At 67.0% G+C, this 56,373-nt stretch carries 52 protein-coding genes, 1 riboswitch and 1 other annotated feature (1 of these 54 only partly in view); of the genes, 24 read left to right on the top strand and 28 right to left on the bottom strand.

Features of this window, described 5'->3' with window-relative positions:
- Together BLT64_RS12980 and BLT64_RS12975 are read left to right on the top strand one after the other, a co-directional pair.
- A protein-coding gene (locus BLT64_RS12980) for a BCCT family transporter (protein ID WP_011749308.1) crosses the window boundary here: on the top strand, positions 1-1,574 show its 3' portion. Its footprint begins 91 nt before the window's first position; the window shows 1,574 of its 1,665 coding nt (coding positions 92-1,665); its start codon lies beyond the left edge, outside the window; its stop codon occupies positions 1,572-1,574.
- 209 nt (positions 1,575-1,783) lie between these two features.
- Complete coding sequence (locus tag BLT64_RS12975; RefSeq protein ID WP_114669397.1) at positions 1,784-3,028, top strand: chloride channel protein; 1,245 nt, start codon at positions 1,784-1,786, stop codon at positions 3,026-3,028.
- A 484-nt stretch (positions 3,029-3,512) separates the two neighbouring features.
- On the opposite strand, the gene BLT64_RS12970 is transcribed toward BLT64_RS12975, so the two are convergent.
- A complete protein-coding gene (locus BLT64_RS12970; protein WP_011749306.1) occupies positions 3,513-5,003 on the bottom strand; it encodes a SulP family inorganic anion transporter in 1,491 nt (496 codons plus the stop codon).
- Positions 5,004-5,070: 67 nt separating this feature from the next.
- Positions 5,071-5,128 (bottom strand) — a sequence feature (sul1 is cis-regulatory element that is thought to sense ions involved in sulfur or methionine metabolism; They are found in Alphaproteobacteria).
- 69 nt (positions 5,129-5,197) lie between these two features.
- Between BLT64_RS12970 and BLT64_RS26860 the strand changes: the two genes are divergently transcribed.
- Together BLT64_RS26860 and BLT64_RS26855 are read left to right on the top strand one after the other, a co-directional pair.
- Complete coding sequence (locus BLT64_RS26860; RefSeq protein ID WP_011749305.1) at positions 5,198-5,353, top strand: butyrate--acetoacetate CoA-transferase; 156 nt, start codon at positions 5,198-5,200, stop codon at positions 5,351-5,353.
- 138 nt (positions 5,354-5,491) lie between these two features.
- Positions 5,492-5,644, top strand: coding sequence for a hypothetical protein (locus BLT64_RS26855; RefSeq protein ID WP_157137445.1), 153 nt, complete (start codon positions 5,492-5,494; stop codon positions 5,642-5,644).
- A gap of 173 nt (positions 5,645-5,817) precedes the next feature.
- Here BLT64_RS26855 and BLT64_RS12965 read toward each other — a convergent pair whose 3' ends face one another.
- The 9 genes from BLT64_RS12965 to ric all read right to left on the bottom strand — a co-directional run bounded on the left by BLT64_RS12965 (position 5,818) and on the right by ric (position 15,416).
- Positions 5,818-6,855, bottom strand: coding sequence for an ABC transporter substrate-binding protein (locus BLT64_RS12965; RefSeq protein WP_011749303.1), 1,038 nt, complete (start codon positions 6,853-6,855; stop codon positions 5,818-5,820).
- Positions 6,856-6,865: 10 nt separating this feature from the next.
- Entirely contained in the window at positions 6,866-7,636 is a 771-nt protein-coding gene (locus BLT64_RS12960) for an ABC transporter ATP-binding protein (protein ID WP_011749302.1), read from the bottom strand.
- Complete coding sequence (locus BLT64_RS12955) at positions 7,633-8,646, bottom strand: FecCD family ABC transporter permease (RefSeq protein ID WP_011749301.1); 1,014 nt, start codon at positions 8,644-8,646, stop codon at positions 7,633-7,635. Before BLT64_RS12955 ends, BLT64_RS12960 begins: the two co-directional genes overlap by 4 nt.
- A gap of 4 nt (positions 8,647-8,650) precedes the next feature.
- On the bottom strand, positions 8,651-9,475 hold the full coding sequence (locus BLT64_RS12950; RefSeq protein WP_011749300.1) for a class I SAM-dependent methyltransferase: 825 nt from the start codon (positions 9,473-9,475) through the stop codon (positions 8,651-8,653).
- Between the two features lie 11 nt (positions 9,476-9,486).
- Positions 9,487-11,820: a TonB-dependent siderophore receptor gene (locus tag BLT64_RS12945; RefSeq protein ID WP_164901616.1), complete on the bottom strand. Its 2,334-nt coding sequence runs from the start codon at positions 11,818-11,820 to the stop codon at positions 9,487-9,489.
- A 245-nt stretch (positions 11,821-12,065) separates the two neighbouring features.
- On the bottom strand, positions 12,066-13,736 hold the full coding sequence (locus BLT64_RS12940) for a cytochrome c oxidase subunit I (protein WP_011749298.1): 1,671 nt from the start codon (positions 13,734-13,736) through the stop codon (positions 12,066-12,068).
- Between the two features lie 213 nt (positions 13,737-13,949).
- Positions 13,950-14,288 (bottom strand): carboxymuconolactone decarboxylase family protein, encoded by a 339-nt coding sequence (locus BLT64_RS12935; protein ID WP_011749297.1) that lies wholly within the window; start codon positions 14,286-14,288, stop codon positions 13,950-13,952.
- A gap of 19 nt (positions 14,289-14,307) precedes the next feature.
- Positions 14,308-14,631: a hexameric tyrosine-coordinated heme protein gene (locus BLT64_RS12930; RefSeq protein WP_011749296.1), complete on the bottom strand. Its 324-nt coding sequence runs from the start codon at positions 14,629-14,631 to the stop codon at positions 14,308-14,310.
- Between the two features lie 113 nt (positions 14,632-14,744).
- Positions 14,745-15,416: an iron-sulfur cluster repair di-iron protein gene (ric, locus tag BLT64_RS12925; protein WP_011749295.1), complete on the bottom strand. Its 672-nt coding sequence runs from the start codon at positions 15,414-15,416 to the stop codon at positions 14,745-14,747.
- A 143-nt stretch (positions 15,417-15,559) separates the two neighbouring features.
- On the opposite strand from ric, the gene BLT64_RS12920 reads away from it, so the two are divergent.
- The 6 genes from BLT64_RS12920 (at position 15,560) to BLT64_RS12900 (ending at position 18,183) form a co-directional block, all read left to right on the top strand.
- A complete protein-coding gene (locus tag BLT64_RS12920; protein ID WP_011749294.1) occupies positions 15,560-15,997 on the top strand; it encodes an RrF2 family transcriptional regulator in 438 nt (145 codons plus the stop codon).
- Between the two features lie 21 nt (positions 15,998-16,018).
- Complete coding sequence (locus BLT64_RS12915; RefSeq protein ID WP_011749293.1) at positions 16,019-16,471, top strand: DUF6522 family protein; 453 nt, start codon at positions 16,019-16,021, stop codon at positions 16,469-16,471.
- Between the two features lie 117 nt (positions 16,472-16,588).
- Positions 16,589-16,957: a 2Fe-2S iron-sulfur cluster-binding protein gene (locus BLT64_RS26035; RefSeq protein WP_011749292.1), complete on the top strand. Its 369-nt coding sequence runs from the start codon at positions 16,589-16,591 to the stop codon at positions 16,955-16,957.
- 15 nt (positions 16,958-16,972) lie between these two features.
- Entirely contained in the window at positions 16,973-17,350 is a 378-nt protein-coding gene (gene sdhC, locus BLT64_RS26030; protein WP_011749291.1) for a succinate dehydrogenase, cytochrome b556 subunit, read from the top strand.
- Positions 17,347-17,730: a succinate dehydrogenase, hydrophobic membrane anchor protein gene (gene sdhD / locus BLT64_RS12905; protein WP_011749290.1), complete on the top strand. Its 384-nt coding sequence runs from the start codon at positions 17,347-17,349 to the stop codon at positions 17,728-17,730. The genes sdhC and sdhD overlap by 4 nt, the downstream gene beginning before the upstream one ends.
- Positions 17,731-17,742: 12 nt before the next feature.
- Complete coding sequence (locus BLT64_RS12900) at positions 17,743-18,183, top strand: CBS domain-containing protein (RefSeq protein ID WP_011749289.1); 441 nt, start codon at positions 17,743-17,745, stop codon at positions 18,181-18,183.
- A gap of 378 nt (positions 18,184-18,561) precedes the next feature.
- Here BLT64_RS12900 and BLT64_RS12895 read toward each other — a convergent pair whose 3' ends face one another.
- The 3 genes from BLT64_RS12895 to BLT64_RS12885 form a co-directional block, all read right to left on the bottom strand.
- Positions 18,562-20,349 (bottom strand): ABC transporter ATP-binding protein, encoded by a 1,788-nt coding sequence (locus tag BLT64_RS12895; RefSeq protein ID WP_011749288.1) that lies wholly within the window; start codon positions 20,347-20,349, stop codon positions 18,562-18,564.
- Positions 20,346-22,148, bottom strand: coding sequence for an ABC transporter ATP-binding protein (locus tag BLT64_RS12890; protein WP_011749287.1), 1,803 nt, complete (start codon positions 22,146-22,148; stop codon positions 20,346-20,348). Before BLT64_RS12890 ends, BLT64_RS12895 begins: the two co-directional genes overlap by 4 nt.
- Positions 22,149-22,399: 251 nt before the next feature.
- A complete protein-coding gene (locus BLT64_RS12885; protein WP_011749286.1) occupies positions 22,400-22,648 on the bottom strand; it encodes a phosphopantetheine-binding protein in 249 nt (82 codons plus the stop codon).
- Positions 22,649-22,753: 105 nt separating this feature from the next.
- Between BLT64_RS12885 and BLT64_RS12880 the strand changes: the two genes are divergently transcribed.
- Positions 22,754-28,465, top strand: a complete 5,712-nt coding sequence (locus BLT64_RS12880) for a non-ribosomal peptide synthetase (RefSeq protein ID WP_011749285.1) — start codon at positions 22,754-22,756, stop codon at positions 28,463-28,465.
- Here the strand turns inward: BLT64_RS12880 and BLT64_RS12875 are convergent.
- A complete protein-coding gene (locus BLT64_RS12875) occupies positions 28,405-29,589 on the bottom strand; it encodes an LLM class flavin-dependent oxidoreductase (RefSeq protein WP_011749284.1) in 1,185 nt (394 codons plus the stop codon). The two genes, BLT64_RS12880 and BLT64_RS12875, sit on opposite strands and share 61 nt — an antisense overlap.
- Positions 29,590-29,672: 83 nt before the next feature.
- On the opposite strand from BLT64_RS12875, the gene BLT64_RS12870 reads away from it, so the two are divergent.
- From BLT64_RS12870 to BLT64_RS12855, 4 genes are read left to right on the top strand one after another with little or no spacing between them, the layout of a single operon-like run.
- Positions 29,673-30,452: an ABC transporter ATP-binding protein gene (locus BLT64_RS12870; RefSeq protein ID WP_011749283.1), complete on the top strand. Its 780-nt coding sequence runs from the start codon at positions 29,673-29,675 to the stop codon at positions 30,450-30,452.
- The gene (locus BLT64_RS12865; RefSeq protein WP_011749282.1) at positions 30,449-31,447 is read left to right on the top strand and encodes a FecCD family ABC transporter permease; all 999 of its coding nucleotides are present in this window, start codon (positions 30,449-30,451) and stop codon (positions 31,445-31,447) included. The genes BLT64_RS12870 and BLT64_RS12865 overlap by 4 nt, the downstream gene beginning before the upstream one ends.
- On the top strand, positions 31,444-32,478 hold the full coding sequence (locus BLT64_RS12860; RefSeq protein ID WP_011749281.1) for an iron ABC transporter permease: 1,035 nt from the start codon (positions 31,444-31,446) through the stop codon (positions 32,476-32,478). The genes BLT64_RS12865 and BLT64_RS12860 overlap by 4 nt, the downstream gene beginning before the upstream one ends.
- A 13-nt stretch (positions 32,479-32,491) precedes the next feature.
- Positions 32,492-33,469 carry an ABC transporter substrate-binding protein gene (locus BLT64_RS12855; RefSeq protein ID WP_011749280.1) on the top strand — a complete coding sequence of 326 codons (978 nt, stop codon included), beginning with the start codon at positions 32,492-32,494 and terminating at the stop codon, positions 33,467-33,469.
- On the opposite strand, the gene BLT64_RS12850 is transcribed toward BLT64_RS12855, so the two are convergent.
- Positions 33,404-33,859, bottom strand: a complete 456-nt coding sequence (locus BLT64_RS12850) for a chorismate mutase (protein WP_011749279.1) — start codon at positions 33,857-33,859, stop codon at positions 33,404-33,406. The genes BLT64_RS12855 and BLT64_RS12850 overlap by 66 nt on opposite strands.
- Positions 33,856-35,523, bottom strand: a complete 1,668-nt coding sequence (locus BLT64_RS12845; protein WP_011749278.1) for a (2,3-dihydroxybenzoyl)adenylate synthase — start codon at positions 35,521-35,523, stop codon at positions 33,856-33,858. Before BLT64_RS12845 ends, BLT64_RS12850 begins: the two co-directional genes overlap by 4 nt.
- A gap of 359 nt (positions 35,524-35,882) precedes the next feature.
- Here BLT64_RS12845 and BLT64_RS12840 point away from each other — a divergent pair, with 359 nt between their 5' ends.
- The 3 genes from BLT64_RS12840 (at position 35,883) to BLT64_RS12830 (ending at position 40,113) form a co-directional block, all read left to right on the top strand.
- Positions 35,883-37,961: a TonB-dependent receptor gene (locus tag BLT64_RS12840; protein ID WP_011749277.1), complete on the top strand. Its 2,079-nt coding sequence runs from the start codon at positions 35,883-35,885 to the stop codon at positions 37,959-37,961.
- An 802-nt stretch (positions 37,962-38,763) separates the two neighbouring features.
- Entirely contained in the window at positions 38,764-39,201 is a 438-nt protein-coding gene (locus BLT64_RS12835; protein ID WP_011749275.1) for a hypothetical protein, read from the top strand.
- Between the two features lie 63 nt (positions 39,202-39,264).
- On the top strand, positions 39,265-40,113 hold the full coding sequence (locus BLT64_RS12830; protein WP_011749274.1) for an alpha/beta hydrolase family protein: 849 nt from the start codon (positions 39,265-39,267) through the stop codon (positions 40,111-40,113).
- 17 nt (positions 40,114-40,130) lie between these two features.
- Here the strand turns inward: BLT64_RS12830 and BLT64_RS12825 are convergent, their stop codons facing one another.
- From BLT64_RS12825 to BLT64_RS12775, 11 genes are all read right to left on the bottom strand, one after another.
- Positions 40,131-40,664 (bottom strand): SRPBCC family protein, encoded by a 534-nt coding sequence (locus BLT64_RS12825; RefSeq protein WP_011749273.1) that lies wholly within the window; start codon positions 40,662-40,664, stop codon positions 40,131-40,133.
- Positions 40,661-41,593 (bottom strand): vWA domain-containing protein, encoded by a 933-nt coding sequence (locus BLT64_RS26380; protein WP_114669512.1) that lies wholly within the window; start codon positions 41,591-41,593, stop codon positions 40,661-40,663. The genes BLT64_RS12825 and BLT64_RS26380 overlap by 4 nt, the downstream gene beginning before the upstream one ends.
- On the bottom strand, positions 41,590-42,141 hold the full coding sequence (locus BLT64_RS26375) for a hypothetical protein (protein WP_011749271.1): 552 nt from the start codon (positions 42,139-42,141) through the stop codon (positions 41,590-41,592). Before BLT64_RS26375 ends, BLT64_RS26380 begins: the two co-directional genes overlap by 4 nt.
- Complete coding sequence (locus BLT64_RS12810; RefSeq protein ID WP_011749270.1) at positions 42,138-43,145, bottom strand: vWA domain-containing protein; 1,008 nt, start codon at positions 43,143-43,145, stop codon at positions 42,138-42,140. The genes BLT64_RS26375 and BLT64_RS12810 overlap by 4 nt, the downstream gene beginning before the upstream one ends.
- On the bottom strand, positions 43,142-43,945 hold the full coding sequence (locus BLT64_RS12805) for a hypothetical protein (protein WP_011749269.1): 804 nt from the start codon (positions 43,943-43,945) through the stop codon (positions 43,142-43,144). Before BLT64_RS12805 ends, BLT64_RS12810 begins: the two co-directional genes overlap by 4 nt.
- A complete protein-coding gene (locus BLT64_RS12800; protein WP_011749268.1) occupies positions 43,942-44,796 on the bottom strand; it encodes a DUF58 domain-containing protein in 855 nt (284 codons plus the stop codon). The genes BLT64_RS12805 and BLT64_RS12800 overlap by 4 nt, the downstream gene beginning before the upstream one ends.
- The gene (locus tag BLT64_RS12795) at positions 44,793-45,812 is read right to left on the bottom strand and encodes an AAA family ATPase (protein ID WP_011749267.1); all 1,020 of its coding nucleotides are present in this window, start codon (positions 45,810-45,812) and stop codon (positions 44,793-44,795) included. Before BLT64_RS12795 ends, BLT64_RS12800 begins: the two co-directional genes overlap by 4 nt.
- A gap of 61 nt (positions 45,813-45,873) precedes the next feature.
- Positions 45,874-46,185 carry a methanol dehydrogenase [cytochrome c] subunit gene (locus BLT64_RS12790; RefSeq protein WP_010399081.1) on the bottom strand — a complete coding sequence of 104 codons (312 nt, stop codon included), beginning with the start codon at positions 46,183-46,185 and terminating at the stop codon, positions 45,874-45,876.
- A gap of 54 nt (positions 46,186-46,239) precedes the next feature.
- The gene (moxG, locus tag BLT64_RS12785) at positions 46,240-46,773 is read right to left on the bottom strand and encodes a cytochrome c(L), periplasmic (protein ID WP_010399085.1); all 534 of its coding nucleotides are present in this window, start codon (positions 46,771-46,773) and stop codon (positions 46,240-46,242) included.
- Between the two features lie 10 nt (positions 46,774-46,783).
- Positions 46,784-47,614, bottom strand: a complete 831-nt coding sequence (gene moxJ, locus BLT64_RS12780) for a methanol oxidation system protein MoxJ (protein WP_011749266.1) — start codon at positions 47,612-47,614, stop codon at positions 46,784-46,786.
- Between the two features lie 73 nt (positions 47,615-47,687).
- Entirely contained in the window at positions 47,688-49,586 is a 1,899-nt protein-coding gene (locus BLT64_RS12775) for a methanol/ethanol family PQQ-dependent dehydrogenase (protein ID WP_011749265.1), read from the bottom strand.
- 348 nt (positions 49,587-49,934) lie between these two features.
- Here BLT64_RS12775 and BLT64_RS12770 point away from each other — a divergent pair, with 348 nt between their 5' ends.
- The 6 genes from BLT64_RS12770 to BLT64_RS12745 all read left to right on the top strand — a co-directional run bounded on the left by BLT64_RS12770 (position 49,935) and on the right by BLT64_RS12745 (position 55,843).
- Complete coding sequence (locus tag BLT64_RS12770; RefSeq protein ID WP_011749264.1) at positions 49,935-50,399, top strand: protein MoxZ; 465 nt, start codon at positions 49,935-49,937, stop codon at positions 50,397-50,399.
- Positions 50,396-51,823 (top strand): LapD/MoxY N-terminal periplasmic domain-containing protein, encoded by a 1,428-nt coding sequence (locus BLT64_RS12765; protein WP_011749263.1) that lies wholly within the window; start codon positions 50,396-50,398, stop codon positions 51,821-51,823. The genes BLT64_RS12770 and BLT64_RS12765 overlap by 4 nt, the downstream gene beginning before the upstream one ends.
- Positions 51,808-52,479 (top strand): response regulator transcription factor, encoded by a 672-nt coding sequence (locus tag BLT64_RS12760; RefSeq protein ID WP_011749262.1) that lies wholly within the window; start codon positions 51,808-51,810, stop codon positions 52,477-52,479. Before BLT64_RS12765 ends, BLT64_RS12760 begins: the two co-directional genes overlap by 16 nt.
- A gap of 389 nt (positions 52,480-52,868) precedes the next feature.
- Positions 52,869-53,081, top strand: a riboswitch (cobalamin riboswitch).
- A gap of 200 nt (positions 53,082-53,281) precedes the next feature.
- Positions 53,282-55,027 (top strand): ribonucleoside triphosphate reductase, encoded by a 1,746-nt coding sequence (locus tag BLT64_RS12755; RefSeq protein WP_011749261.1) that lies wholly within the window; start codon positions 53,282-53,284, stop codon positions 55,025-55,027.
- Between the two features lie 14 nt (positions 55,028-55,041).
- Entirely contained in the window at positions 55,042-55,224 is a 183-nt protein-coding gene (nrdD, locus tag BLT64_RS12750; protein ID WP_011749260.1) for an anaerobic ribonucleoside-triphosphate reductase, read from the top strand.
- Entirely contained in the window at positions 55,217-55,843 is a 627-nt protein-coding gene (locus tag BLT64_RS12745; protein WP_011749259.1) for an anaerobic ribonucleoside-triphosphate reductase activating protein, read from the top strand. Before nrdD ends, BLT64_RS12745 begins: the two co-directional genes overlap by 8 nt.
- A 113-nt stretch (positions 55,844-55,956) precedes the next feature.
- Here BLT64_RS12745 and BLT64_RS27365 read toward each other — a convergent pair.
- A partial coding sequence (locus BLT64_RS27365) for a beta/alpha barrel domain-containing protein (protein ID WP_496559546.1) occupies positions 55,957-56,373 on the bottom strand: 417 nt, incomplete at its 5' end.

The following is a 56,373-nucleotide window of genomic DNA, read 5'->3' as shown; positions in this document are numbered from 1 at the left end:
CCGATTACGAGATCGGACAGGACAATATCGAAGGCGTCAAGCCGGTCGCCTTCGACATCCACAACCCCGTCTTCATGATCTCCGGCGTCGCGGTGGTGGTCTTTACCGCGGCCACGCTGCTGTTCCCCTCGGTGCTGGGGCCGTTCTTCGGCGGATTGCGCGACGTCGTTACCAGCAATTTCGACTGGTTCTTCCTGATCGCCGGCAATGTCTTCGTGCTGCTGTGCGTTGGCCTGATCCTGTCGCCGCTGGGCTCGGTCCGGCTGGGCGGCCCCGAGGCCACGCCCGATTTCTCGCTGACCGGCTGGTTTTCGATGCTGTTTGCCGCCGGCATGGGCATCGGCCTGATGTTCTATGGCGTCAGTGAGCCGCTGGGCCATTTCACCGCCGCATTGGGCGGGCCGGTGGTCGAAAACGGCGTGCGCACCGATTGGGCGCCGCTGGACGGCGCGCCGGGGGACGAACTGGGCGCGCGGCGGCTGGCGATGGCCGCGACGATCTTTCACTGGGGCCTGCATCCTTGGGCGATCTATGCGGTCGTGGCGCTGGCTCTGGCGCTGTTTGCCTATAACAAGGGGCTGCCGCTGACGCTGCGCTCGGTGTTCTATCCGATTCTGGGCGAACGGGTCTGGGGCTGGCCGGGCCATGTCGTGGATGTGCTGGCGGTGATGGCGACGCTGTTCGGGCTGGCCACCTCGCTGGGGATCGGCGCCGAGCAGGCATCGGCGGGTTTCCATTTCCTGTTCGGCTGGAGCACCGCGCTGACCGCCAAGATCGTGCTGATCGTCATCATCACCGGGGTGGCCACGGCCTCGGTCGTGCTGGGCGTCGAAAAGGGCGTCAAGCGCCTGTCCGAGATCAACATGATCCTTGCGGTCCTGCTGCTGCTTTTCGTGATCCTGACCGGGCCGACCTGGCAGATCCTGACCGGCTTTTTCGGCAATCTGGCCGCCTATGGCGCCAAGATCCTGCCGCTGTCCAACCCGTTCGGGCGCACCGACGACAACTTCCGCCATGGCTGGACCGCCTTCTATTGGGCTTGGTGGATCAGCTGGTCGCCCTTTGTCGGCATGTTCATCGCCAGGGTCTCGCGCGGGCGGACCGTGCGGCAGTTCCTGACCGCGGTGCTGATCGTGCCCTCGCTGATCTCGGTCCTGTGGATGACGGCCTTTGGCGGCACCGCGATTTCCGAGACATTGGCCGGCTTTTCGGGTGTGACCGATGCGGCGCTGGAACTGCAGCTGTTCCAGATGCTGTCGCAGCTGCCGCTGACCGCGATTTCCAGCTTCATCGGCATTGTTCTGGTGATCGTGTTCTTCGTCACCTCCTCGGATTCCGGCTCGCTGGTGATCGACACCATCGCGGCGGGCGGCAAGATCCACGCGCCGGTGCCGCAGCGCATCTTCTGGTGCAGTTTCGAAGGGCTGGTCGCCATCGCCCTGCTTCTGGGTGGCGGGCTGACGGCCTTGCAGGCGATGGCGGTTTCGACCGGCCTGCCCTTCACGCTGGTGCTGCTGGGCGCCTGCTGGGCCATTCTCAAGGGCCTGCTGGCCGAAAAGCGGGAACTGACCTGAGGCTGGGCGGGCCGGGCGGTCATGTCCGGCCCGGTTTGCATTTGTCTTCTCCACCAGGTCTATGGAATGCAGGGAAGATCTCATTCCGGCCTTCTGCTCTCTGCCTGCTTGGCGACACAGGATCCGACATGCCCATGCCTCGCCCCCGGTTTCGCATCCTCCGACGCTCGCGCGCGCTGATCACGAGCCGGGAACAATGGCGTGGGCGGATGGTCTTCTGGTGCGGCGCATTGCTGGTCGGGCTGGTCAGCACCGCCTTCGCCAAGCTCGCTGACCTGGCAACCGAGACGTTCCGCCATCTCTCGGCCGGGGGAACCTCGCCCTGGCTGCTTCTGGCGCTTCCTGCGGGCTTCATCTCTTCGGGATGGGTCGCGCAACGATATTTTCCCGGCGCGCAGGGCAGCGGCATCCCGCAGGCCATCGCCGCCCGCGCCTTGGAGGGCGAGGAGCGGAGGCTGTATCTGACGCTGAGGATCGCCGCCGGAAAGTTCCTGCTGACGCTGTGGGGCCTGCTCTGCGGCGCTTCGATCGGGCGCGAGGGCCCGACCGTCCAGATCGGCGCCGCCATCATGCTGGCCAGCGCGCGCGTCGGGCATCTGGCCCAGGCCAAAGGGTTGATCCTTGCGGGCTCGGCCGCCGGAATCGCAGCCGCCTTCAACACCCCGCTGGCTGGTATAGTCTTTGCAATCGAAGAAATGGCGCGCACCTATCAAAGCCGCACCAATGGGCTGGTGCTTTCGACAGTGGTGATCGCCGGGATCGCGGCGCTGGCGATCTCGGGCAGCTACACCTATTTCGGCGAGGCCGTGGCCTATGGCAATTTCCCGCGCGACTGGCTGCTGGTCGGGGTGGTGGGAATTGCCGGCGGTGCGCTTGGTGCCGGGTTCAGCCGGTCGGTGCTGTCCCTGACCCGGCGCATCCGGCGCTGGAAGCTGGCGCCCGGACGCAAGCTGGTCGTCGTCGCCGGCGCGGCGGGTCTGGCGGTCGCGGTGACGGGGCTGCTCAGCGGCGGCATGGCCTTTGGCACCAGCTACGGCGAGGCGCGGCTGGCGGTGCAGGGTGAGCAATTGCCCGCCAGCTTTTTCCTGGCCAAGCTGCTGGCGACGCTGGCCTCGACCGTATCGGGTATTCCGGGCGGCTTGTTCGCGCCGTCGCTTTCGGTCGGTGCGGGGCTGGGCAATCTGATCGGCGGCCTGTTCTCGGCCTCGCTCAGCTTTGCGGCGGTGCTCGGGATGGCGGCCTATTTCGCCGGTGTCGTGCAATCGCCGATGACCGCTTTCGTTATCGTCATGGAGATGACCGCAACGCAGGAACATGCCCTGCCCATCATGGCCGCCGCGATGCTTGGCTTTGGCGTGTCGCGCCTGCTGTCGCCCGAACCGCTGTATCACGGGCTGGCCCGGCTGTGGCTGGCGGACGCCCTCAAGCTGCGACGGCGCGAGGGTGCTGCGTGAATGGGAAATTTCACGTCCCTGGTCCTCTTGCGGCTGGGCAGAACTGAGGCCGTTTACCAGCTTCCGGGGTCGACCGAGAAAAGCAAAATGCCGGCCCTGCCGCCCAACCCCTACGGTAAATGTTTTCCTTTGTTTAAGTTGGTCCTGGGGTTGAGTCTGGTTCTTCTTCTTTAACAACGAATTCTTCAGGACGAGAGTGGACGAATGTGGCGTTTGGGATCAACCCGGAACGGAGCCAGTGCGCCACGAAAAATGGCGTGGCAACAACGACTTCCTTGTCGGCACGACAGAACGTAAAAGCAACGGATCTTGGCCGGGCTGGTCATCGACGCATCGATCCCCTGTTTCTAGGCCGGCCCAGCACCTGCGGGATCTCAATAGGGGCCACAGCGGCTTGGACAGCTCGCCGGAATGACGGCAGGTGCTTTGGAATAGTCGGACCCGTCCACCAAGGCGACGATACGATCGCTCATCTCCATCCTCGTCAATGTGCGTTTAGCCTGTCCAGCGCGCCCGGTTTGTCATGGCTGCCCAGGCGGTCGAGGATGGTCTCGGAAGCCTCGTTCAGGCCGACGACCTCGACCTCGGCCCCGATGCGGCGGAACTTCAGCACCGCCATGTCCAGTGCCTGCACGCTGGAAATATCCCAGATATGGGCGGCGGAAACGTCGATCACCACCCGCTCCAGCGCCTCGCGGAAGTCGAAGGCGGCCATGAAGTCCTCGACCGAGCCGTAGAAAAGCTGCCCCTCGACGCGATAGGTCCGGCTGCGCCCGTCCAGCGACAGGGCCGAGGTGACGCGGAAAAGCTGCGCGATCTTGGCGGCGAAGAAGATGCCCGAGAGCAGCACACCGATCAGCACGCCGATGGCCAGGTTGTGGGTCCAGACCACTGTCGCCACCGTTGCCAGCATCACCACCGAGGATGATCGCGGATGCGTCCGCAGGTTCCCGATCGAGGACCAGGAAAACGTGCCGACCGAGACCATGATCATCACCGCCACCAGCGCTGGCATCGGGATGCGCGCCACCAGATCGCCCAGACCCACGACGAGGATCAACAGAAATACCCCCGCGACGAAGCAGGACAGCCGCCCGCGCCCGCCGGATTTGACGTTGATCATCGACTGCCCGATCATCGCGCAGCCGGCCATGCCGCCGATGAAGCCGGTGGCCGTATTGGCCAGTCCCTGGCCGATGCATTCTTGGTTACGGTCGGTCCTGGTGTCGGTCAACTCATCCACCAGGTTCTGGGTCATTAGGCTTTCCAGCAGCCCGACCACGGCGACCGCCAGCGAATAGGGCAGAATGATCGTCAGCGTTTCCAGATTCAGCGGCACGTCGGGAAGCAGAAAGACGGGCAGCGTGTCGGGCAGCGCGCCCATGTCGCCCACCGTGCGCACGTCCCAGCCGAAGGCCAGGCTCAGCGCCGTCAGCACGACGATGGTGACCAGGGGCGAAGGGATGGCGCGGGTCAGCAGCGGGAACAGGTAGATGATCGCCAGCCCCGCCGCCACCAGCAGGTAGGTCAGCGGCGGCACGCGGGCGGGATCCAGTTCCGGCAGCTGCGCCATGAAGATCAGGATCGCCAGCGCATTGACGAAGCCGGTCATCACCGATTTCGACACGAAGCGCATGACGAAGCCCAGCCGCAGCAGCCCCATGCCGATCTGGACCAGCCCGGCCAGCACCGTGGCGGCCAGCAGGTATTGCAACCCGTGGTCGCGCACCAATGTCACCATCAGCACCGCCGTTGCCGCGGTCGCGGCCGAAATCATGCCGGGCCGCCCGCCGGCGATGGCGGTGATGACCGCGATGGAGAAGGAGGCGTAAAGCCCCACCTTCGGATCGACACCGGCGATGATCGAGAAGGCGATGGCCTCGGGGATGAGGGCCAGGGCGACGACCAAGCCCGACAGCAGGTCGGCGCGGATGTTGCCCAGCCATTCGTGCCGGTATGAGGTAAGAGAATTCATGCGTGATCCATACTCGGGACGAAGACCGCCTGGGAAAGGGCGGGCCTGTGGGATCGGGTTTGTTCAGAATGGTCCGGCGGATCGGCGGCCGGAAGAGCCACCCGGGAATCGCACCCGAGTCCTTGCGGTTCGCGGCGTCATACCTGGATCCACGACAGTGGGCAAGCAGGTGGAGGTTGACCTCGTAACGTTCCGTGACGCTGATCGTGACCGAGCTTGTGGTGATGGAGCCGACCCCGGAGGACCTCGCGCTACGCGAACGCGCGCCCGGCGTTTCAGCTGGCGAGATCGAGGCCGCGACCGGCGCGGACCTGCTGATCGCAGGGGAGGTGCCGGAAATTAGGTTGTGAAGGCAGGTCTTTCCAGCTGCGTTCTGGAGTGTGGCTACGCTTTGAATAGCCCCATGTTTCGTGGGCGCCTTCTTAGGCTCCAGACCCATTGATTTCAGGTGTTTGGCGTGATTCAGGCTCCGCAAGGAGACCTGATCGATGAGCAATCTTTTCTGGCTGACCGATGCGCAGATGGAGCGCCTGAAGCCGTTCTTTTCCAAGACCCCAGCTTGGGTCCCGATGAGACGCACGAACCACCACGCCCGTCTCCTCCTCGCATCCCACCGAATCGTTATATTCATTCAAGCATAACGAAGGGAAGGCAAAGGGCATATTGCGGCATATTGCCCGATGCGACGAAACTCTCGCGCACGGGTGGGCGGAAAGATTGCGCCACCGACCAAGGCATCCACTTCGAAAGAAGCTTGGTTCAAAGGTCCGCGAATTCATCGCTGCTGTCTCTATGATCATCCCGGACTGCTGCGTCAGTATGTCGGCTTCAGGAACTCGGCGATCTCGTTGTCGGTCAGTTCGATGCGATAGAATTTGCGATAGAAACGCCGGGTTTCCTCGCGCATGTCGATATCGGCAAGAGCGTCGGGATAAAGCGTGCTGGCCAGCCAAAGAAATTGAAGCGCCCCTTCCGAGGTTTCCCGGCACCACCAGAACAGCCCGCGCGGATTGGCGTAGACCCGGCCCTCGCGCACCGCCTTGACGTTGCGCCATTGCGGGTTGGTGCGGATTTCCTCGGCGTCCTCGGCATTCATCGAGATGATGACATCAGGGTTTCCGGCGATGATATTCTCAAGCGAGGCAATGCCCGAGGCATAGGGCATGTCTCCGAACCAGCTTTCCGCGATATTGATCGCCCCGCCCAGATCCATCCAGTCCTGGTTCAGCGACGGTCGTCCCGAGGTCGAAAGCGGCGCGCCCGAGGCCAGGTAGACCCTCACGCGCCGATCGGGCGGGATGCCTTCCAGCCGCTCGGCGACGCGGCGGCGGTTGTCGTCGAAATAGCCTTGGTACCTCCTGGCGACTTCAAGCGCATCCGGCCCAAGCATTTCGCCGGTGATCAACACGCGCTCGACCAGCGCGTCGATGGAATTGCTGCGAAAGGACGCCACGGCGATGCCCGCCCCCCGAAGCTGCCTGGAAACAGCGTCGGGTAACGCACGCGAGGAAAACAGGATGTCCGGCTTCAGCACCATCAGCTCCTCGACATTGACGGTGCCGTCGCCGAGCGTGGTCAGCGCCGCAGCCTTGATCGAGGGCACGAACTTTTGCATCAGCGGCATCGAGCGCGCGATGCGCGTGGTCGCGACGATGCGGTCGCCATAGCCGAGCATGGTCAGGATCGAGTTCTGCGCCTCCCAATTCGTGGCGATCCGATCGATCTCGGGCGGCAGGCTGACGGATCGGTCGCCGTAATAGACCACCTCGCGCATGATCTCGGCCGATGCGGGTTGGGACAGAAGGGCAACTGCACAGGCGATGCACGTGGCCAGATGCCGGATCCGGAACATCATCCTCTCCTCATGCCGGGACAAAAATAATGTGGGGACCGTGACCGACCCGGGCGACCCGGACCCCATAGACCGCGTGGATGACCTGCGGCGTGAGGACCGAGGCAGGCCCGCCATCCGCGAGGATTTTCCCGCCGTCGATCAGCACCGCGCGGTCGGCGGCATAGAGCGTGTGATCGGGATGGTGGGTGGTAAAGACGATCGTATGGCCCTCGGCCGCGAGCGCGCGCATCAGGTCGAGCAAGCGGCGCTGGTTGCCGTAATCGAGGCCCACGTCCGGCTCGTCCATCAGCAGGATGCGGGCGCCCTGGACCAGCGCCCGCGCGATCAGGACAAGCTGGCGCTCGCCGCCCGAGATGCCGGTGTAGTCGCGCTGTGCCAGATGCGCGATCCCGAGCCGTTCCAGAACCGCCTGGACCCGCTTCTCGTCCCGCGCGCCGGGAAGTTTCAGCAGGCCCGAGGTCACCAGCCTGCCCAGCCCCGCGACCTGCGCCACCGTATAGGGAAAGGGCGGCGTATGATGCTGGGGCACATAGGCGACGGCAGCGGCGATGTCGCGGCGGCGCATCGCGGCAAGCGGCATGCCATACAGAGAGACGCTGCCGCGCGCCGGCCGCAGCAGCTTCAGCATAAGCCGCAGCAGCGTCGATTTCCCCGCTCCGTTCGCGCCCAATATGGCGACGATCTCGGCCGCGCGGATAGCGAGTTCGACGTCCGACAGGATGACGCGCCGGTCGCGGTCGAAACCCAGACCCTGCGTAGAGATGACGACCCTGCTCATGTCCAGCCCCGGCGGACGCGCGACAGGACGAGGACGAAGATCGGGATGCCGACGATCTCGGTGACAATGCCGATGGGGATCTCGATACCCGAAAGCGACCGCGCCAGGATGTCCGCACCGACCAGAAAGGACGCTCCCAGCAGGGCCGAAGCGGGGATCAGGCGCATGTTCATCGGACCGATCATCAGCCGCGCGATATGCGGGATGATCAGGCCGATCCAGCCGATGATGCCCACCATCGACACCGAGATCGCCGAGACCATCGTCGCAACGGCAATGACGGCATAGCGGATCAGCGCCACCGGAACGCCAAGCGTATGGGCCTCATCGTCGCCCATCGACATTGCGTCCAGCGCGCGGCCCAGCATCCAGACGATCAGGATACCCGCGAACACCGGCAAGGCGGCCCATCGCAATTGTTCGATACGTGCGGTGCCGAGATTGCCCATCAGCCAATAGGTGATCGCGGGCAGTTGATCGCCCGGATCGGCAGCATATTTGACCAGCGTCAGCAGCGCCGAGAAAAGCGCGCCGCTGATGATCCCGCCGAGGATCAGCATCACAAGCGAGGCATTGCCGAACAGGTTCGCAATCCCGAGCGCGAACAGCACGGCCAGAATGGCGCAGGCAAAGGCCAGCAGTTGCACGACGACCCAGTTTCCCGAAATCAGGATGCCCACGGACGCACCGAAACCGGCACCGGCCAGCACTCCCAGCAGGCCGGGCGAAACCAGAGGGTTGCGAAACACCGCCTGAAACGCAGCCCCCGCCGTGGCCAGGGACGCGCCGACCAGCACCGCTGCGGCGATGCGCGGCGCACGGATGTCGAGGATCAGGTTGCTCAACAGGTCGTAGCGGTCCTGCTCCATCCGGCCCAGCCCGGTCGCGGCCAGAACGAAATCGAACAGGTCGCGGGTGCCGATCGGATAGCGCCCGATCCCGAAGGCGAATATGACGCTCACCGCTAGCAGAAGCGCCAGAAACGTCAGCGTAGGGGAACGTGCCGTCACCCGATCACGTCCCGAAACCCGCCGGATGGACCTTGTCCCACCACAGGATGCAGGTTCGCGTTTCCATGCGCAGCGCCAGCCCGTCTTGGGTCTGGCTCAGATAGGGGGCGATGTTGTCGCGGAATCGCGGCTCGTCGGTTTTGCCGATGCCCAGCCAGGAAAACCCGTCCAGAACCGCATCCCAGTCCGGGAAGACTTGGGAAAAGCCGTCGGGAACAAAACCGACGTTCACCTCAAGCCCCATCGCCACAAGGCGGTTGAAGACCAGCGCATATCCCGGCATCGGCGTAGGCTTGGCCGCCGCTGACGGCGGGGCGGGCTCGATTCCCGCCACCAAGCTGTCGTGAAAGCATTTGAGACTGGGCCCCGAAAACAGCGTCACATAGGCACGTTTGCGCGCCAGCGCATCGATCTTGCGCAGGTCGTTCATCGCGGGCGAACGCGCGGCGACCACGATGTCATGCACCTCGACATTACCGTCCGGCTCGACGTCTTGCCATGCAAGGTCGAGCCTGCGGATATTGTCGCGCCCCGCCTGCCTTGCGTTGCGTTCCAGATGATCCAGCATCGGCCGGGAGACATCGAGCGCGGTCACCGACCGGGCGCGGGCGGCGGCCGGAATGGCGATCCTGCCCGGCCCGGCGCCTACATCCAGCACGGTTTCGTCTACCCCGATATTCATCATGTCGATCTGCAATCCGGTATATTCGGACTGCATCGCGACATAGCCGTTGTAGCGATCCGCGAAAGCATCCCACATCGGCGACTGGGCGAAGACCGGGGGCGTCAGCAGACGGTCCAGAAGGTCCCAATCGATCAGATTACCCATGGGCCGATCCTTCAGAACTTGAAGCTGGCCGAGAGCCTGACCTCGCGGGGCGCACCCAGAAAGGCGCTGTTCGCGCCCCGCGTCGCGCCATCGATGCTGCCGGGAAAGATCGATGCCCAGTAATGCTCATCGAAGACGTTGTTGATCGCGAGGTTGAAGACCGCGGTGGTATCCTTGGTCATCTGGCGTTCGTAGCGCAGCCCAAGATCCAGGGTGGCATAGCTGTCGACCTTGAAGCTGTTGATGTTGTTGCCCGCACGCTTGCCTGTGAAGTGCAGATTGGCGCTGGCCGAAAGCTCGGGCAGGCTCTTGAAGAAATATTCCATGAACAGGTTGGCCTGCACCTTGGGCGCGCCCACCACATCGGTATCGCTGGTCAGCGGGTTGCCGGTATTCCTCAGCTTGGGATCAAGCAGGGTGACGCCGCCATGGATATTGAGGTTTTCCAGCAGTTGGCCGCGCAGTTCCAGTTCGATCCCCTTGTTCACCTGGTCGCCCTGGATGCGATAGACATTGTCCTCGCCGGTGAAAGCAAAGGGTCGCTCGATACGGAACACCGCCACCGAAGCATCCAGGCCGCCTAGGTCGGCCTTGACCCCAGCCTCGACCTGCTTGCTGCGCTCGGGCGCGAGCACCTGTCCGGCGTTCGCGGCCGTGGTCGGCGCGGTACCGCCGCTTTGCAGCGTGTCGACATAGGCGACATAGGTGGTGATGTTTTCGGCGGGCTTGTAGCTCAGCGCCACGCTGGGGCTTAAACCCCGCTCGCTGTATTTCTGCGTGACCGTGCCGGTTTCGTCATAGTTCTTGACGTCGAACCAAGTGTAGCTGCCCGACAGGATGGCCGACCACTGCCCGTTGAAGGTGATGCTGTCACCCAACACCAGGCTTTGCGATCTGTTGCTGAAGGATCTGTAGCGCGGCCCGTTGCGCACCAGACCCGTCGGGGCGTCCCATTGGACCGGATTGTCGATGCTGGCATCGCCAAGATAGCCTTGCACGCTCGGATTGCCACTGCGGGGGCTGTAGTTTTCCCAGTTCACGCCGGTCGTGCCCAGATGGACGTCGTGTTTGACCCCGCCGGTGAACAGCGTGCCGTTGAGCACGGCGATATTGCTGGTGACCCGGAACTGGCCGCTGACCCCGCCATCGATGCTGTTGCTATAATTGCCGTCGTCGTCCAGAAGCGCGTTCGAGACAGATACGAACCAGCGGCTGACCCTTTGATGCTGCATCCCGGCGGTCAAGGACCAATCCTCGTTGAACCGATGCTTGACGAGGCCGCCGACCAGCGTGTCCTCCAGCCCGTAGCCGGCGAATTTCTGACCGTAGCCGACCTTGGTCGGATCCGGCGCATCGGGCAGGGTCACGCTGTTGTCGTAGCTGAAGCTGCCGGGAAAGCCGAACTTGTCGAAACGGTAGCGGCTGGCGTTCAGTTCTATTGTCGTCTGGTCGGTCAGGTTGATGTCGAAGGCGCCGCTGATCAGCGAGCGATCCAGATCGCTGCCCTTCACATAGCCGTCTCCCTCTTCGCTCAGCACGTTGATGCGATAGCCGAGCATGCCGTCTGCCGCATGGCCGCCGAAATCGCCATGCGCCAGCCAGGTCCCCTTGCCGGTAAAGCCGGTGTTGATGCGATTATAGGGATCTTGCGTGGGCCGTTTGCGGGTGAAGTTGAAAAGTCCGCCGGGGCTTGCCGGGCCGAAATAGGCGCCGGCGAGGCCGTGGACGACCTCGACCCTTTCATACATCTCGATGGGCTGCGCAGTGGTGGCGACGATGTTCATACCATCGAGGCGATTGTTGAAAACCGGCGTGCCCTGCATGCCGCGCGATTGCGGACGCCCGACATCGCCGCCGCCGCGCGCCTCCATCTGCGTCGAGGGCATGTATTTCAACAGATCGGGCAAGGTTGTCGCCTGCTGGTTTTCAATCAGCGTCTTGTCGATGACGCTGACCGAATAGGGCGTGTCCTTGATCTCGCGCCGGCCAAGCGGACCAATCGTCGCGGTTTTCGCGCGCACCCCGCTCTTGCCGCTGTCGTCGCCCCCCTGGATGACGACCTGGTCAAGAACGATGGCGTCCTGTCTGGGCAGCGTCTGCGCATGACCTGCTGTGGCCAGGCAGAAAAAAGAAATCGCTATCCCACCATTCGAAACTGCGCGACGCATGGCACCCTGGTCCCCCCGTGATATCTGGATCGCGTGGTTCCACGCCACCGACGATCGTGAGGTATCATCACGATATGCTTGTGTAAACATATCGAATCGCGTCAAGATGCCGCGTGACGTGATTGCCAAGTTGTTATTCCGGGAGTTGTGGGGCGTATCAGATACTGCCGCTCCCATGGACATTCTCTTCCGTGCCGGTGCTCCAGCACCCGCTACCTTGGCGCGCCGACACCACTTGGGAATCGTCCGGCCCTATCTCCTACCCCTCCTCTGCGGCACCGCTTGCAACGCTGCTTTTGGTGCCTATCCGCCTCGCACGGTATGATGCCTTTGGCTGATATGCGTCAGCATCGGCTGTTCCGACATCCGCTCGAGTCGGGGGCCGTTGGATACGATCGGTCGTTTCCGAAGGTCTGCCTTGCCTACCGATGCGCCTGTGCGCGATCCCAGTCCTCAGGCTTGGGCAGGGTCTCGAAGGTATGCTCGGGCGGCGGCGAGGGCAGGGTCCATTCCAGCGTGTCCGCATGCTCGTTCCAGTAGTTCGGCACGTTCACGGGCTTGCCGGCGAAGAGCGTGTAGAACACGATGCCGATGAAGAACAGGAAGGAGGCGAAGGAGATATAGGCGCCGATCGACGAGATGTTGTTCCAGTACGAGAACTCGACCGGGTAGTCGATATAGCGGCGCGGCATGCCCTGGCGGCCCAGGAAGTGCTGCGGGAAGAAGATCAGGTTCGAGCCGATGAACATCATCCAGAAATGCAGCTGGCCCGCCCATTCCGGGTATTGCCGGCCCGACATCTTGCCGATCCAGTAATAGGTGCCTGCAAAGATCGCGAAGACGGCGCCAAGGCTCATCACATAGTGGAAATGCGCCACGATATAGTAGGTGTCGTGATAAACGCGGTCCAAGGGCGCCTGGGCGATGACGACCCCGGTCACGCCGCCGACGGTGAACAGGAACAGGAAGCCGAAGGCCCAGAGCATCGGCGTCTTGAACTCGATCGAGCCGCCCCACATGGTCGCGATCCACGAGAAGACCTTGATGCCGGTGGGCACCGCGATGGTCATGGTCGCCATCTGGAAATAGGTCTGCTGGGTCAGCGACATGCCGGCCGTGTACATGTGATGCGCCCAGACGATGAAGCCGAGAAAGGCGATGGCGGCCATGGCCAGAACCATCGGCAGATAACCGAAGATCGGCTTCCTGGCGAAGGTCGAGATGACGTGACTGATGATGCCGAAACCGGGCAGGATCAGCATGTAGACCTCGGGATGGCCGAAGAACCACAGGATGTGCTGATACAGCACCGGATCGCCGCCGCCGGCCGGATCGAAGAACTGCGTGCCGAAGTTGCGGTCCATCAGCAGCATGGTGATACCCCCGGCCAGCACCGGCAGCGACAGCAGGATCATCCAGGCGGTGATGAAGACCGCCCAGGCAAACAGCGGCACCTTGAACAGCGTCATGCCCGGGGCGCGCATGTTCAGGAAGGTGGTGATGATGTTGATTGCGCCCAGGATCGAGCTTGCGCCCGAGACGTGGACGGCAAAGATCGCCAGGTCCATCGCATAGCCGGCCTCGGTCGTGGAGAGCGGCGGATACAGAACCCAGCCCACCCCTGCCCCCGGCTGATCCGAGCCGCCCGGCGACAGCAGCGAGGCGATGGCAAGCGAGACCCCGCAGACATAGAGCCAATATGACAGGTTGTTCAGCCGCGGGAAAGCCATGTCCGGGGCACCAATATGCAGCGGCATGAAATAGTTGCCGAAACCGCCGAACAGCGCCGGGATCACGACAAAGAACATCATCAGGATGCCGTGATAGGTCACGACGACATTCCACAGATGGCCGTTCGGCGTGCATTCCGCCGCAGCGTCGGCGACCAGCCGCATGCCTTCCAGACACATGTATTGCACACCCGGATGCTGCAATTCCATGCGCATGTAGACGGTGAGTGTGACCGAGATCAGCCCGGCCAGACCCGCCGTGAACAGGTAGAGGACACCGATATCCTTGTGGTTCGTCGACATGAACCAGCGGGTGAAGAAGCCCCGCTTCTCTTCGATGCTGTCGCTGATCTGGGCTGACATGGTCCTGTCCTTTATCTGTGCTGGCTCCGGTCTGCGGATACGCGGATGGTCGGGCGCGGCGGCAAGCCGACCTGGCCGGCCCTGCGGCTATCGGCAAGGCCAAGGGTGGAATCGAGCCTCGCGGTGATCCGCCGGGCTGCCGCCGCGCCCTTCATACAGGCCTCGACCCGTAGCCATGTTCCCCAAGGGGCGGCAGCAGGGCATGGGCAGGCTTCACGCGCCATCGATCTCATCCAGAACCGCAAGCGCCTTGTTGGCATGGGCATAGGCGGCCCCGGCGCGCATCTCGGCCGCGACCCAGATCGCCTCCATGATCTGCTCGTTGGTGGCACCCTCGCGGCGGGCGCCCTTGACATGGCCCTCGATGCACCAGGGGCATTGCGTGACATGGGCCACGGCGACCGCGATCAGCTGCTTGGTGCGCTTGTCCAGCGCACCGTCGGCGAAGACCACCTTCGACAGCGCCAGAAAGGCATCGTCGATGGCTGGCGCCAGCGCGTGACGTTTCGCGCCAAGCGCGGCGCTGGCCTTGGGCATGGAGATGTCGGCCATGGTCGTCCTCCCTTCAGGTTCATTCGCGCCAATAGTCGTTGGCCGCGGCGATGGTCGCGAACCAGGCCGCCGCCACGGCCGAGACGTCGATCAGGCTGGCCGCATCCTCGGCATAGCGTGACCGCTGCGCCTTCAGCATCGCGACATCGGGCTGGGTCGTCCTGACCGCCCGCCGCGCCATGACGATGGCCAGATCGAAGCCCTGCTGCGGCGTATCGACCTGCAGGGTCGGCAGCCACGTCTCTGCCACCGCTGCGCCCGTGGCAGACTGGCCGGTCTGGGCAAGGCTGGCAGGCGGCAGCAGCGCCAGCGAGGCGGCAAGGATGCAACTGGATCGGAACATGGAACCTCCTCCTCGATTGGATCACATGGGGCGGGCTTCGGGGCATTGGATGCGGGGCCGGCGGCAAGCGTCGCGGGATTGCATGAATAGCGGCCCGGCTTCCAGCAGCAGGCTCATGCGCCCTTTTCAAAGCGCGGGAACAGCACGTTGTTTTCCAGATGGATATGCTCCATCAGGTCGGCCCGCAGCTGCGCGGTCCCGGCGTAAAGCGCCTGCCAGGTCCGGCAGGCGCCCTCGGGCACGGTATGGTCCTGCGTCAGCCGCGCCAGCTCTGCCAGGAAGGCGCCGTGATCGTCGTGATCATGCCGCATCTCGGCGATGGGGACGGCAATCCGGTCCGCCGCCTGCCGGCGCATGGCCGGGAACAGGATCAACTCTTCCTTCTTCATATGCACCTCCAACTCGCCCCATATCCGCTGCAGCAGGTCGGCCAGGCCGCCGGGCACCTCCGGGTGGCCGGCATGGACCGCCTCGACCTTGCGCGAAAGCGCGATCAGTTCGGGGATCTGCCGGCGATGCGCCTGGTGATAGCGGGTCTGGATATGGTCGATCAGCGCCCCGGTCTCCCGTGGCGCATCGGGGATCGCCAGGGGATCGAGGTCGCCCAGGACCGCCTCGAGCGCGCCAAGGTCCAGCTGGCGCCGATTGGCTGCCTCTGCCAGCGGCACCTCTCCGTGGCAGCAGAAATCGATGCCGAAGCGGCGGAACACGCCGGACGCGCCGGGAAGCCGCGCGGCGATCTCGCCGACCGTCCGGTCGTGCAATGGGAATGTGGTCTGGGGCATGGCGGTCTCCATGAGCGGGGGGTGTCTGATGGTGAGTCGGGCGCCGCGGGTCAGGAGGATGCGCGAAGCCCTTATATTCGGTACTTGCAATACCGAATATCCTCCCACATAATCGGTATTGTCAATACCAATTAGGAGAGCCGATGCGTCTTGCGACCTTTACCGACTACGGATTGCGGGTGCTGATGCGGCTGGCGGGGGCGCCGGAAAAGCCGATCTCGACCGGGCAGATCGCCAGGGAGTTCGCCATCTCGCAGCATCACCTGGCCAAGGTGGTCAGCGACCTGGGGCTTGGCGGCTTCGTGCGGTCCGAGCGCGGCAGGTCCGGCGGGCTGCGGCTGATGCGCCCGGCGCACGAGATCACGCTGGGACAGGTGGTGCGCCATCTGGAGCGCAAGTTCGCCATCGTGGAATGTTTCCGCGCCGATGGCGGCGAATGCGTCCTGAGGCCGCGCTGCCGCCTGCGGCCGCAGCTTTCCGCCGCGCGCGAGGCGTTCATGGCCGAGTTGGACCGTACGACGCTCGAGGATTGCGCCTGGCCCGGAGCGGGTCCGGGAGGGCGCGTGGTGGCGGCCGAGTGAGGCCGGGAAAGAGAGGCGGCGATGCCTGGGATCGAATTGCAGCAAGACGGCGCCCGGATCGACGCGGCCGTCCTGGCCAGGGCATTCGGGATCAGCGCCGATGATTTGCGGCAGGGCATGCGCGACGGCACGATCACCAGCCGGTTCGAGCGCGGCGCGGGCAAGGATGCCGGCACGGTGCGGCTGATCTTCTTCTCGTCCAGCCGCCGCATTCGGATCACCGCGGACGAAAGCGGCAGGATCCTGACCTGCGGCGCGGTGGATTTCGCCGGATCATCCGGCCCCGGAAGCCGGAGGCCGGAGGCCGGCGCGGATCACGGGGCGCCTGGAAGCGGGCGTGATCCGGGACAGGCGGCCCATATCGAGACGCTTCTCGACCTGGCGTTGCAGGGAACCTTCCCTGCCAGCGACCCCATCGCGATCAGCATCGACGCGCCGCGCCGGACATCCCTGTTGCTAGGAAAGGCGCCATGATCGTCGCTCGCCCGCACGAGGTGCCGCGCCTGAAGCGGCCGCGGCGCTTTCCTGGCCCGCGCCGGGGGTGCTGCGCGGATCGCAACGCTGCGCATCCATCGCCTCGATCCCGACGGCATGGCCGGCCTGCGGCGGGATACGTTCCGCGACGATCTGGACGATTGCGGGCCGATACCGCTCGACGCGCTGATCTGGATAAAGAACAGGATCGACCCGACGCTGACTTTCCGGCGTTCGTGCCGCGAGGGCGTATGCGGGTCATGCGCCATGACGATCGATGCCACGAACTGGACCGCTTGCACCTGGGCGATAGCCGATCGGGCCAAACCTGCGACGATCTTTCTGCTGGCCAACCTGCCAGCGATCAAGGAACTGGTGCCCGACCAGACCCATCTGCTCGCCCAATACGAAATGATCGAGCCTTGGCTGAACCCCGGCCGCGCCATCGCCGAGATCAAGAAGAAAATGATCGAGCGGCAAGGCTGACACGAAGGAAGCGCCATGTCTCACCGCCGTCCAAAATCACCCAACATGCAGAACTACCGGCCACAGCTGACCTCCGTCCTGTCGTTCGGGCACCGGCTTTCGGGCGTGGCGCAGAGCCTCGGCGCCCTCGGCCTCGCAGCCTGGCTGATGGCCGGCGCCTCGGGCCAGGATGCGTTCGGAAGCGCGCAGGCGCTGCTGCTGTCCGTGCCTGGCCGTATTGCGCTTTTTCTTGTAACGCTGGCGCTGTTTTACCACCTTTGCAACGGCGTCCGGCATCTGGTCTGGGACAGTGGCCGGGGCTTCGAATTGCGCGCGATCTATGCCGGCGGATGGACGGTGGTGGGGACAAGCCTGATCCTGACGCTGGCGTTGTGGACATGGGGGCTGGCATGACGATCCGCCATATCCCGCCATTCGCACGGGCACGCGGCCTTGGAGCAGCGGGGCATGGCACGGGTCGTTGGTGGGCACAGCGGGTCTCTGCCGCGGGTCTGGTGCCGCTGGTCCTGTGGTTCGCCCTGGCGTTGGCCGGCGGCGCGGCCGCGGATCACGCGAAGCTGGTGGCCTGGTTGGCGGCGCCGCTCAATTCCGGGCTCATGATCCTGCTGTTGATGGCCGGCTTTCATCATGCGGCGCTGGGGCTCCAGGTTCTGGCCGAGGACTACATTCATTCTGGCGCGCGGTTCGTCGCCGCGGCGGCGATCCAGCTGGCCTGCTTTGCAGGTGTCGTGTTCGGCATCGCTTCGGTGCTGCGCATCGCGCCGATGGCATAGGAAGGAGTTCACGTGCTTATCCAGAAATTTCTGCCCACCGCGCGCCGGCACCTGCAATCGATCGATGTGAACGCGGCGCTTCTGCAGGCGGCAAGGCGGCTTGGCGAAGGCTGCGACATGCTGCTGGTCTGCGATGCTGCCGGCCGACTGGCAGGCGTCCTGACCAAGACCGACGTGGTGCGCCAGACAGGTCGCTGTACCGGCGCCAGCTGCACCGCACCTGTCATCGAGGCGATGACGCGCGACGTCACCACCGTGACCCCGGACGGTTGGCTGCAGGATGTCTGGGACATCATGAAGGCCCGCGGCTTCAAGAACATTCCGATCGTCGATGCAAACCGCCACCCGCTCGGCGTGCTGAATGCGCGCGATGTTCTTCAGACGCTGCTGCAGGAAGTGCGGGAGGAGGAAAACCTGCTGCATGATTATGTCATGAATATCGGCTACCGCTGAGCGGGCGCAAGGGAACGCCCATGTCTCTTGCATCGGCATGGGCCCTTCGCCGGCAATGGCGCAATGCACCCCTGCCTAGGATGTGGCCGGGCGATGATCCTTCCGCAGGCGATGCCCGCGAACAACGCGGCCGACAGGATACCGCCTGGAGGCACCGACAACCGCTATCCCCTTGCCTTAGGCCAGCCTGTTCCCGTGCATCGGTCGCCCGGCGATGATCGCCCGCAAACCGGCGCCGGAGCAGTAATCAGCGCAGGCAGAGGCTGTAGTGTCGGCACGATAAAGCTCCCCCCGGCAATCGCCATTGCCGTCCTGACGCAGCGACATCCAGCTACTGCCAACGCATCATTGCGTTATCAGCGGGTGTTCCTGTCCGGATCACGCCCGACCCGACCAGATCTTCGCCGCCAGCTGCGCCTCCCACATCGCGCGGTAGCGGCCCGGCCGCGCCAGCAGCGCGGAATGCGTGCCGAGTTGGACGACGCGCCCGTCATCCACGACAGCGATCTGATCCGCGCCGGCGATGGTCGACAGCCGATGGGCGATCACGATGACCGTGCGGTCGCGCACGACGGCATCGATGGCGCGCTGAACGGCACGTTCGCTTTCGGTATCCAGTGCCGCAGTCGGCTCGTCCAGGATCAGGATCGGCGCGTCCTTCAAAAGCGCGCGCGCGATCGAGATGCGCTGACGCTCCCCTCCTGACAGGCGGCTGCCGATCTCGCCCAGGGGCGTATTCCAGCCAAGCGGAAGCCGCTCGATGAAATCGAGGCATTGCGCGGCACGGGCAGCCTCGCGGACCTCGGCCTCGGTCGCATCCGGGCGGGCCATGCGGATATTGGCCATGACGGTGTCGTTGAACAGATGCACGTCCTGGAACACCACGGACAGCATCCCGCGCAGGGCGCTTTCGGGGATCTGGCGCAGATCCGCCCCGCCGATCAGGATGCGGCCCTTCTGGGGATCGGCATGGCGCAGGATCAGTCGCGCCAGCGTGGTCTTGCCCGATCCCGAGGGGCCGACGAATGCGGTCAGGCTGCCCTCGGGGATCGTCAGATCGACATCGCGCAGGGCCGGGGCATCGGCCCCTGCATAGGCAAAGCTGGCAGCTTCGAATCTGATGCCGCAGTGTGCCGGCGTTCGCGCGGGCAATGCCTGATCCAGGGGTGAAATGGCAAGCAGCGCCTTGATCCGGTCCAAGGCTGCCTCGATCAATTCCAGGATCGCGGTATAGAGAATGAAGGTCGCCAGCGGCTCGGACAGCCGCACCACGATCACCAGAAGCGCGGCGAGAAGCGCGAGATCCATCTCTCCCGCGACCACGAAGGCCACGCCGAGCCCAAGCATCAGGACCAGCCCGAGCTCGACAACGGTCGAGACGATGAGATTCGGCTTTTCTCCCTTGCGATGCCCGTAGATCTGGATCTCCTCCAGCTTGCGGAACGTCCGTTCAAGCCTGCCGGCGCGCGCTCCGGCCTGCAACGCGGCGCGCAGCACGGGCAGGCCCTGCGTGTATTCCAGCACATCCGCATTCGCCTGCTGGTGGGCGGCGCCCAGAATGCGCTTGCCACGCCCGATCGCGGGCCGGCGCCAGCGATACAGGGGCAGGATGGCGGGAAACACCACCAGGACCAGCAGCCCTGCGCGCCAGTCCAGCACCAGCAGCGCCAGCCCCGTCACCAGCGGCGTGACGACCGAGATGAAGATCAGGTTGAGAATGGTCAGCGTGGTCAGAAGGTTTTCATCGACGTTGTTGATGACCATCGAGTTCAGCTCGCCGGTGCGGTGGCCGTGCAGCATTTCCAGCGGCATGCGCCGCATCTGCTCGCCCAGCCGCAGCCGGACACGATGCGTGGCCGCGGCCATGCGGCCGTTGAAGTCGAAGCCCTGCGCCCACCACCTTGCCGCGGTCGCCGCGACCATGAGGATCGTGCAGATCCCCAGCCAGCGCAATGCGCCCGGCCAGTCCCTGCCGTCGAAGGCTGCGACAAGGACCGGCGCGATGGCAGCCAGCGCCAGCCCCTGCAACGCTGCGGCAAGCAAGAGGCCAAGAATGGCAGCCCGCAAGCGCGGGGCGTCCTCGCCCACGCTGTCCTGCAACTGGCGCCAGGTCTCGCGGATCGCGGTTGGGCCGGGGCGGCCGGCCGGGATGGTGCGCCCGGTCATTCGGCGGCTCCCTTCCTCATGTGTCCCAGGGTCCAGGCCTGCGCCTCGGCATGGCTGGCCCAAAGCCGTGCATAGCGCCCCGGCTGTGCCAGCAGGTCGTGGTGGCGACCCGCCTGGACAAGCCGGCCCGCATCGAAGACCAGGATCTGGTCGGCATGGACGACGCTTTGCAGGCGGTGGGTGACCGTGATCACCGTCTTGCCACGGGTGAGTTCGCCAAGCGCACGGATCAGCGCGGCCTCGTTTTCCGGATCTGCAAAGGCCGTCGCTTCGTCCAGGACAAGGACGGGCCGGTTCTGCAGGATCGCACGGGCGATGGTGATGCGCTGCCGCTGGCCGCCCGACAGCAGCGCGCCCCGCTCGCCGGCCGGCGTGTCGTAACCCTGGGGGAGCGCCGCGATGAAATCATGCGCCTGCGCGGCGCGGGCCGCGGCGATCACCTCCTCATCGGTCGCATCGGGACAACCGAGCCTGATATTCTCGGCGATGCTGTCGGAAAACAGGAAGGTATCCTGAAAGACGAAGGCCACCTGCCGCATCAGGTCGTCGGCGCCCATGTCGCGAATATCGACCCCGCCGATCAGGATGCGGCCGCCGGTCACGTCCCAGAACCGCGGGATCAGCCGCGCAACGGTGCTTTTGCCCGCGCCGGACGGCCCGACCAGCGCCGTCACGCTGCCGGGTACGGCAACGAAGCTGACATGGCGCAGCGCCTCGGTCTCGTCGGGGCCATAGCGAAAGCTCACATCGTCGAAGACCACGCCGGAATCCGCCGGCCGGCGCGAGTGGCCCTGCGCCGGGACCGGCAACAGCGGCGCGGCCAGCACGTCATGGATGCGCGCGATCGACAGCCGCACCTTGTCGATCATGTGGCGCAGCATCATCATCGGCATGACCGATTCGGCCATTCCGGTGCATAGCAGAAGAATTGCCAGCCACCGCACCGCGTCCAGCTCGCCCTCCCGGACCTGCCAGAGCCCCAGCCACAGCACGACGGCCAGCGTCGGAAGCGGGCTGAGGATCGCCCAGGTCATGCGGACCGAACGGCCCGAGTCACGATACCACCGCGCCAGCACCGCCAGATAGGCGTCGAGCGCCTGCTGATACCGGCCAAAGCTGGAATGGCCGGTGTCGAAATTGCGCACCACCGGCATCGCCTGCACGAACTCGACCACCGCTGCGCTGACCTTCTCGCGCGCCTCGTTGTACAGCCGCGCCATGTTGCGCCGGCGCTTCTGCGCGCCGCGCATCGACAGGATGCCCAGGCCCAGAACCGCCAGCACCGCCAGCGCCAACCGCCAGTCGAGCCAGAACAGGATCGCCGCCGTGGCCAGCGGCGTGACATAGGCGCGGGCATAAAGCGGCGTGCTGTCGGCGACGAAGACGTGCAAGGCCTTGACGTCGTCGTGGATCACCTTGGTCAGCCCGCCGGCGCCCAGGGCCTGGATATAGCCCAGGGGAACCTCGGCCATCCGTTCGGCCAGACGGCTTCGCAGGATACGCTCCAGCCGGAAGGCAGCATAGTGGGACTGGTTGAACGCACCCAGCCGGGCCAGATAGCTGGCGACCGTCCCCGCCAAAGCACCCAGCATCCAGACCCACGGCACCTGGCCCGGATGATCGCGCAGCGCCAGGACCGTCATCGCCAGGCAGATCATCGTGGCAAGGACCGCCAGTCCCGAAACCGCGCCCAACCCCATCGCAAGGCGGATCTGGCGACGCACGGGTTCCATGATGGCCCAGGCCCGGTCGTCGTCATCCCCGCGCTCGGGCCTTGCGGCATGGCTGGCAGCTCTCATGCGCCCTGCTCCCTTGGCATGCAGAGGGGCCGGATGAGGGCTATCCCGGCCCTTGGGGCAGGCGGGTCAGAACCCGTCGCCGGATCGATTCCGCGGACCCGGCGGTTGACCGCCCTGCAATATCGGGGGCGTTCGTCGACGAGGGTGTGGGCACAGCCATGGACTCCATCCAGTTCGATGCCGTGTAGGTCACGCGGGCCTTGGGGACCGTCTGTCCGAGCAAACGTGTCAACCAGATCGCACGTCATGATCTAGGGCCGCCGCGCCTGGATCAGGCGCCACCAGCCCTCGATGCTGGGCTCGTGAAGCAGTTCCCGCGCGCTCAGCGTGATGCCCGCCTGCTTCAGCTCGGCGACCAGCTTCAGCACCGACAGCGAATCCAGCCCCAAGAATAGCAGGTTTTCATCGGAACCAATATCCGCCTCGTCGGGAATAAGGGCCCACACGCGCGCTTCCAGCCATGCCCGGTCAAGCGTTTCGATAGATCCGATGTCGTTCATTCCGATCCCGTCCTGTCCTGTCCTGCGCAGCCAAGGCCGTTCCTTGACATCGCCATTAGTTGAGTATTTTTATCAACCACTATCGCCAGACGCAAGGGGATGAACATGGACCTGACCGCCATGCAGGCAGCCTATTGGACCGGGCGCGATTGGAAGGGGCCGGGCGGCGGCGTATCCGCGCATCTGCATACCGAGTTCCAGCCGGCGGGGCTGGAGCCGCGGCGGCTGGACCGCGCGGTGCGCGGGCTGTTCCGCCGGCACCCGATGCTGCGGCTGCGGGTCACGGCCGCGGGCCAGCAGGTGATCCAGCCGCTAGACGACCGCCACGCCTTGCGGCTTGACGACCTGCGGGAACTGGCGCCGGACCAGGCACAGGAACGGCTGGCCGCGACACGGCGGCGGATGACGCATCAGCGGCTGGACATCGCCTCGGGCGAAGCGGCAGAGTTCCGGCTGAGCCTGCTGCCCGGCGGCGAACAGCGGCTGCATATCGACCTGGACATGATCGCGGCCGATCCGTCCTGCTTCGGGCTGGTCATGGACGACTTGGCCCGGCTTTACGAGGATCCGGCCGGGATCGCTGCGTCCGAGGAACCCGAGAGCTGCTATTTCGACTACCTGGCCCGGCTGCCCCCCGACCCGGCCGAGGTGGCGGACCGGGAATGGTGGCGGGCGCGGCTACGCGACCTGCCGTCGCCGCCCTCGCTGCCGCTGCGCGACCAGGCCGGCGCGCCGGAAAGCACCCGGATCTCGGCCCTGCTGCCGCCGGCGCGGGCCGCGGCGCTGCGGGGGCTTGCGCGTGAATTGCGGGTCACGCAGACCGCGCTTTACCTGGCGGTCTTTGCCGCCGTGCTGGCGCGGGCGACGGGCGACCGGGCCTTTCGCCTGACGCTGCCGGGCTTCTTCCGCGCCCCGGTGATGCGCGGCGCCTCGCGGCTGGTCGGGGATTTCACCAATATCCTGCCGCTCGGCCTGCGGGTCGGGCCCGAGGCCACGCTGGCCGGACTGGCGCGCGAGGCAGGGCGCGAGATCGCCGAGGCGCTGTCGCATCAGGCCTGCCCCGGCGTCGCCGTGCTGCGCGAGATGTCACGCGGCGGCCAGGGCGTGGAATCCGCGCCGGTGGTCTTTACCAGCGGGCTCGACCTGGACGGGGCGCAGCGCCAGCTGCTCAGCCCGCGCGTCGGCCGGCTGTTCGGGCGGCTGGTCTGGAGCGTGTCGCAGGCGCCGCAGGTCGCGCTGGACGTGCAGGTCGCCGCGCTGGCCGAGGGCGTGCTGCTGAATTGGGACCTGCGGCTGGACGCGTTGCCCGAGGACTGGGTGCGCGCCGGTTTCGATGCCTGCCACGCGGCGCTGTGCCGGCTGGCCGATGCGCCCGATCTGGCGGCGGCGCCGCTGTCGGACTGGTTGCCAGCGCCGATGCGGATGCGGCGGCTGGGCGAGCTGCAAAAGGCCTATCTGCTGGGCCGCGAGGCCGAGCTGCCGCTGGGCCGCACCGCCATGCAGGAATATCGCTGCTATCGCGGCCCGCTGGATGCCGAAGCCCTGGCGCGCCGGGCCGAGGCGCTGATCGAGCGGCATGAGGCGCTGCGCTGCCGGCTCGACCCTGAATATTCGGCGCTGCGCGTGCTGGACGAAGCCGAACCGCCGCTGGAACGGATCGACCTTTCGGATATGGGTGCCGATGAGGCCGAGGCACGGCTGGCCGCCCTGCAGGACGAGTTCGCCCGCGCGCCGCTGCCGCTGGACGGGCTGCTGTGGCGGCTGGTGCTGGTCGAGATGCCGCAGCCCCGCGACCAGGCGCTGCTGGTCAAGATGGACGCCCTGCCGCTGGACGGCGCCGGGATCGCGCAGGTCGTCGCCGAATTGCTGGCGCCCGAACTGCCCCCGGCCTGCGCCCTGCCCGCACCGCCCCTCGAACAGGCCGACCGCGCCGCCGATGCCGCCTGGTGGCGCGCGCGTCTGGCCGGCGTCGAGGGGCCGCCCTGCCTGCCCTGGCGGCAGCCGCTGGACGGCATCGACCGCCCGCGCTGGCGCCGCGACAGCCGCCGCATCCCGCGCGATCAGCTGGCGCGCCTGGCCCGGCTGGCGGCGGCGCAGAAACTGACCCGCAACAGCATCGCCATGGCCGTGGTGCTGGAGGTGCTGGCGCGCTGGACCCCGGACCTGGCGCCCTGTGTCGCGGTGCCGGTGGCGCCGCCGCCGGGCGGGGCGCTGGCCAACCGCTCGTCCTTCGTCGCCGTCGATTATCGCGCCGACCGGGGCAGCTTCCTGGATCATGCCCGCCGGCTGCAAGAGGACCTGTTGGAGGGAATGGCGCATCCCGGCCTGTCGGGCATCGGCCTCAGCCGGCTGCTGCTGTCGCAGATGGGCGGTCGGATCGCGCTGCCGGTGGTGCTGACCAACGGCATGGGCTGGGACCGGGTGCCCGCCGATGCCGGGCTGCGGCTGGTGGACGGGCTGGTGCAGACCCCGCAGGTCGCGCTGGACCTGCGGCTGGCGCTGGATGCGGAGGGTGCGCTGCTGCTGCAAGCCGATCACGTCGAGCAGGCGCTGGAGCCTGCGGTCGTCGGCGCGTTGCTGGACGCCGCCGCCCGCGCCTTCGCCGCGCTGGCCGAACGGGACGAGCTGACCCTGGCCGGCGCCGATTTCCTGCCGCCGCCGCCCGCGGCCCCCGCCGGGGCGGAACATGCCGGCCCCGGCCATCTGGAGCGCATCGCGGCGCAGCTGTTCGACGGCGATCCCGACCGCACGGCCCTGATCTGCGACACCCGCAGCACCAGCTACGGCGCGCTTGGCCTGCGGGTGCGGCGCGTGATGGCCGGGCTGGCCGCGCGCGGGCTCGCGCCGGGCGACATGGTCGCGATCTGTCTGCCGCGCGGACCCGAGCATCTGGTGCTGACGCTGGCCTGCGCCTTCTCGGGGCTGGTCTGGGTGCCCATCGACGCCGCCGCGCCGCCCGAGCGGCGCGACTACCTGCTGCGCAATTCCGCGCCGCGGCTGGTCGTGGCCGGGACCGACCTGCCCGGCTGGCCGCTGGCCTCGCCCCGCACCCTCGAAGCGCATGACCCGGCCCCGATCCCGCAGGGACTGGCCGCGCTGTCCCGTTCCGAAGCGGCGGCCTATTACCTTTACACCTCGGGCACCACCGGGCGGCCGAAATGCGTGGTGCTGAACAACCGCGCCACCGCGAATGTCATCGGCCATACGCTGGATGCCTGGGGGATCGGGGCCCAGGACGCGGTGATCTCGGTCACGCCGCTGCATCACGACATGTCGGTCTTCGACCTGTTCGGCACCCTGGCCGCCGGCGCGCGACTGGTCATGCCCGCGCCGGCCGAGGAAAAGGACGCCCTTGCCTGGAACCGTCTGGTGCGCGACCACGGCGTGACCGTCTGGTGCTCGGTCCCCGCCATCGTCGAGATGCTGCTGGCCTGTGCGCCGGATGACGGGCTGACCTCGCTGCGGCTGGTGGCGCAGGGCGGCGACTACATCAAGCCGGCGGTGATCGACCGGCTGCGCCGGCTGCGGCCCGATGCGGCGCTGTGGTCGCTGGGCGGCCCGACCGAGACCACGATCTGGAGCATCTGGCACCGGATCGGCCCCGAGGACGACCGCATCATCCCCTATGGCCGCGCCCTGCCCGGCAACCGCTACCTGCTGCTGAACCCGCAGGGCGAACCCTGCCCCGAGGGCGTGGCCGGCCGCATCCACACCACGGGCGTGAACCTGGCGCTCGGCTATCTGCGCGACGGCGCGCTGGAACAGACCGACTTCACCGAGGTCGGGGGCATCCGCGCCTTTCGCAGCGGCGACCTGGGGCGGCTGCGCGGCGACGGCACCATCCTGTTCGACAGCCGGGTGAACGGCTATGTCAAGGTGCGCGGCGTGCGCATCTCGCTGGCCGATGTCGAGGCCGAGCTGGCCGCCCATCCCGCCGTCGCGCAGGCCCTGGTCGTGGACATTCCCGACGCGCGGGGCGAGAAGGTGCTGGCCGCGCTGGTCGCCGGCCGCGATCTGCCCGAACCGGCCGCGCTGCGCGCCTTCCTGCGCGAACGGCTGCCGCAATCGCACCTTCCCGACCGCATCCTTGCAATCCCGGCGCTGCCGCTGTCGGCCAACGGCAAGCCCGACCGCCGCCGCGCGCGCCAGATCGCGGGCCAGCCCGGCCCCGAGCCGACCGCACCGCCAGAAGCGCCAGGTGCCGAGCCGGCGGACGCGCTGACGGGCCTGATCCTAGCCGCCTTCCGCGAGGCGCTCGGCGCGCCCGGAATGGGGCCCGAGGACGATTTCTTCGACCATGGCGGGCATTCGCTGGTCGCGACCCGGATCATCGGCAGGCTGCAGGCCGAGCATGGCATCGCCCTGCGCTTCACCGACATCTTCCGCCATCCGACCGCCCTCGCGCTGGCCGGGATCGCCACCCGCAGCGCGCCGGCCGCACCGATGCCCGCAGCCGGGGACGACGCGGCCGGGCCCCAGGCGGCGCCCCTGTCGCTGGCGCAGCAATCGCTGTGGAAGGCCTATGCCGCCTTCGGCTATGGCGGCATCTTCAACCTGCCCTTTGCCCTGCGTTTCCCGACTCCGGTGGACGAAGCGGTCTTCGGCCTGGCCTTCGGCGACCTGATCCGCCGCCATCCCGTGCTGCGCAGCCATTTCCGCGAGGAAAACGGCACGCCGCTGCAAGAAGTGGTCCCGGTCGAGCGGCTGGGCGATTATCGCTGGTTCTGGACCAGCGCCGAGGCGGGCGAGGCAAACCGCCGGACCGAGGCCGGCCATGTCTTCGACCTTGCCCGCGAATTGCCGCTGCGGCTGCGCTTCTTCCGCGAGGGGGACGAGCAGGTGCTGTCCATGCTGTTCCACCATATCGTGCTGGACGAATGGTCGCTGAACCTGCTGATGGACCAGCTTGACCACGCCTATCGCCAGCGCGCGGCGGGGCTGGCGCCGGAATGGCCCGACCAACCGCCGGGCTTCCACCGCTTCGCCGCCGCGCAAAGGGCGGCGGATACGGACCGCGCGCATCTGGACTACTGGCTGGATCACCTGCGCGGCGCGCCGCGTGCCCGCCCGATCCTCGGCGCTGCGCCGGGCGGACAGGACCCGCAGGGCGGCTGGACCCGGATCGACCTGCCGGCCGAGGTCGCACGCGGGCTTTACGCCACGGCGCGGCGCAACGCGGCCTCGCTTTTCGCGACGGCCTATGCGGCGATCGGCGCGGCGCTGGGGCGGCTGGGCGGCATCGGCGACCTGGTGATCGGCACCTCGGCCTCGGGGCGCAACGATCCGGCCTGGTTCGACACGGTGGGCTATTTCACCACCATGACCGCGCATCGGCTGGCGCTGGGGGCGCAGGACACGCCCGCCGCGCTGATCGCGCAGGTCCGCGACCGCATCGCCCGGTCGCTGCCGCATTCCGAGGTCCCGCTGGACCTGGTGGGCGAGGCGCTGACCGGCAATCCCGTCACCCGGCTGGACGAGATGTTCGAGGTCTTCATCCAGATCCACGCCCGGAACCGGATGAACGGCGCCATCGCGCTGATGGACGGCAGCCGCGTCGAATACCGGCAGATCGACCCCGACAAGGCGGAATCGCTGCTGGGCCTGCAATTCGAGATCGTCGAGGACGTGGCGGACGAGACCGCCGGCCTGCGCATCATGCTAAGCCATCGCGCCGACCGCTACGGCCCCGCCGAAATCCGCCGGATCACCGAAGCGGTCGAGGCGATGCTGGCCCGCTTTGCACAGCCGCAGGACGATCAGCCGCTGGACGCCGGCGAGGCAAGCCCCAGATGCGCGGCCAGCGTCTCTCCGGCATAGGCGTGGCGAAAGCGCCGCGCCTCGGCCAGCGCCGGGACCAGTTCGGACAGCAGCAGGTCCAGCGATTCCCCGCTGCCGCCCGGCAGGGCGATGAAGCCGTCCATGGCCCCGGCATCCGACCAGGCGGCGATCTCGGCCAGGGCCTCGGCCGGGGTGCCGACGAAAGTCCAGTGCCCGGAATTGGCCACCTCGGGCCGCAGCAGCAGGTCGCGCAGGGGCGGGCTTTCCTGCCGGATCAGCCGCTGCAGCAGCCCCGAATGGGTGCGGCTGCGCAGCGCCGCGTCCCCGGCCGGCAGGTCCGCGGGGGTCAGGGGGCGGTCCTCGGGCCAGTCGCCCAGGTCGCGGCCGACCAGCGCCCCCAGCTTGGCCCGCAGCGCGGCAGGATCGCGGCGGGCCTGCGCCTCGCGGAACATCTCCTGCGCCTCGCTCCGGCTGGGCGCCAGATAGGCGTGAAAGCCCGGCAGCAGCCGCGGCGCGTCGTCGCGGCCGGCGGCGCGGGCCCGGCGCTGCAGGTCCGACCGCAGCTCTTGCCCCGCGGCAGGGTCGGGGACCGAGGCGAAGATCGCATCGGCGACCGAGGCGGCGAAGCCGCGGCCCTCGGCCGAGGCGCCGGCCTGGAACAGCGCGACGCGCGCGGGATGGCGCGGCACGTTCAGCGGCCCCTCGACCTGATAGAAGGCGCCGCAATGGTCGATGGCCGCCAGCCCTTCGGCACCGTGGCTGTCCCAAAGGCGGCGCACGACATCGGTGAACTCGGCCGCGCGGGCGTAACGCTCGGCCGCCGAGGGCATGGCGGCAAGGCCGAAATTCCGCTCTCCATCCAGCGCGGTGACGATGTTCCAGCCCGCCCGGCCGTTGCTGAGCCAGTTCAGCGTCTGCAATTGCCGCGCGGCGACATAGGGCGGGTTGAAACTGGTCGAGACCGTCGTGACCAGCCCGATCCGCCGCGTCGCCCCGGCCACGGCGGTCAGCACCAGCGTCGGATCCAGCGCCGCCCGCGCGATGCGCGGCCTCGGCCCGGACCGCCAGCGCGCAATCCAGCGCCAGCGCCTGGTCCGGGGCCGGCGGCGGCCCCCAGGTCCGGGCAAGGGCCAGACCGATATGCAGCATCCGCGCCATCGCATGCTCCTCGTGAAATTGCGTCTGGATAATTCCGAGTGTTTTACTTTACGAACCGGAGGACGCGATTGCCAGCCGGAGTGAAAACGTGATCCGCATCCAGGGCCTGACGGTCGGCTATGGCCGAAAGCCGGTCATTCGCGGGCTGGACGCCAGCTTCGCGCCAAGGCGCTTCACCGCGCTGGTCGGGCCGAACGGCTGCGGCAAATCGACGCTGCTGAAGGCGGTGATGGGCTTTCTGCGTCCCCAGGCCGGCCGCGTCACGCTGGACGGCGTGCCCATGGCGCGCATCCCGCGCCGGGCGCTGGCACGGCGCATCGCCTGGCTGCCGCAAGAGAATCATTGCCCCGACTACCTGACCCTGGGCGAGCTGGTCGAGATGGGCGGCCATGCCCGGCAGGGGCTTTTCGCCGGGCCGGACGACCGCGACCGGCTGCTGTTTCGCGAGGCGCTGCGCACCGTCGGGCTGCAGGATCAGGCACATCTGCCGGTCAATGCCCTGTCCGGCGGCCAGCGGCAGCGTGCCTTCATCGCCATGGTGCTGGCGCAGGACACGCCCATCGTGCTGATGGACGAGCCGGTGAACCACCTGGACGTCACCTATCAATATGCCCTGCTGGGGCTGGTGCGCGACCTGACGCGGCGCCATGGCCGCACGGTGGTCTCGGTCCTGCACGACCTGAACCTGGCGCTGAGCTTCGCCGACGAGGTGGTGATGATGTCAGGGGGCGAGGCCCGCGCCTCGGGGCCGGTGGCCGAGGTCCTGAACGCCGCGAACCTGCGCGAGGTCTTCGACCTCGACGCGCAGGTCATCCGCCACGAGGGGCGGCGGATCTGCCTGCCCGCCCTGCCGGAGCCCAGCGCATGAGGCGCGGCTTTCCGGTCCTTGCGGCGCTGGCGCTGGCGCTTTGCCTGCTGCTGGCCCTGTCGGCGGGCGAAAGCTGGATCCCGCCCTCGGGGATCTGGGCCGCGCTGGCCCGCTTTGACGAGACGCGGCAGGCGGATGTCATCGTGATCTACCAGCGCCTGCCGCGCGCGCTGATCGCCATGCTGGCCGGGGCGGCGCTGTCCATGTCGGGGGCGGTCCTGCAGGGGGTGCTGCGCAACCCGCTGGCCTCGCCCTCGCTGGTCGGGATCAATGCCGGGGCGGCGCTGGCGGTGGTGGCCGGCGCCTTCCTGCTGGGGCTGGAGCCGCGGGCGCAGGGATCGGCCGCGCTGGCGGGCGGCGGCCTGGGCTTCCTGGCCAGCCTCGGCGTCGCGCGGCTGGCCGGCCATGCGCATGATCCGCGCGGGCTGGCGCTGATCCTGTCCGGGGCGATCGTCTCGATGTTCCTGGGCGGGCTGACTCAGGCGCTGCTGCTGTCCGATCCGGCGCTGCGGCAGGATTACCTGGGCTGGCTGGGCGGCAATGTCAGCCATGTCCATGCGGAAAGGCTGGCGGATTTCTGGTGGCTGGCGGCGCTTGGCATGGCGGCGATGCTGCTGCTGGCCCGCCGGCTGTCGCTGCTGGCGCTGGGGGCCGAGAAGGCCGCCTCGCTGGGCATCGACGTGGCGCGCACGCAACTTCTGGCGCTGGGGGCGGCGGTTCTGGCCTCGGCCTCGGCGGTGGCGATCTGCGGACCGCTGGGGTTTCTGGGACTGGTGGTGCCGCATCTGGTGCGGCCGCTGACGGGCGCACGCTTCGGCGCGCTGCTGCCGGGCTGCGCCCTGGCCGGGGCCTGCCTGTGCCTGCTGGCCGACCTGATCGCACGCATGGCGCTTGCCCCCTTGGCGCTACATACCGGCGTCGTGCTGGAGCTTCTAGGCGGCATCGCCTTCATGCTGATGGTGCGCCGCTTCTACCTGCGCGGAGCCGAGGCATGAGCAGCCGCGCCCTGGACGGCCGCCGCGTGCTGCGCCTGCCGGGCGGGATGCAGATCGGACTGGCGAATCTGGCCGCCGCGCTGGCCCTGACGCTGGCGAGCCTGGGGCTGGGGGCAGTTTCGCTGTCCTGGGGCGAGACGCGGCTGGACCTGCTGGCGCCGCTGGATGCGGATCAGGCCTTTGCGCTTTACCAGGTGCGGCTGCCGCGCCTGCTTCTGGGCTTCATGGCGGGCTGGTCGGTGGCGCTGGCCGGCGCCATGCTGCAATCGCTGGCCCGCAATCCGCTGGCCGATCCGAGCCTGCTGGGCCTGTCGCAGGGCGCGATGGTCGCGATCATGGTCCTGACCGTGCTGGCCCCCGGCCTGCCGCCGGCATGGCTGCCGGTCGCGGCGCTGCTGGGCGGCCTTGCGGTCGCGGCGCTGCTGCTGGCGCTGGTCCGCGGCCATGCCGGGGGGCTGGCCGTGCTGCTGATGGGCATTGCGCTGGAATCGACGCTTTCGGCGGTGACGGCGGTGCTGGTCCTCTATACCCCGCCCGAGACCTCGCATGCGCTGGCCGGCTGGATGGCCGGGTCGCTGGCGCTGGCCGACTGGCCGCGGGTGACGATGCTGGCGCCATGGTTCGCCGCCAGCCCGATCGCCATCCTGCTGCTTGGCCGGGCGCTGCGGCTGATCGACCTCGGCGCGCCCATGGCGATGGCGCTGGGGCTGGATGCGGCACGGACGCGGGTGGCGGTCCTGATCGTTGCGGTGCTGCTGAGCTCGGCCGCCTTGACGGCGGTGGGGCCGCTGATGTTCCTCGGGGTCATGGCACCGCAGCTGGCGGCGGCGCTGTCGCCCGCCTCGGGCCGGGCGCGTCTGGTGCTGGCGGCGCTGACCGGCGGGCTGCTGGTCACGGCGGCCGACATGCTGGCGCGCAACGCCGGCACCGATATCGGCCTGCCGGTCGGGCTGGTCCTGGTGACGCTGGGCGCGCCGCTTTTCGTGCTGGCGATGCGGATGCGGCTGTTCCTGCGGATGAGTTCAAGCTGAAAAGGAGGACGAGATGCGCCGATTGCTGATGACCGCCCTTGTGGCGCTGGCCGCCATCGGGACGGGACAGGCCGCCGAGGTGACCGACGACACGGGGCGGCAGGTGCGGATCCCCGACGACCCGCAGCGCGTCGTGGCGCTGCACGAGCCGGTGCTGGCGGTGCCGCTGATCGAGCTGGGCGTGCCGGTCGTCGGAATCTACGGCCGGGGCGACGACGGCTCCAGCCTGACCGCGGTGGATTTCCTGCACGAGATGCTGGGACGTTCCAAGGATGCCGACCCGATTCCCGGGATCGGCCCGGTGGGCAGCATCAACTTGGAAAAGCTGCGCGCACTGCGGCCCGACCTGATCATCGGCACCGATTACGATGCCGGCAAGGCCAAGGCCCTGTCCCAGGCGGCGCCGGTCTATCTGCAGAACAGCAGCGCCGCGACCGCCCACGGCTTCAGCGTGCAGGAGGAGCTGGCGCGCGTCCTGCATCGCGAGGACCGCTTTCGCGAACTCAGGACCGCCTATCAGGCCCGGCTTGACGGATTGCGCGGCCGGTTTCCCGACCGCCTGCCCAAGGCGCCGGGGGAAAGGACCTATCTCATCGTCATGCTGACCGACCAGGCCAATGTCGTGGCCGGCATGTCCGGCGCGGTGCAGGCCCTGGAGGACCTGGGCTATCGCCGGGCCGAGATCGCCGGCGAGGGCTCGACCCGGCAGTCGCGCTCGATGCTGATCCTGCCCATCGGGGCCGAAAGCCTGGCCGGCCTGAACCCCGACCTGTTGCTGGTGATGACCAGCTTCGCCGCCCCGGCGCGGGACGAGGCGGCCGCGCGCGCGGCGCTGGACCGCCTTTCGCCCGGCTGGGACCGTTTCATGGCCCCGGCGCGCGAGGGACGGGTGGTGTTCCTGGATTCCGCCAGGGTCACCAGCCCCTCAGTCGCCAGCGCCATGCACACGCTCGACGCGGTCGAGGGCTGGCTCGCTGGGAGGCCGCGCTGACGGCGACGGCGCCGGGGCCGACGACCGGCGGTGGTCTGCAGCCGATTGCCCCGCACGGCAGGCCCGCCAATGCGCCACCTGCTGGCGGATGAACCATTCCGCCACCTGCCCGAACAGGGGGCCGATGAAATCGGGGGCGAGGCCCGCCTCGGCGGCCCAGGCCGCGCGTTCGTCCAGCATCTGCCGCACCCGCTCCGGCGCGGGGATCGAGGCGATGTCGGGCTTGAAGTCCGCCGCGGCCAGCACATAGCGCAGCCGCAGCCCCAGCAGCCCGACGATGCGGGCGTCGATCATGTCGATGCCGCGCCGGACGTCGCCCAGCCCCGCCACGGCTTCCGGCGGGACCAGGTCCGGCGCCAGATCCTCGGGCGCCACGACGGCCGGGCTCATGCACTCTCCTCCTGCCGGGCAGCGACGGGATCGGGGAAATGCGCCTCGCGCAGTTGCTCGCGCAACTGGCGCTTGTTGACCTTGCCGACGCCGGTTTGCGGAAAGCGATCCAGCACGATCACCTCGTCGGGGATCTTGAAGGCGGCAAGCCCGGCCTCGGCCAGATGGCGGCGCAGCGCACCCGGCCGGGGCGTGGTGCCCGGCGCGGCCAGCACGAAGGCACAAAGCCTTTCGCCCATCAGCGCATCGGGCCGCCCCACCACCGCCGCATCCAGCACCGAGGCATGGGCGACCAGCAGATCCTCGACCTCGTCCACGCCGATCTTTTCGCCGCCCCGGTTCACCTGGTCCTTGGCCCGCCCCTCGACGATAATCGCGCCGTCGGCGTCGCGCCGCGCGATGTCGCCCGAGCGATAGAAGCCGTCGGCGGTGAAGGCCTGGGCATTGTGCCCGGCCATGTCGTAATAGCCGCGGATCGTGTAGGGGCCGCGGACCTGCAGCTCGCCCGGCTCGCCGATGGCGGCCTCGCGCCCATCCGGGCGGATGATGCGCAGCTCGTCCCAGGGCGACATGGGTCGGCCCTGGGTGTTCACGATACGCTCCTCGCTGTCGGTCAGCGCGGTGAAGCAGACCAGCCCCTCGGCCATGCCGAAGACCTGCTGCAGCTGGCAACCCAGCTCCGGCCGGATGCGCCGGGCGCTGGACGGGTTCAACTTGGCGCCGCCGACCTGCAGCAGTTGCAGCGACGACAGGTCCGCCCCCAGCCCGGCCTGCGCATCCAGCCACAGCAGCGCCAGCGGCGGCACCAGCGCGGTCATCGTGACGCGATGGCGGGCGATCAGGTCGAAGCAGATCCCGGCCTCGGGCTCGGGTGCGACGACCACCGTGCCCCCGGCCCACAGCGTGCCCAGGAAACCCGGACAGGCCATCGGGAAGTTGTGCATCATCGGCAGAACGCACAGATAGCGCGTATCGCCGTCCAGCCCGCTGGCCGCCACCGCCATCCGGATGTTGTAGAGATATTCCATGTGCCGGCGCGGGATCAGCTTGGGCACGCCGGTCGTCCCGCCCGAGATCTGGAAACAGGCCACGTCCTCGGCATTGGGACCGGCCGGCAACGGGAGATCGGGACGGAACAGGCTGTCGAAGGGCGTCGCGTCTCGGCCGTCGCCCAGCGCCACCACGTGCCGAACCGAGGGAACCCTCTCTTGCACCCGCCGGGCCAGCGCGACCATGTCATACCCCTTGGGCTCCTGTGCCGTCAGGATCGCGCGGGCGCCGGTGAAATCGGCAAACTGGCCAAGCTCAAGGTCGCGATGCCCGGGCAAGGCCAGCACCGGCACGACGCCCAGCCGGCAAAGCGCGAAGAACAGCGTGACGAATTCCCCGCAATTGGGGAATTGCACCACCACCCGGTCGCCGCGGACCAGCCCCAGCGCCGAAAGCCCGCCCGCCAATGCCAGCGCATCGCAGTGCAACCGGTCGTAACCGATCTGCCGCGCACCGTCGATCAGGGCGATCCGCCGACCCAGCCGCCCGGCTTGCCGCGCCAGAAGGTCGAAGAATGTCTCGTATCGCCAGATCCCGGCCTCGCGGTAACGGTCAGCAACGTCCCGGGGCCAGAACGGGCAGCGGGCCTGCCAGTCCAGAGCGTGATCTGCCACAGCAATCTCCTTTCGCAATCCGCTGGCGAAGGGTGGGCAAATCTTCCTTGATAGGGAGAACCATGTCCGCTCCGCCGAAATCCCGACCGTGACGACTGGCGGAGGGCTGAACGCACGGTATCTTATCTTTTTTATCGGATTACTGTCGCACAACTGCAGATGGGTGTAAAGTGATCCTGCGGCGCAGGTTGTGGCGCAGGGGTCACGCCCTGGATTCCCAGGCGCCGCCGCCCCTTGCCCCGAGCCTTGTCAATCGGTTAACCCGGCGCTGTCGCTCGGCGGTTTCCCGCCGGGGGAACGGAATCGCAAATCGCAGCCAGCATTCGCCAGCCCGCAGTAGATCTGGATAGGGTTTGGAGATGAATGGACGTAAAATCCCGGTGCTGCTTGGCACGGTCGCCATGCTGGCATTGGCCACGGCCCCCGCGCTGGCTCAGGACAATCAGGGCATGGCCGAGACGCTGCGGCTGGACGAAATCGTCCTGACCGGCGAAAAGCAGGCGCGCAGCATCAAGGATACCGCCTCTTCGGTGGCCGTCCTGACCACGCGCGACCTTGAGGAGAGCGGCGGGCAGGACAGCATCGCCGATGCGGCGACGGGCATCGCCAACGTGACCTATGTCGCCTCGGGCGGCCAAGGCGGCGCCCCCACCATCCGCGGGCAGGACAGCGAAGGCCCCAATTCCGGCGCGGTGGCCTTCTTCGGCGGCACGGCCCCGCGGCTGGCCTTCAATCTGGACGGTCATTACCTAGGCTATAACGAGATCGTCTGGGGCAGCCAGGCGCTTTGGGACGTCGAGTCGATCGAGGTCTTTCGCGGCCCACAGACCGCGACCCAGGGCGCAAACTCGATCGCCGGGGCGATCATCGTCAAGACCAAGGATCCGACTTTCCAGCCCGAGGGCGCCGCGCAGCTGGAATATGGTAGCCACAACCGCCGCCGCGCCAGCCTGATGGCCTCGGGACCCTTGTCCGAGGATCTGGCCGGGCGCATCGCCGTCGACTACTGGGCGCGCGACAATTACATCGACTATACCAACCCCGACTTCGCGGTGGGCTCGACCGACCAGAACCATGAATCCCGCACCATCCGCGCCAAGCTGCTATGGCAGCCGAAGGACCTGCCGGGATTCGAGGGCAAGCTGACCTTCTCGCACAGCCTGACCAACCGGCCGAACTGGGAAGCCGCGACCGAGCCCTATGAGGATCTGGAAAGCGCCACCGCCTCGAACCCCAGCTGGCGGCTGCGCACGAACACCACCATCCTGGATGTCAGCTATGATTTCGGCAATGGCTGGACGGTGTTCAACCAGCTGCAATATTCCGATATCTGGGTCAAACGCTCGACCGAGCCGGTCAACGCGGGCACGGCGATCCTGGACCAGGACGTGACCTCGAACGAGACGCGCGTGACCTTCGGCTCGCCCGAGGACCGGATCAGCGGCGTGGCGGGACTGTTCGTCTCGCGCACCGATTCGGACGAGCTTCTGGATTACCGCGGCACCACCACCTATGACGACCGCAAGGACAGCCTGGGGATATTCGCCGAAACCACCTGGCGCCTTGCCGACCGCTGGAGCCTGACCGGCGGGCTGCGCTATCAGCGCGACGACATCACCCGGCGCGGCGTGTCGAGCTTTACTCCGAACGTGCTGGATTACGACGAAAGCTTCGACGCCTGGCTGCCCAAGCTGGCGCTGGCCTATGACCTGGACGCATCGACCCGCATCGGCGCCATGATCAGCAAGGGCTACAACCCCGGCGGGGTGACGCTGAACCTGACCAGCGGCGAATATGTGCCCTTCGACGCCGAGACCTCGTGGAACTACGAGATCTTCGGCCGCACCCGGTTGCTCGACGACCGGCTGGAGTTGACCGGAAACCTCTTCTACACCCAGCTCCATGATGCGCAGCGCTATGTCGTGACCAGCCTGCCCGAGAACATCGGCAGTTCGATCACCGTCAATGCCGAGCGCGCCAAGTCCTATGGCCTGGAACTGGGGATGGACTATCTGGTGCGCGACAATCTGCGGGTCAAGGCGGGGCTGGGCCTGCTGCATACCGAGATCAGCCGCTTCACCAGCGCGGCGGCGGATTACCAGGGCCATCGCTTCGGCCGGTCCCCCGACTATACGCTTTCGCTGGCGGCCGATTGGGACATCACCCCGGAATGGCGGCTCAGCGGCCAGCTGCGCCACACCGACGGCTATTATTCCGACGACAACGAGGACCGCGACACCTGGGTCGATTCCTATACCGTGGCCAATGCCCGGCTGACCTGGCAACCGCGCGAGAACCTGCAGGCCTTCGCCTATGTCAACAACCTGTTCGACGACCGCTCGGTGACCTATCTGCGGGCCAGCCGCTCGATCGGCGGCTTCGAGGCCACCGTGGTCGAGCCACGTGAGGTGGGTATCGGCCTGAAGGTGACGTTCTGATCCAAAGGGTGCCCCGGCAGCGACCGGGGCATCCTCCCTGCCCCCAAGCCGGACCCCGACGCGGATGTCGCCGAAGCCCACGCAAAGATTTGTTCGATGAGGTCGCATCGGATCAAGCGCCTCTATCATTTCTTTTCCTCCATCGCAAAACATACCTTGGGATCTGCGAGGAGCGGCCATGCTGATGTGAGGAAGAAAATCGCCCTCCTCACCAACCATCGCTCGCATGGCATGAAAAATTGATCCGTGACGGCACTCGTAGACTCAAAGTGCCCCTTTACAACGGGGAAAATATCCCGCGCAATCGAGGAAATTATCCTGCAGACATAATTGCCAATCAGTGTTCCACTCCAGACGGGATAGGCTTGTCAATAGATTCGAACAACTCCACCACCACCGACACGGAGCAGCGTGGAAGATTGGCAATTGTCGTTGTCCGTATCTTTGGCTGTTACGCTTGCAAGCGCCATGAGCAATGGATTATAGAGAGTTTGAGCATCAAGGTTAACACAGCTTTTAAAGGCCACGCCTCCAATGTCTCCAGAATCTGTCGACCGCACAAGGCCAAGCCACGTCATCAGGATTGGAATTCATCATGCGCATCAAACATGATATTCCCCGCCGGCTCTGCTTTTCCAAAGATACACCAGCAATTTTTTGCTTTCGTTACTGTCGGCACGGTGGCGTGCTTTCACCAAAATCAAAACGGTAAACTAGTGGTGTCGGGACCTCACCAAGTCTCAACCCTTTGATCGCGGTTACATAGTGAATTACCCACTCAACCGCAAATTGGAGAAGCAGAATGAATGGAAAATTCGTCGCCATAGCCTTCCTTACAGCCAACATGGCATTCTCTGCGTCAGCACAGCCTGCCCCGTTGGAGGAGTTATTTCTTAAAGTTGCAGCAGGCGAGGATGGGAAGCCCACAATTTCGCAAGACGAGTTCCAACTTTCCAAGAATGAATATTATCGCCTCAACTTTGTTTGTGCGGAAGATGCCGGTGACACAGGATTTCAATTCGAGTCCGTGCCTTTGCTGTCGAACTCGCATCTGAGAGTCATCAGTATTGAGGGCCAGGAGATTCATATTCAGGGTCTGAGTTTTCATGCCCTCCAATGCGACGAGGCAGGAACAATACGCTTCAGTTTTTATCCGATCCGTTCCGGTACCTTTGAATTCACTGTGCAAGACCACGAAGAACCTGCCAATATCATCAGGGGAAAATTTGTGGTCGAATAGAATGCTCAAACCAGATCTGGGAGATCTAAAGGCCACTAACTATATGTAAATGCAAGGGTTGTCATGCGCAAAGGATTGTCAGCCAGCGCAGTTCTTGCCCTGCTAGCATTTCCTGCTCATGGAGAAACATTAACGCTGACCCTCGACCGAGGTATTGCTGCTACACTTGAGATGCCGGCAGGGCACGGGCGGTTTCCTGCCGTATTGATGTTCCACGGACTAGGTTCCAGCCGCGATGAGGTCGGCATCATATTTGCCGATACCGCAACGGCGCTGGCCATGGATGGTATTGCCTCGCTCAGGATCGATTTCCGGGGCTTTGGCAAATCGGACGGTGATACGGGTGCATTCACCTTGGAGCGGCAGAATGAGGATGCGGCGATTGCACTGCAGGCGCTGGCTGCGATGGACAAGATCGATGCCGAGCGCATCGGCCTGATGGGCTTTTCCTTCGGCGCAGGAGCCGCCATCGAATTGGCTGCGGCTCAGCCGGAAACCATCAAGTCGCTTGTCGTCTGGGCACCGGTGGGCAATTACCATGACGACATGCTGGACAGCCTGGGCCAGCGCGCTTTCGACCTTGCGGAGCGGGACGGGATCGTCGGGCTGGATCTGGGCTGGCGCACCATGGCCCTGAAACGGGATTTCTTCGACGGGCTGAACCGGCATGATCTGCTGGCGGCGCTGCGAGCCTATGACGCGCCATTCATGGTGGTGAACGGCAGCGACGACCCCTATCGCAAATACACGCCCGCGCTGATGCAGGCAGCAGCTGGCGCGGAAAAGCGGGCCTTGGTGATCGAGGGCGGCGACCACGTCTTTCACGTCTATACCCCCAGCCGCTCACTGGCCCCCGAGGTCATCGAGGCGACCGTCGAGCGGTTCAGGGACACGCTTGGCAAGACGCGCTGATCCCCGGCGGATCGCGCTCAGCTGCCGGTTTCGGCCGTGGCCTTGATCCCGGCCAGGGCGTCATCGACATATTTCTCCATGGCCGCGACGGCGGCCTCGTCGCTGAACCGCTCCTCGGGCTCGTTGGTCGTGTCGGCGCGGAAGAAGCTGGCCTGCCATGCGACGCTTGCACCGTCGCCGTCGGGTGTCACCGTGACGCTGTTGGTATAGAAGCTGACCGGAAACACCTCGATGTCTTCCCGGGACAGCCGCCAGCGGATCGTCATCGTCTCGGCGCCGATGTCGTCGATGCCGTCGACCAGGATGCCGCCCGACTTGAATGCGATGCTGCGCTTCGCGCCGGCGCCATCGCCCTCCATGCTGGCCTCGGCGATGGCCGGATGCCAGGCCGCGATCGAGGCCGGATCGGCAAGCAGGGCCCAGACTTTCTCGGGCGGGGCGGCCACCTTGACGCTGCGCGACAGTTGCTGCGGCGTCGGGCCATGGGCGAGCAGCGGGGTCGCGACCAGCGCCGTCAGCGCCGAGGCTAGCAGGGTTCTGCGGTTCATCATGGGGTCTCCTTCCTTGCATGAAGCGGGGTGGCCAGCAGCGCGGCCAGCAGTACGGCCAGGGCCAGCGCGCCGAAAACCGGCGACAGGCTGCGATGTGTCGCGACCCGACGCGCGGGGGCGTGGGCGGCCAGTGTCGCCTGCAAAGCTGCGGGCCCGGCCGAGAGCCGCGCGAAACCCATGCCGCGTTCGCCGGCAAGCCGGGTCAGGTATTCCGCGCGCATCGCCGACAGGTGCTCGGACCCTTCGAGGTCGGCTTCGCCATAGGGGTTGTTGCGCGGGTGAAAGCCGGGCCGGTCCGCCGCATCCGTGGGCGGGGCGCCTATGCGAGCGGGGGCGTGCTGCACGTCGGTGGGTCCGTAGAAGCCGGTCTCGCGGCCCAGGTCGTCGAATTTCGGGATCGGCGCCGGCTGGTCGCCGCCGGCCCCCAGGACAACGCCGCCGGGGCTGTCCTCGCGCCAGCCGTCCGGCCCGGAATACGGCAGGGGCGGGGCTTCTTGTCCATCGGTGACGAAGATCAGTGCCGCATCCAGCCCGCGCGCCCGGTTCAACGCATGATTCAACCCTTTCGAGATCATGCTGTCGCCTTCCCAGGCCATGCGCCAGTCCAGGCCGGCCAGGGTGCCGGCCAGCGTGGCATAGTCGGTGCAGATCTCGACCGGCTCGATCAGCGTCAGGCTGCGGCGCTCGGTAAAGAAGCCGAGACCGACGCGGGCACCGCAAGGCTGGCTGGCGATCCAGCGCGTCAGCACGTCCCGCGCCGCATCCAGCCGCGACGCGCCGTCCATGTCGCGCACGTTCATCGAGCGGGTGATGTCCACCACGATCAGCACGTCGCGCAACTCGCGCCGGCCCTCGATGCCCGGCCCTGCCGCGGCGACGAGAGCCAGCCCAGCGGCCAGCGCGGGCAGGATGGCGCGGGCCGCGGTCACGGCGCCCCCCGCGGCAGGCCCGGCAGGTCGGTCCACAACCGGCGCGGCCGGGTCTCGGGGTCCTCGTCGCCGTCCTGCCCCTCGCGCGGCATGTCGCGGACCAGGCGCATGGCCAGGTCCAGATTCACCTTGGCGTCGAAGTTGCCGGGCCGGGCGCGCAGCGTCTCGCGATAGGATGCCTTGGCCAGGTTGACCAGCGCGGTGGCCTCGTCGATGCGATTGCGCTCGATGCGCTCGAACCCCATGCGCATCCGGGCATTGCCGATGGCATAGTGGTATTCCGAGCGCAGGCCGGGCGGTGCGGCGGCCAGCGCGGGCAGCAGCGCCTCGGCCTCTTGCGGCCGGTCGCGCAGCGCCAGGAAAAGCGCGCGGGCATGGGCGGCGCGCGGATCGGCCGCCTCGCGCAGCGCGACGTCGCTGCCGCCCGCCAGGCTGCGGATGGCGCGATTGTCGGTGGCCACGCCCCAAAGCTGCCAGCCCGACCACAGCACCGCGCCGGCCGCGAGCGCGACCCAGGCCAGCAGCGCGGGAAAGACCAGCCGTCTCATGCCGGGACCAGCAGGGGCGCGGGGCGGCGAGGGGCATAGCGCCGCTCGAGCCAGCGGGCGGCCGCCAGCGCCGCGCAGCACAGCGAGGCCAGCAGATGGCAGGCCCAGGCCAGGTCGCGGCGTGGCACCGGGCGGCGGGTCAGGATGGGGCGGGATTCCATGCGCCCGATCTCGGTCACGGCGTCCTCGACCGCGCCGGGGCTGTCGGCCTCGAAGGCGTGATAGGGCAGGCCCAGGCTTTGCAGGAAGATATGCAGGTGCCGCTCGGGGCGCAGGTGCGGGGTGTCGGCCTGGCCGGGCTCGGGCACCTCGAAGATGCCCTTCGCGCCCTTGGTGCGCAGGTAGAGCCAATAGATGTTGACCTGCCGGCGCGCCGCCAGGTTGCGCAGCGCGGTCTGGACCTCGGGCGCGATGACCGCCGCCCCGTCGCTGACCAGCACCACGGCGCGCGAGTCGCTGGCCGATGCCTCATGCGCCATCCCCATCGCCAGGGTCAGGCCGCGGCCCACATCGGTCTGGGACAGGCCCGGCTCGGCCAGGGCGGCGACGGCGGCGGCAATGGCGGTCCGGCTTTCGGTCATCGGCAGCACCAGCATCGGCGCGGTGGAAAAGGCGGCGATGCCGATGCGGTCGTCGGGACGGCGGGCGATGAAGTCCAGCAGGATACGCCGCGCGGCGGCGGCCTTGCTTTCGTCGCCCCCTTGCGGCGAGCGCCCGGCGAAGGTGTCGTCCATGCTGGAGGAGCGGTCGATCAGCAGCACCAGGTTCGTGCCGATGCCGCGATAGGCGGTGCTGCCGCCGCGCAGATAGGGCTGGGCAAGGCCGAGGATCAGTGCCGCCGGCGCCAGCATCGCCAGCGCCACCAACAGCGGGCCGACCGCGCGTCCTTCGACCGCCCGCAGGTCCAGCCGCGGCACGGCGGATGCCCGCAGCCAGCGGATGACCAGCGGCAGCAGCAGCAGCGGCAGGGCGAAGAGCGCGGGCGGCCAGGCGAAACCGATCATCGCCGCCCCCGCTCGATGGCCGCGAGGTCGCGGGCGAGTTGCGGGATGTCCTGCGCGGGGCCTGACCCCAGGCCGAAGAAGGCCGCGTCGGAGGCTGCGAAAAAGCCGCGCAGCCGCTCGGCCAGCGGCGCGAATTGCGGCGCATTGGCCAGGAAGCGATCGAGTTCGGCGCCGATCAGCACCCGGCCGAAGCTTTGGTCGAAGGCGCGGTGCAGGGCGCGGCGGGCCTGCGGCTCGGGCAGGCGGGCGACGGCGCGCGCGGTGCGGGTGAAGGGCCGCGCCGGGCGGCGGTGGAACGGGAACCAGCCTTGCTGCCAGGCAAGCGCCAGCGCCCCCGCGACCAGCGCGACGGCCGAGACCAGCAGCCGCAATCCTGCCGGCATCGGGTCGATCAGGTGGAACGGCGGGTCCGGCTGCAACTGGTCCGACGTCGAGGGCGCCAGGATAGGCCGGATCGGCGAGGTGACATAGCGAAAGCCCGGCAATTCCAGCGCCGTGCCATCAACCAGCCGGATCGCCGATGCCGGCACCTGCCGTTCGCGCGGCTCGAGCGCCGAATAGAAGTTCTGCCAGCGCAGCGTCAGTTCGGTGCCGCCGGGTAGGTCGCGCCGCGCGACATCGCGCAGGTCCAGCCAATAGTCGACCGCGCGCGGCCGGGGCAGCGAGGACGGGTCCACCTGTCCTTTGATCCGGATGCGCTGCACCAGCTCGTCGCCCAGCCACCAGCCATAGGGCCGCGGGTTCTCGACCTGTTGCGCAAGCGCCGGAAACGGCAGCAGGACCAGCGCCAGCCATTTCATAGCGGCGCCTCGGAAAGCGAGGCGGCCAGCTCTGCCACGTCGATGCTGTCGGTGATCTCGATGGGCGAAAGGCCGTGCTCGGCCAGGATGCGGCGCAGGGCGGCCTGCCGGTCCCGCAGCAATTGGGCTTGGCGCGCCGCCCAGCGGGGCGTGGTCAGCACGGTGCGGCGGCGTCCGGTTTCCGGGTCGCAGAGCTCGGCCAGGCCAAGGCGCGGCGACGGCGCGTCGAAGCCGCTGTCGCGCAGCCAGACGGACAGCACGGGACGCGGCCGCAGCGCGGCCAGCAGTGCGGCCAATTCGTCCGGCGACAGTTCGAAATCCGAGATCAGTACCACGAGGATCCGCTCTTGCGGCAGGTCATGCGCCATGGCCTCCAGCGCCGCCGTGCCCCGGCCCGCAGGCGCCAGCGGCAGGTCCAGCAGGTCGGCGGCAAGGCTGCGCCGCGTCGGGGGCTGGTCGTGAAGCACCCGGTCGCCGGCGCAGACGGTCAGCGAGAACGGGTCGCGCGCCCGCCGCGCGGCCTGCGCAAAGCCTGCGGCCAGCAGCCGCGCCAGGCCCGCGCGGTCGGCATGAGCCACCGCGCCCAGCGAGGCCGAGGCATCGAGCGCCACATGCAGCCGCAGGTCGGTGCGGGTCTGGAAGCGCCGCACATGCAGCACGCCCAGAGGGTCGGTGATCGAGCGGCGCAGGTCCAGCCGCCGGGGGTCGGGATGCGCCAGCAGCGGCGCGATGTCGGCGAAACTCTCGCCCGCGCCGCGTATCCGGCCGGCATGGGCGCCCATGCGCAACCCCGGCAGCCCCTGCGTCAGTCGCCATGCGAGGGCGTCGAACAGGTGCAGTTGGGCGTTCATGCGGCAGGAACCGGGATCGTCGCGAAGGCCGCGTCGATCAGCGCCGGGACCAGCGCCTCGCGCCGCGGCTCGTAGGCGGGCGACAGGAAGATGCGATGCGCCATCACCGGGGCCAGCACGGCGCGCACGTCCTGCGGCAGCACGGCCTCGCGCCCTTCCAGCCAGGCGCAGGCGCGGGCGGCGCGGACGAGATGCTGCATCCCGCGCGGACTGACGCCGCCGCGGATGAGGCGGGCGGCATCGGCGCCCTCCAGCGCCAGCCCGGCCGAAGCGGGATTGCGCAGCGCCTCGCACAGGTCGAACACATAGCGCCGCAGCGCCGGGCTGGCATGGGTGCCGGACTGGACCCCCGCCGCCAGACCGTTCAGCCCACGATAGGGCAGGATGCCCTGCCCCACCTCGGCGATCAGCGCGGTCGTGTCGTGAAAGCGCGGCTCGAAGGCCAGGGCCACGCGGTCCTCGGGCGCGGCGGGCGCATCGACGGCGATCTCCATCAGGAAACGGTCGCGGGCGGCGGCGGGCAATTCGAAGGTCTCGTCGCGCTCGATCTGGTTGCGGTCGGCGAAGACCTGCAAATGCGGGAACCGGTATTCTCGACGGAATGCCGACAGGCTGCGCTCGGCCATCAGCCGCAATAGAAGCGCATGGACCTGCGGGCGGGCACGGTTGATCTCGTTGAAGAAGAAGACCGCCATGTCCTCCCCCTGCTCCAGCACCGGACCGGGCTCGATCCGGGGGCGGCCATCCTCGGCGATATGGGTGGAATAGATCAGGTCGGTCGGCAGCAGGTCCACCGTGCCCTCGACCCGGCCATAGGGGCCGCCAAGCGCGCGGGCCATGGCGCGCAGAAGCGTGGTCTTGCCGGTGCCGACATCGCCCGCCAGCAGCACATGGCCCCGGCACAGCGCGGAAATGAGCAGCAGGCGGATGGTCCGCGCCTGCCCCAGAACGACGCCGTTCAGCGCCGCTTCGGCGTCGCGGAACCGGGCGTGCCAGTCCGAAATATTGCTATCCATGATCCGTCCCGAATATCACGCTGCGCGTGGTCTGGAAGCACGCGCAGCGCCCCCGGCCCGCTTATTCGGCGGGCGGAGCCTTGGTCTCGTCGTAGCCGTCGATCTTCTTGACGTCATATTCGAACTTGCCGGTCTTTTTCATGTTCCAGACCCGCCATTCATTGCGGGCATCCATGACGGCCAGCGACTCGCCCTGCTTGGACAGTTCGGCCGGGTCGTGCTGCGGGTCGTATTTCGAGCCCTCGACCTTTGCCGGGTAGTCGGGCTTCGGCTCCCAGCAATTGCCGGGGGCCTTGCAGTTGGTGCCGTCATAGGCCAGCGCCGGAGTGCCGAGCGCCAGGGCGGCAACGGTCAGGGTCAGGATGCGTTTCATTCTGTCTCCTCCTTCTGGGTCAGGCCGGGCGGGCCGCCGCCCGGCGGTTCGGGTTCACGACTGGTCTTCGCCGGACGATTTGGGTTGGAACGGGGTAAAGCCGGCCTTCTGCTCGTCCGTCAGCCAGCTGGCGTCCTTGGGATCGCCGGTATAGAGGTGGCGCACCCAGGCCATGGTCCTGAGCATCTCGTCCAGCGTCAGGCTGCCCCACATCGGCCCCATCTGCCCCGTCGCGCCGCCGTAAAGCGTCGAGAACAGCCCGACGTCGGTTTCGTTGCCGGGATAGGTCCAGTAGGCGTCGTTCAGGCCGGGACCGATCTTGCCTTCGGCATAATGCCCATGGCAGCCCGAGCACATGCCGGCATAAAGCTCTTCGGCCTCGGGCAGGATCTCGGGATCCTCGTTGTAGACGTTCTCGCCGGTTTCCAGGAAGTGCTTCACGGCCTCGGTGTCGCGGCCTTCCTCCATGGCGTCGTCGAAGTTCAGCGGTGAGCCGTCGATGATGTTGAAGAACTGCGGGGCCGCCATTGCCGCGACCGGGATGATGAGGGTCATTGCGAATGCGGCAAGGATCCTGGGCTTCGTCATTCCATTTCCTTCAGCTTGACGGCAGCAGGGGGATGCCTTCCTCGGTCAGGATGGCATCAATCCTGGCTTTGCCGGATTGCAGGGCCTGTTCGATCGGCCCCAGAAGCTCGGGATGGGTCTTGGACACGCCCACGGACTGCGAATATTGCAGCGGGATGATGACGCCGTCCGAGCGTTCGATTTCATTGGTAATCAGGGTCATACGCAAGGGCTCGCGCGAGTCGCGGACATAGCGCGCCGCCTCGGGGGCGAAGACGATGGCCAGATCGGCCCCGCCATCCGCGACCTCCGTGATGACGCGGCTGGCCTCGACCTGGGTGTATTTGTTTCGCCGGTCCTCGAAATTGGTCAGCGAGGCCTGGTAGATCAGGTTGTATTCGTAGCGGCCGGTATATTTCAGGATCGTCTCGGCCGGGGAATGCAGGCGATACGAGAAGGTGTCGAACCCCTCCTGATCCACGTCCTGCCACTTGTCGCCCTCGAAGTTGCGGTCCTGCCGCGTGACGAAGGCATAGCCCGAGCGGTAATAGGGCCGGGTGGTCAGCAGCCGCTCGTCGCCCGCATCCACGCCGACCAGAACGTCGCACAGATCCTTTTCGATGCCGTCGCGGACCAGATAGATCGCGTCTTTTTCCAGCATCACCAGATCAAGCGTGGCGCCCATCTCGTCGGCCAGCACTTGGGCGATCTTGTTTTCAAAGCCGGCGCCCTGCGCGTCCGAGAAGGGCGCGTCCTTGGTCGAGGCGCAGACGCGCAGGTTCGTCGTGTCTGCCAGAGCGGGCGAGGCAAGGGCCAGGGCCGCCGCCCCCGCGCCGCAAACCTGGCGGAAATCAATGAGCATTTCGGTTTCTCCAGACTGAATAGGGTCACGCAGGCCGGCCCGCCGGGAAGGAAGGGCGGGCCGGCCCGCCGCGTCAGGTGGGCTCACCCGGCGCGTATTCGCCCACGTTCGGGTCGGAATAGGGGCTCTCGCCGTCAAGCGAGAAGACCATCACGCCGCCGCCCATCTGGGTGAACTCCTGCAGCCGCTTGAACGCGCCCACCGAGCCCAGACCGGCGGTCGGGTCGGCCAGGTCGAAGACCAGACCCACGCCCGGCCAGCCGCCGACTCCATACATGATCGCGACATATTGCCGGCCGTCATGCTTGTAGGTCATCGGATGGCCGATCACGCCCGAGGGCAGCTTGAACTTCCACAGCAGGTCGCCGGTGTCGCTGTCGCGGGCCTTGATGAAGCCGTCCAGCGTGCCGTAAAAGGTCAGCCCGCCCGCGGTGGCCATGGTGCCGCCCCAGACCGAGAAGCGCTCCATCTTTTCCCATTTCATCTCGCCCGAGATGGCGTCGTAGGCCTTGATCTGGCCCAGCCCCAGCGCGTTCTGGCGGTCGCCCTTGGGGCCCGGATACATGGTCAGCGTGGCGCCGACGAAGAACTGGCCGGCGCGATAGGGCAGCATGAAGGGCTCCCAATCCATGCAGATGTGGTTGATGCCCAGCATGAACACCTTGCGCTCGGGGTCGTAGCTGTCATGGCCCTGGTTGTGATAGCCCATCGCCGAGGGACAGATGTCGCGGGCCTTGTGGTCCATGCGCGTGCCGAATTCCGGGTCGCGCACCGGCAGGCCGGTATCCAGCTGCACCTCCTTCACCCAGTTGACCGTGTCGTCCATCTTGTCGGCCGAGATCAGGTCGCCATTGGTGCGGTCCAGCGTGTAGACGATGCCGTTGCGGTCCGGGTGGGTCAGAAGCTTGCGCATCTGGCCCTGCTTGTCCTCCTGTTCCGACAGCATCATCACGTTGACGCCGGCATAGTCCCATTCGTCATGCGGCGTCTTCTGATAGGCGAATTTCGCCTCGCCGGTGGTGGCCTCGCGGCCCCAGATCGCCATGGTCCACTTGTTGTCGCCCGGACGCATGGTCTCGTTCCAGGGCGCGGGGTTGCCCGAGCCGTAGTAGAACAGGTCCACCTCGGGGTCATAGGCATACCAGCCCCAGTTGGTGCCGCCGCCGATCTTCCAGGCGTCGCCCTCCCAGGTCTCCAGGCCCAGGTTCTTCTGGCCGTAATGCGGGTTCGGGGCGTTGAAGTCCTCGGCCAGCAGCAATTCCTCGTCTGGGCCGGTGGCAAAGGCGCGCCAGCGCATCTCGCCCGATTTCACGTCATAGGCGGTGACATAGCCGCGCACGCCCAGCTCGGCGCCCGAGGAGCCGACCAGCACCAGGTCCTTGATGACATAGGGCGCGATGGTCAGGGTCGAGCCGACCTTGATGTCCGAGTTCTCCATGATCCAGCGCGTCTCGCCGGTCTCGGCATCCATGGCGACGATATGGCCGTCGAGCTGGGTGCGGAAGATCAGCGGCTTGACCTGATCGTCGCCCGGCCAATAGGCCAGGCCGCGGTTGACCACGTCGCAGCAGGCCACAGTCCGGGCCGTGGGGTTCTGCTTGGGCTTGTTCTGCCACAGGATCTTGCCCGGCTCGTTCAGGTCCAGCGCGAAGGTGGTGTTCGGGAAGGGCGTGTGAATGAACATCCGGTCGCCGACGACCAGCGGCGTACCTTCGTGCCCATGCAGCACCCCGGTCGAGAACGACCAGGCGGGCCGCAGCTGCTTGACGTTCTCCTTGTTGATGTCGGTCATCTCGGAATAGTTCTGCGCGTTGTAGTCGCGCCCGGTCATGACCCAGTTCGCGGGGTCCTTGGCCAGTTCGACCAACTGGTCATTGGCGGTCGCCGGCGCGGTCGTCAGGACGGCAAGGCCCATGGCCACGGCCATCGCAAGGCTCGACGCGCCCCTTGCCTTCGGGGTGTTCCTGTTCATAGCGATCTCGCTCCCTCTCGCTGTCTCTGGCGCGGACCGGGGGCCGGTGCTTCGACCCGGCGGTCACCACACTTGGCGGGCTCGGGCCTCCACTCCCGAACCGCCGCAGCACTGATTAGGCATCCCGCCATCCGCCTTGTCTGCGGGGTGGGCTTCCCGACTTTCTCGGGGGTTTTTCCCCGTCCGATCCGGGGGATGCATCACCCGCTTTCGGCGGGCGCCAGACCAACGTCGCAGCACGCGGCGGTTGTTCCATACCAAAGGTGGGCATAGTCTTGACCTCAGGAGGATGCGCCTGCGGCGAATCACTGCAGCGCAGAAAAATCGCGGAAAACAGGAGGAGGCAGGATGCGTTTCTGCCGTGGCACCGTCTTGGGACGCTCTGCGGCAGGCATGGCGGTTTTGCTTGCCCTGGGTGCCTGTTACGAGGAAGACGACCAGACCCTGCCCTCGGCCGCGCCCGGGGAATCCGTGGCTGCGGAAAGCACGCATTGGCTCGAGATCGACGACAGCCGCAGCCCGGAAACCTTCCTGTCGGCCGAATCCGGACTGCCCGCCCAGACGCTGGCGCCGCTGCTGGGCGCGCTCTCGGCGCATTACCGGGAAAGCCCGCGGATGATCGCCAACCGCGTCCTGCAATTGTGGCAGGAATATCCCGACACCCCGCTGGAGCGGATAATGGCCGATCTGGTGCCGGCCCGGGATGCGCCCGAGGAAAGCCTGGGCCCCGTTGCCCAGCAATATCGCGTCCTGCGGGCCGGCGGCGCCGGCCATGCCGATGCTGTCGCCGCGGCCATGGGGCAACGGGAATGAGCGCGCCGACCGAAGGCCTCGCCTTTCAGGCCTTTGGCCGCGCGACGCGGGTGCGGCGGACCGTGCCGCTGCGCCGGATCGTGATGGGGCTGGCCTGCGCCGTCAGCCTGTCGCTGTGCCTGATCGTCTCGGCCATCCTGATCGTCAACGCGCGTCAGGCGGTGCAGGAGGAAACCGAATCCGCCTTCCGGCTGGCGCATGAGGCCGTCGTGCGCCGCCTGCCGCCCAGCCATGGCGGCCGCGACACCATGACCGAGGCGATCGGCCTTGCCGAAGAGATCGACGGGCTGCGCCATGTCTCGGCGCGCATCCTCGATCCCGAGGGCCAGCCGCTGCAACATCGCGCGCATGGCCAGCTCCGGTCCGAGGCGTCCGCTCCGCAGTGGTTCTCGGCCTTGATGACGCCGCCCCTGGTCGAGGCCCTGGTCCCCATCACCCATTATCCGAACGTCTTGGGGATGCTGCGCGTCGCCGCCGATCCGACCGACGAGATTGCCGAGGTGTGGGGCGATTTCAGCATCATCCTGCCGGTGCTGTTCCTGGCCGGGCTCGCCATGGTGGGGCTGGCCTTTCTGATGACGACGCTGCTGACGCGGCGCCTGCAGTCGGTGCAGGCCGCCATGGCGCAGATGCAGGACGGTCGCCTGTCGGTGCGGGCACCCGACGACCGGCTGACCGAATTCGCCGACCTGGCCGCGGGGGTCAACGCGCTGGCCTCGCATCTGCAGGCCGAGCAGGCCGAGAACGACCTGCTGCAAGCCCGCCTGATCGGCAGCTCCGAAGCCGAGCGCTCGCGCATCGCGCTGGACCTGCATGACGAGATGGGGCCGCAGCTTTTCGCCTTGCGGGCGGCCGTCAGCCACGCGCAGGCGATGACCGCCGACCTGCCGGAACGGCCCGCCGCCCTGGACGAGACGCTGGATGCCATCGCCGGCCATGCCTTGGAGGTCCAGAGAAGCGCCCGCACCGCCATCAACGACCTGCGCCCGATGCTGCTGGGCGAGGCCAGCCTGGCCGAGCTTCTGGCCGAACTCGTCACCGGGTTTCGCGATGTCGCCTCCGAAACGCGGGTCGTGCTGGACGTCGACCCGGAGGTCGAAGGCTCCAGCCCCGGCGAATTGGCGGAACTGTCGATCTATCGCTTCGCCCGGGAAAGCGTGCTGAATGCCATGCGGCACGGGCGCGCGACCGTGGTTCGGGTCAGCCTGGACACCATGCCCGACGAGCCCGGTCAGATCGTCGTGCGCGTCACGGACAACGGCAAGGGGCCGCAATCCGGCACCGGCAGGCCCACGCCCGGGTTCGGCCAGATCGGCATCGAGGACCGCGCCCGCGCGCTTGGGGCGACCTATCTGCCGCCGTGGCGGGACAACCGACTGACCCATACCGAACTGAGGATGCCACGCCCATGCAAGCTGCGCTGAAACTGCAATCAGACGACGCCCGCCCCCTGCAGATCCTGATCGTGGACGACCACCCCGTCGTCGCCGAAGGCTGGGGGCGGATCATCCGCACCAAGACCGCCTGCGAGATCGCCTCGGCGCCGTCGGCATCCGAGGGTTGGCGCGCCTGGAGGCAGGCCCGCCCCGACCTGATGGTGGTGGACCTGAGCATCGGCCGAAACAAGATCGCCGGAATCCGGCTGATCGAGCGCTTGCGGCGCGTCGATCCCGACTTGCCGATCCTGGTCTTCACGATGCACCGCAGTCCCGTCCTGGCCCGCCGCGCGCTGATGTTCGGTGCGAACGGGATCATCAACAAGGACAGTCCTCCCGCAGAAATATGCGCGGCCTTCACCGAGGTGGCTCGAGGTGGCAATTACGTCGACTCGCGTCTGGCGATGCAGATCGCTTTGCTGAACGTCTCGCGCCCAGGAACGAGCGCCCCGCGCCTGACCGGCCGTGAGGAGGAGATCCTGGGCATGATCACCGAAGGCATGTCCTATCGCGACATCGCGGACCGGGCCTGCATCAGCTACAAGACAGTTTCGAACGTCAGCCTGGTACTGAAAGACAAACTCGGCGCGGCAAACCTTGCCGATCTGGTGGTCAAGGGCATCCGCTATTTCGAAGGGGACTAGATACCATGGCCAGCTTCCACTGAAGCAGCGCGGCGCGCTACTTGTCTGTTTGGACTCGGTGATGTGCTGATTTACGGCGCCGAGCAGAAAGCCGGGCCATTCTGATCCATTCTCAGTGGTCATCCAACTTTACCTGTTGATCAAGATCTTATACGGTCTTCTGCGCCACCGAGCGTCGGAATTCGTCAAGAGCCTGCTGATCCATCGGGCCTGGACTAGCCGGTTCCGAATTATACGACGCTCTACCGCAAGCGGAAAAATTGCATGTACAAAACCGTATCGGCCTGCTTCAGGTCCTCTGCACCTGTTGTTGTGAGCGGGCTGACTTCCTCTCTTGGACAAAGTGTCGCAGGCCAATACAACATCTTGACGGATATTGCCTCATCATCCCTATATGTAGGCATCACGGTTCTTTCGGGTCGATCCGACCCGAAAGCGAAGAGGGAAGCCGGTGCGCCTTTCGGGGCAAGGCCGGCGCTGCCCCCGCAACTGTAAGCAGCGAGCCTGCGCCGGATCACGCCACTGGTGCCGCACGGCATTGGGAAGGCCGGCAAGGGCAGCGACCTGCGAGCCAGGAGACCTGCCGTGATGATGACGATGAACCACGGGCGGGGTGTCCCGGCGGTGCGCCTGGCAATGCGGCCTTGTCGCCGCAGGGCTTCATGCGTCCTGGCCTGCCCCGCCCCCAGCAGCACGGGGAACAGATGCAGCCATCCTTCACCACCAGACCTGCCGAGGTCGGCGCCGCCGTCCGCAGCACCGCAAGGGCGGCAGCAAGCCACAGGCAAGGGAGGGCGCGTTGATGCCGGCGCCGCTTACGCCCCCGCCCACCGCGCCGGCAAGGGATGTCGCCGTCGATGTCGCCTCGTCGGTCAACGAATACCTGGACCGCGCCGATTGGCGGGTGAATGCCAACGCCAACCAGGACTATTCGCTCGGCGGGCTGATCCTGAACGTCTCGGGCAAGGTGGTGGCCAATTACTGGCTGTCGCATGTCTATCCGCCCGCCGTGGGCGAGGCGCATCGTCGGGGCGACCTGCATATCCACGACCTCGACATGCTGGCCGGCTATTGCGCCGGCTGGTCGCTGCGCAGCTTGCTGACCGAGGGCTTCAACGGCGTCCCCGGCAAGGTCGAGGCCGGTCCGCCGAAGCGCCTGTCCAGCGCCATCGGCCAGATCGTGAACTTCCTGGGCACGCTGCAGAACGAATGGGCCGGCGCGCAGGCCTTCAGTTCCTTCGACACCTATATGGCCCCTTTCATCCGCAAGGATGGGCTGGGCTATGCCGAGGTGCGGCAGGCCATGCAGGAGCTGATCTTCAACCTCAACGTCCCCTCGCGCTGGGGCACGCAGACCCCGTTCACCAACCTGACCTTCGACTGGGTCTGCCCCGAGGATCTGCGCGACCAGGTGCCGGTCATCGGCGGTCAGCCGATGAATTTCACCTATGGCGCCTTGCAGGCCGAGATGGACATGATCAACCGCGCCTATATCGAGGTAATGACGCGCGGCGACGAAAAGGGCCGGGTCTTCACCTTTCCGATCCCGACCTACAACATCACGCCGGATTTTCCCTGGGACAGCGAGAACGCCAAGCTGCTGTTCGCGATGACGGCGAAATACGGCCTGCCCTATTTCCAGAACTTCCTGAACTCGGACCTCAAGCCGAACATGGTGCGGTCCATGTGCTGCCGGCTGCAACTGGACCTGACCGAGCTGCTGAAACGCGGCAACGGGCTGTTCGGCAGTGCCGAGCAAACCGGCTCGCTGGGCGTCGTCACCGTCAATTGCGCGCGGCTGGGCCATCTGCACAAGGGCGACGAGGCCGGGCTGCTGCGGCGCCTGGACGAATTGCTCGACCTGGGCCGCGACAGCCTGGAGATCAAGCGCCGGGTGATCCAGCGGCTGATGGACGACGGGCTGTTTCCCTATAGCCGGCGCTATCTGGGCACGCTGCGCAACCATTTCTCGACCCTGGGCGTCAACGGCATCAACGAGATGATCCGCAACTTCACCGACGATACGCATGACATCACCACCGAATGGGGCCATGCCTTCGCGCTGCGGCTGCTCGACCATCTGCGGGCGCGCATCACCGCCTTCCAGGAACAGACCGGACATCTCTATAACCTGGAGGCGACGCCGGCAGAGGGCACCACCTATCGCTTCGCCAAGGAGGACCGCAGGCGTTTTCCTGGCATCCTCCAGGCCGGCACCGAACACGAGCCCTATTACACCAATTCGAGCCAGCTGCCTGTCGGCTTTACCGACGACCCGTTCGAGGCGCTGGAACGGCAAGAGGCGCTGCAGCGCAAATACACCGGCGGGACCGTGCTGCATCTCTACATGGGCACGCAGCTGTCCTCGGCCGAGGCCTGCCGCAAACTGGTGCGCCGGGCGCTGGAGAATTTCGGCCTGCCCTATATCACCGTCACGCCCACATTCTCGGTCTGCCCCAGGCATGGCCATATCGCGGGCGAACACGCGTTCTGCCCGCGCTGCGACGAAGAGCTTATCGCGAAAAAGCGGCAATCGGCCGCGCATTGAGGAAGGAAAAGACCATGTTCGACGACCGGAAAACCGGACCGGAAGAAATCCTGCTGGCGGATGAGGAACGCCAGCCCTGCGAGATCTGGACGCGGGTGATGGGCTATCACCGCCCGGTATCCTCGTTCAACCGCGGCAAGAAGGGCGAATTCCGCGAGCGGCTGTATTTCAGCGAGCGGCGGGCCGATCTTGGCTGAGATCCGCATCGGCGGCCTGCAGCGCCTGTCCAGCTGCGACTGGCCGGGCGAACTGGTCGCCACCCTTTTCCTGCAGGGCTGTCCCTGGGACTGCCCCTATTGCCACAACCCGCATCTCATCCCGCCCGAGGCCGAGGGGACGCTGGATTGGCAAGAGGTCCTGGGCTTTCTGGCGGGACGGCGCGGCCTGCTTGACGGCGTAGTGTTCTCGGGCGGGGAGCCGACGCTTCAGCGCGGCCTGCCCGAGGCGTTGCGGGCGGTCCGGGCCCTGGGGTTCAGGACCGGCCTGCACACGGCCGGCCCCTACCCCGCTCGGCTTGCGGCGGTGCTGCCGCTTTGCGACTGGGTCGGCTTCGACGTGAAGGCGCCGTTTTCCGGCTATCGGCGGGTGACGGGCGCAGCCGGCAGCGGCGACAGGGCCAGGGAAAGCCTGCGGCTGCTGCTGGCCAGCGGCACGGCCCACCAGGTGCGCACGACGGTCGATCCCACCCTGATCGACGGGGCGGCCTTGGCGCGGATGGGCGCGGAACTGGCGGCGCTGGGTGTCGCCGACCATGTCCTGCAGACCTGCCGCAGCACCGGAACACGCACGAGCCGTCCGGTGCACCTGCAGGGCTGAGGGCGTCAGGAACCGGCCTGCCGCCGCGAAACCCTCGCGCATGAACCGGCGGAGCGGTGGGCGGTTGCGCCCCGCCGGTCGTCGGGCGGGACCCCCCCGCCCGATCCCTGGCCTTATGCGGGCAGGACGCTTTGCGCGATCGAGGCGTCCAGCGCCTCGAAGGCGTTGAGGCCGATCAACTCGTAAAGCTGGGCGCGGGTCTGCATCTCGGGCAGCATGGCCGTCGTCGCGCCGTCGCGGGCCAGCGCCGCGTAAAACCGCTCCTGCGCCTTGTTCGCGACCCTCAGCGACGAAACCGGCCAGATCACCATGTCATAGCCCAGTTCCTGGAACTCCTCGGCCGTCAGCGCCGGAGTGCGGCCGAACTCGGTCATGTTGGCCAGAAGCTTCACGCCGGGCAGGCGGGCGCGAACCTCGCGGAACCTCTCGACCGAGGTCAGCGCCTCGGGAAAGATCGTGTCGCCATCGACCAGCAGCGGCAACTCACTGGTCTGCGCAATCTGGCGAATGAAGAACGCGACCTCGTCCAC

It is taken from the genome of Paracoccus denitrificans, from assembly GCF_900100045.1.
Taxonomy (GTDB): Bacteria; Pseudomonadota; Alphaproteobacteria; order Rhodobacterales; family Rhodobacteraceae; genus Paracoccus; species Paracoccus denitrificans.
Note: the sequence above shows the minus strand (reverse complement) of the source record. Positions and strands in the feature narration are given on the sequence as shown.

What these genes read in the sequence shown, in the direction of transcription:
- sdhC (WP_011749291.1), top strand. Translation starts at nt 16,973, where the DNA reads ATGTCTCACCGCCGTCCAAAATCACCCAACATGCAGAACTACCGGCCA.
- sdhD (WP_011749290.1), top strand. Translation starts at nt 17,347, where the DNA reads ATGACGATCCGCCATATCCCGCCATTCGCACGGGCACGCGGCCTTGGA.
- BLT64_RS12935 (WP_011749297.1), bottom strand. Translation starts at nt 14,288, where the DNA reads ATGGCCGACATCTCCATGCCCAAGGCCAGCGCCGCGCTTGGCGCGAAA.
- BLT64_RS12860 (WP_011749281.1), top strand. Translation starts at nt 31,444, where the DNA reads ATGAGCAGCCGCGCCCTGGACGGCCGCCGCGTGCTGCGCCTGCCGGGC.
- BLT64_RS12975 (WP_114669397.1), top strand. Translation starts at nt 1,784, where the DNA reads ATGGTCTTCTGGTGCGGCGCATTGCTGGTCGGGCTGGTCAGCACCGCC.
- BLT64_RS12765 (WP_011749263.1), top strand. Translation starts at nt 50,396, where the DNA reads ATGAGCGCGCCGACCGAAGGCCTCGCCTTTCAGGCCTTTGGCCGCGCG.
- moxJ (WP_011749266.1), bottom strand. Translation starts at nt 47,614, where the DNA reads ATGCTCATTGATTTCCGCCAGGTTTGCGGCGCGGGGGCGGCGGCCCTG.
- nrdD (WP_011749260.1), top strand. Translation starts at nt 55,042, where the DNA reads ATGTTCGACGACCGGAAAACCGGACCGGAAGAAATCCTGCTGGCGGAT.
- BLT64_RS26375 (WP_011749271.1), bottom strand. Translation starts at nt 42,141, where the DNA reads ATGAGACGGCTGGTCTTTCCCGCGCTGCTGGCCTGGGTCGCGCTCGCG.
- BLT64_RS12940 (WP_011749298.1), bottom strand. Translation starts at nt 13,736, where the DNA reads ATGTCAGCCCAGATCAGCGACAGCATCGAAGAGAAGCGGGGCTTCTTC.
- BLT64_RS12840 (WP_011749277.1), top strand. Translation starts at nt 35,883, where the DNA reads ATGAATGGACGTAAAATCCCGGTGCTGCTTGGCACGGTCGCCATGCTG.
- BLT64_RS12855 (WP_011749280.1), top strand. Translation starts at nt 32,492, where the DNA reads ATGCGCCGATTGCTGATGACCGCCCTTGTGGCGCTGGCCGCCATCGGG.
- BLT64_RS12760 (WP_011749262.1), top strand. Translation starts at nt 51,808, where the DNA reads ATGCAAGCTGCGCTGAAACTGCAATCAGACGACGCCCGCCCCCTGCAG.
- BLT64_RS12920 (WP_011749294.1), top strand. Translation starts at nt 15,560, where the DNA reads ATGCGTCTTGCGACCTTTACCGACTACGGATTGCGGGTGCTGATGCGG.
- BLT64_RS12895 (WP_011749288.1), bottom strand. Translation starts at nt 20,349, where the DNA reads ATGACCGGGCGCACCATCCCGGCCGGCCGCCCCGGCCCAACCGCGATC.
- ric (WP_011749295.1), bottom strand. Translation starts at nt 15,416, where the DNA reads ATGCCCCAGACCACATTCCCATTGCACGACCGGACGGTCGGCGAGATC.
- BLT64_RS12835 (WP_011749275.1), top strand. Translation starts at nt 38,764, where the DNA reads ATGAATGGAAAATTCGTCGCCATAGCCTTCCTTACAGCCAACATGGCA.
- BLT64_RS12890 (WP_011749287.1), bottom strand. Translation starts at nt 22,148, where the DNA reads ATGAGAGCTGCCAGCCATGCCGCAAGGCCCGAGCGCGGGGATGACGAC.
- BLT64_RS12795 (WP_011749267.1), bottom strand. Translation starts at nt 45,812, where the DNA reads ATGGATAGCAATATTTCGGACTGGCACGCCCGGTTCCGCGACGCCGAA.
- BLT64_RS12885 (WP_011749286.1), bottom strand. Translation starts at nt 22,648, where the DNA reads ATGAACGACATCGGATCTATCGAAACGCTTGACCGGGCATGGCTGGAA.
- BLT64_RS12875 (WP_011749284.1), bottom strand. Translation starts at nt 29,589, where the DNA reads ATGCGATGGCGCGGATGCTGCATATCGGTCTGGCCCTTGCCCGGACCT.
- BLT64_RS12965 (WP_011749303.1), bottom strand. Translation starts at nt 6,855, where the DNA reads ATGTTCCGGATCCGGCATCTGGCCACGTGCATCGCCTGTGCAGTTGCC.
- BLT64_RS12830 (WP_011749274.1), top strand. Translation starts at nt 39,265, where the DNA reads ATGCGCAAAGGATTGTCAGCCAGCGCAGTTCTTGCCCTGCTAGCATTT.
- BLT64_RS12810 (WP_011749270.1), bottom strand. Translation starts at nt 43,145, where the DNA reads ATGATCGGTTTCGCCTGGCCGCCCGCGCTCTTCGCCCTGCCGCTGCTG.
- BLT64_RS26855 (WP_157137445.1), top strand. Translation starts at nt 5,492, where the DNA reads ATGAGCAATCTTTTCTGGCTGACCGATGCGCAGATGGAGCGCCTGAAG.
- BLT64_RS12930 (WP_011749296.1), bottom strand. Translation starts at nt 14,631, where the DNA reads ATGTTCCGATCCAGTTGCATCCTTGCCGCCTCGCTGGCGCTGCTGCCG.
- BLT64_RS12960 (WP_011749302.1), bottom strand. Translation starts at nt 7,636, where the DNA reads ATGAGCAGGGTCGTCATCTCTACGCAGGGTCTGGGTTTCGACCGCGAC.
- BLT64_RS12755 (WP_011749261.1), top strand. Translation starts at nt 53,282, where the DNA reads ATGCCGGCGCCGCTTACGCCCCCGCCCACCGCGCCGGCAAGGGATGTC.
- BLT64_RS12950 (WP_011749300.1), bottom strand. Translation starts at nt 9,475, where the DNA reads ATGGGTAATCTGATCGATTGGGACCTTCTGGACCGTCTGCTGACGCCC.
- BLT64_RS12775 (WP_011749265.1), bottom strand. Translation starts at nt 49,586, where the DNA reads ATGAACAGGAACACCCCGAAGGCAAGGGGCGCGTCGAGCCTTGCGATG.
- BLT64_RS12915 (WP_011749293.1), top strand. Translation starts at nt 16,019, where the DNA reads ATGCCTGGGATCGAATTGCAGCAAGACGGCGCCCGGATCGACGCGGCC.
- BLT64_RS26035 (WP_011749292.1), top strand. Translation starts at nt 16,589, where the DNA reads ATGGCCGGCCTGCGGCGGGATACGTTCCGCGACGATCTGGACGATTGC.
- BLT64_RS12800 (WP_011749268.1), bottom strand. Translation starts at nt 44,796, where the DNA reads ATGAACGCCCAACTGCACCTGTTCGACGCCCTCGCATGGCGACTGACG.
- moxG (WP_010399085.1), bottom strand. Translation starts at nt 46,773, where the DNA reads ATGACGAAGCCCAGGATCCTTGCCGCATTCGCAATGACCCTCATCATC.
- BLT64_RS12880 (WP_011749285.1), top strand. Translation starts at nt 22,754, where the DNA reads ATGGACCTGACCGCCATGCAGGCAGCCTATTGGACCGGGCGCGATTGG.
- BLT64_RS12790 (WP_010399081.1), bottom strand. Translation starts at nt 46,185, where the DNA reads ATGAAACGCATCCTGACCCTGACCGTTGCCGCCCTGGCGCTCGGCACT.
- BLT64_RS12850 (WP_011749279.1), bottom strand. Translation starts at nt 33,859, where the DNA reads ATGAGCCCGGCCGTCGTGGCGCCCGAGGATCTGGCGCCGGACCTGGTC.
- BLT64_RS12970 (WP_011749306.1), bottom strand. Translation starts at nt 5,003, where the DNA reads ATGAATTCTCTTACCTCATACCGGCACGAATGGCTGGGCAACATCCGC.
- BLT64_RS12805 (WP_011749269.1), bottom strand. Translation starts at nt 43,945, where the DNA reads ATGAAATGGCTGGCGCTGGTCCTGCTGCCGTTTCCGGCGCTTGCGCAA.
- BLT64_RS12945 (WP_164901616.1), bottom strand. Translation starts at nt 11,820, where the DNA reads ATGGGAGCGGCAGTATCTGATACGCCCCACAACTCCCGGAATAACAAC.
- BLT64_RS12770 (WP_011749264.1), top strand. Translation starts at nt 49,935, where the DNA reads ATGCGTTTCTGCCGTGGCACCGTCTTGGGACGCTCTGCGGCAGGCATG.
- BLT64_RS12825 (WP_011749273.1), bottom strand. Translation starts at nt 40,664, where the DNA reads ATGATGAACCGCAGAACCCTGCTAGCCTCGGCGCTGACGGCGCTGGTC.
- BLT64_RS12865 (WP_011749282.1), top strand. Translation starts at nt 30,449, where the DNA reads ATGAGGCGCGGCTTTCCGGTCCTTGCGGCGCTGGCGCTGGCGCTTTGC.